51 protein-coding genes, 1 tRNA gene and 1 pseudogene (1 of these 53 running past the window's edge) are annotated in these 56,333 nt (G+C 62.3%); 25 read left to right on the forward strand and 28 right to left on the reverse strand.

From position 1 onward, the window contains the following. The 3 genes and pseudogenes from IB272_RS35525 to IB272_RS00015 all read right to left on the reverse strand — a co-directional run. Positions 1–114, reverse strand: a pseudogene (locus IB272_RS35525) (porin); the annotation flags it as partial. 664 nt (positions 115–778) lie between these two features. Next, positions 779–868: transfer RNA gene (locus IB272_RS00010), tRNA-Ser, on the reverse strand. Positions 869–1,056: 188 nt separating this feature from the next. After that, the gene (locus IB272_RS00015; RefSeq protein WP_060585993.1) at positions 1,057–3,276 is read right to left on the reverse strand and encodes a caspase family protein; all 2,220 of its coding nucleotides are present in this window, start codon (positions 3,274–3,276) and stop codon (positions 1,057–1,059) included. Positions 3,277–3,568: 292 nt separating this feature from the next. Here IB272_RS00015 and IB272_RS00020 point away from each other — a divergent pair, with 292 nt between their 5' ends. The 3 genes from IB272_RS00020 (at position 3,569) to IB272_RS00030 (ending at position 5,740) form a co-directional block, all read left to right on the forward strand. Further along, entirely contained in the window at positions 3,569–3,925 is a 357-nt protein-coding gene (locus IB272_RS00020; RefSeq protein ID WP_060585995.1) for a hypothetical protein, read from the forward strand. A gap of 201 nt (positions 3,926–4,126) precedes the next feature. Beyond that, positions 4,127–4,504 carry a PilZ domain-containing protein gene (locus IB272_RS00025; protein ID WP_034804171.1) on the forward strand — a complete coding sequence of 126 codons (378 nt, stop codon included), beginning with the start codon at positions 4,127–4,129 and terminating at the stop codon, positions 4,502–4,504. A 120-nt stretch (positions 4,505–4,624) separates the two neighbouring features. Then, positions 4,625–5,740 carry a pyridoxal phosphate-dependent aminotransferase gene (locus IB272_RS00030; RefSeq protein ID WP_060585997.1) on the forward strand — a complete coding sequence of 372 codons (1,116 nt, stop codon included), beginning with the start codon at positions 4,625–4,627 and terminating at the stop codon, positions 5,738–5,740. Between the two features lie 51 nt (positions 5,741–5,791). Here the strand turns inward: IB272_RS00030 and IB272_RS00035 are convergent, their stop codons facing one another. Next, positions 5,792–6,058 (reverse strand): sel1 repeat family protein, encoded by a 267-nt coding sequence (locus IB272_RS00035; RefSeq protein WP_034804178.1) that lies wholly within the window; start codon positions 6,056–6,058, stop codon positions 5,792–5,794. A gap of 594 nt (positions 6,059–6,652) precedes the next feature. On the opposite strand from IB272_RS00035, the gene IB272_RS00040 reads away from it, so the two are divergent. From IB272_RS00040 to IB272_RS00060, 5 genes are all read left to right on the forward strand, one after another. Continuing rightward, positions 6,653–6,994, forward strand: coding sequence for a DUF2147 domain-containing protein (locus IB272_RS00040; protein WP_034804181.1), 342 nt, complete (start codon positions 6,653–6,655; stop codon positions 6,992–6,994). A gap of 314 nt (positions 6,995–7,308) precedes the next feature. Further along, complete coding sequence (locus IB272_RS00045) at positions 7,309–7,482, forward strand: hypothetical protein (RefSeq protein ID WP_034804185.1); 174 nt, start codon at positions 7,309–7,311, stop codon at positions 7,480–7,482. A 72-nt stretch (positions 7,483–7,554) separates the two neighbouring features. Then, on the forward strand, positions 7,555–7,731 hold the full coding sequence (locus IB272_RS00050; RefSeq protein WP_162251053.1) for a hypothetical protein: 177 nt from the start codon (positions 7,555–7,557) through the stop codon (positions 7,729–7,731). A gap of 145 nt (positions 7,732–7,876) precedes the next feature. After that, complete coding sequence (locus IB272_RS00055; RefSeq protein ID WP_060586006.1) at positions 7,877–8,197, forward strand: YnfA family protein; 321 nt, start codon at positions 7,877–7,879, stop codon at positions 8,195–8,197. 83 nt (positions 8,198–8,280) lie between these two features. Then, positions 8,281–9,783 carry an AMP nucleosidase gene (locus tag IB272_RS00060; RefSeq protein WP_034804189.1) on the forward strand — a complete coding sequence of 501 codons (1,503 nt, stop codon included), beginning with the start codon at positions 8,281–8,283 and terminating at the stop codon, positions 9,781–9,783. 42 nt (positions 9,784–9,825) lie between these two features. Here the strand turns inward: IB272_RS00060 and IB272_RS00065 are convergent, their stop codons facing one another. Next, complete coding sequence (locus IB272_RS00065) at positions 9,826–10,779, reverse strand: lysylphosphatidylglycerol synthase domain-containing protein (RefSeq protein WP_060585999.1); 954 nt, start codon at positions 10,777–10,779, stop codon at positions 9,826–9,828. Positions 10,780–10,909: 130 nt separating this feature from the next. Here IB272_RS00065 and IB272_RS00070 point away from each other — a divergent pair, with 130 nt between their 5' ends. Continuing rightward, positions 10,910–11,887 carry a glycosyltransferase family 2 protein gene (locus IB272_RS00070; protein WP_034804195.1) on the forward strand — a complete coding sequence of 326 codons (978 nt, stop codon included), beginning with the start codon at positions 10,910–10,912 and terminating at the stop codon, positions 11,885–11,887. Continuing rightward, entirely contained in the window at positions 11,880–13,409 is a 1,530-nt protein-coding gene (locus IB272_RS00075) for a glycosyltransferase family 39 protein (RefSeq protein ID WP_060586000.1), read from the forward strand. Before IB272_RS00070 ends, IB272_RS00075 begins: the two co-directional genes overlap by 8 nt. Here the strand turns inward: IB272_RS00075 and IB272_RS00080 are convergent. Both IB272_RS00080 and IB272_RS00085 read right to left on the reverse strand, forming a co-directional pair. Beyond that, on the reverse strand, positions 13,346–14,269 hold the full coding sequence (locus IB272_RS00080) for a diacylglycerol kinase family protein (RefSeq protein WP_060586002.1): 924 nt from the start codon (positions 14,267–14,269) through the stop codon (positions 13,346–13,348). The two genes, IB272_RS00075 and IB272_RS00080, sit on opposite strands and share 64 nt — an antisense overlap. Positions 14,270–14,436: 167 nt before the next feature. Next, positions 14,437–14,910, reverse strand: a complete 474-nt coding sequence (locus tag IB272_RS00085) for an Lrp/AsnC family transcriptional regulator (RefSeq protein ID WP_034804213.1) — start codon at positions 14,908–14,910, stop codon at positions 14,437–14,439. A gap of 151 nt (positions 14,911–15,061) precedes the next feature. On the opposite strand from IB272_RS00085, the gene IB272_RS00090 reads away from it, so the two are divergent. Beyond that, positions 15,062–15,970 (forward strand): DMT family transporter, encoded by a 909-nt coding sequence (locus tag IB272_RS00090; protein WP_060586003.1) that lies wholly within the window; start codon positions 15,062–15,064, stop codon positions 15,968–15,970. Between the two features lie 73 nt (positions 15,971–16,043). Here IB272_RS00090 and IB272_RS00095 read toward each other — a convergent pair whose 3' ends face one another. The 3 genes from IB272_RS00095 to IB272_RS00105 all read right to left on the reverse strand — a co-directional run bounded on the left by IB272_RS00095 (position 16,044) and on the right by IB272_RS00105 (position 18,846). After that, positions 16,044–16,931, reverse strand: a complete 888-nt coding sequence (locus IB272_RS00095; protein WP_060522087.1) for a proline/glycine betaine ABC transporter permease — start codon at positions 16,929–16,931, stop codon at positions 16,044–16,046. 112 nt (positions 16,932–17,043) lie between these two features. Beyond that, positions 17,044–18,042 (reverse strand): ABC transporter substrate-binding protein, encoded by a 999-nt coding sequence (locus IB272_RS00100; RefSeq protein ID WP_112771319.1) that lies wholly within the window; start codon positions 18,040–18,042, stop codon positions 17,044–17,046. Between the two features lie 231 nt (positions 18,043–18,273). Further along, positions 18,274–18,846 carry a CGNR zinc finger domain-containing protein gene (locus IB272_RS00105; RefSeq protein ID WP_192444170.1) on the reverse strand — a complete coding sequence of 191 codons (573 nt, stop codon included), beginning with the start codon at positions 18,844–18,846 and terminating at the stop codon, positions 18,274–18,276. Positions 18,847–18,937: 91 nt separating this feature from the next. Here IB272_RS00105 and IB272_RS00110 point away from each other — a divergent pair, with 91 nt between their 5' ends. Continuing rightward, positions 18,938–19,843, forward strand: a complete 906-nt coding sequence (locus IB272_RS00110) for an alpha/beta hydrolase (protein ID WP_192444171.1) — start codon at positions 18,938–18,940, stop codon at positions 19,841–19,843. A gap of 83 nt (positions 19,844–19,926) precedes the next feature. Here IB272_RS00110 and IB272_RS00115 read toward each other — a convergent pair whose 3' ends face one another. Then, positions 19,927–21,588 carry an electron transfer flavoprotein-ubiquinone oxidoreductase gene (locus tag IB272_RS00115; protein WP_192444172.1) on the reverse strand — a complete coding sequence of 554 codons (1,662 nt, stop codon included), beginning with the start codon at positions 21,586–21,588 and terminating at the stop codon, positions 19,927–19,929. A 455-nt stretch (positions 21,589–22,043) separates the two neighbouring features. Here IB272_RS00115 and IB272_RS00120 point away from each other — a divergent pair, with 455 nt between their 5' ends. From IB272_RS00120 to IB272_RS00140, 5 genes are all read left to right on the forward strand, one after another. Next, on the forward strand, positions 22,044–23,342 hold the full coding sequence (locus IB272_RS00120) for an Hsp70 family protein (protein ID WP_060584337.1): 1,299 nt from the start codon (positions 22,044–22,046) through the stop codon (positions 23,340–23,342). A 97-nt stretch (positions 23,343–23,439) separates the two neighbouring features. After that, the gene (locus IB272_RS00125) at positions 23,440–24,324 is read left to right on the forward strand and encodes a uracil-DNA glycosylase (protein WP_060584376.1); all 885 of its coding nucleotides are present in this window, start codon (positions 23,440–23,442) and stop codon (positions 24,322–24,324) included. A 174-nt stretch (positions 24,325–24,498) separates the two neighbouring features. Beyond that, complete coding sequence (locus IB272_RS00130; RefSeq protein ID WP_089043882.1) at positions 24,499–24,675, forward strand: hypothetical protein; 177 nt, start codon at positions 24,499–24,501, stop codon at positions 24,673–24,675. A gap of 74 nt (positions 24,676–24,749) precedes the next feature. Further along, a complete protein-coding gene (locus IB272_RS00135) occupies positions 24,750–24,905 on the forward strand; it encodes a hypothetical protein (protein WP_089043881.1) in 156 nt (51 codons plus the stop codon). A gap of 197 nt (positions 24,906–25,102) precedes the next feature. Then, the gene (locus tag IB272_RS00140; protein ID WP_060584334.1) at positions 25,103–26,395 is read left to right on the forward strand and encodes an MFS transporter; all 1,293 of its coding nucleotides are present in this window, start codon (positions 25,103–25,105) and stop codon (positions 26,393–26,395) included. A gap of 8 nt (positions 26,396–26,403) precedes the next feature. On the opposite strand, the gene IB272_RS00145 is transcribed toward IB272_RS00140, so the two are convergent. Continuing rightward, positions 26,404–27,342: a DMT family transporter gene (locus IB272_RS00145; RefSeq protein WP_060516200.1), complete on the reverse strand. Its 939-nt coding sequence runs from the start codon at positions 27,340–27,342 to the stop codon at positions 26,404–26,406. 429 nt (positions 27,343–27,771) lie between these two features. Here IB272_RS00145 and pepN point away from each other — a divergent pair, with 429 nt between their 5' ends. Together pepN and IB272_RS00155 are read left to right on the forward strand one after the other, a co-directional pair. Further along, entirely contained in the window at positions 27,772–30,420 is a 2,649-nt protein-coding gene (gene pepN / locus IB272_RS00150; protein WP_089043880.1) for an aminopeptidase N, read from the forward strand. A 182-nt stretch (positions 30,421–30,602) separates the two neighbouring features. Beyond that, complete coding sequence (locus IB272_RS00155; RefSeq protein ID WP_060584329.1) at positions 30,603–32,930, forward strand: ATP-binding protein; 2,328 nt, start codon at positions 30,603–30,605, stop codon at positions 32,928–32,930. Positions 32,931–32,991: 61 nt separating this feature from the next. Here the strand turns inward: IB272_RS00155 and IB272_RS00160 are convergent, their stop codons facing one another. From IB272_RS00160 to IB272_RS00215, 12 genes are all read right to left on the reverse strand, one after another. Further along, a complete protein-coding gene (locus IB272_RS00160) occupies positions 32,992–35,946 on the reverse strand; it encodes a bifunctional [glutamine synthetase] adenylyltransferase/[glutamine synthetase]-adenylyl-L-tyrosine phosphorylase (RefSeq protein ID WP_060584327.1) in 2,955 nt (984 codons plus the stop codon). 82 nt (positions 35,947–36,028) lie between these two features. Next, positions 36,029–37,435 carry an ATP-binding protein gene (locus tag IB272_RS00165; protein WP_034789387.1) on the reverse strand — a complete coding sequence of 469 codons (1,407 nt, stop codon included), beginning with the start codon at positions 37,433–37,435 and terminating at the stop codon, positions 36,029–36,031. After that, positions 37,432–38,130 (reverse strand): response regulator transcription factor, encoded by a 699-nt coding sequence (locus tag IB272_RS00170; RefSeq protein ID WP_034789385.1) that lies wholly within the window; start codon positions 38,128–38,130, stop codon positions 37,432–37,434. Before IB272_RS00170 ends, IB272_RS00165 begins: the two co-directional genes overlap by 4 nt. 186 nt (positions 38,131–38,316) lie before the next feature. Next, the gene (locus IB272_RS00175) at positions 38,317–39,876 is read right to left on the reverse strand and encodes a Do family serine endopeptidase (protein WP_034789379.1); all 1,560 of its coding nucleotides are present in this window, start codon (positions 39,874–39,876) and stop codon (positions 38,317–38,319) included. Between the two features lie 327 nt (positions 39,877–40,203). Further along, positions 40,204–40,659: a cytochrome c-type biogenesis protein gene (locus IB272_RS00180; RefSeq protein ID WP_034789377.1), complete on the reverse strand. Its 456-nt coding sequence runs from the start codon at positions 40,657–40,659 to the stop codon at positions 40,204–40,206. Further along, entirely contained in the window at positions 40,656–42,644 is a 1,989-nt protein-coding gene (locus tag IB272_RS00185) for a heme lyase CcmF/NrfE family subunit (RefSeq protein ID WP_034789367.1), read from the reverse strand. Before IB272_RS00185 ends, IB272_RS00180 begins: the two co-directional genes overlap by 4 nt. Beyond that, positions 42,641–43,093, reverse strand: coding sequence for a cytochrome c maturation protein CcmE (gene ccmE / locus IB272_RS00190; protein WP_034789366.1), 453 nt, complete (start codon positions 43,091–43,093; stop codon positions 42,641–42,643). The genes IB272_RS00185 and ccmE overlap by 4 nt, the downstream gene beginning before the upstream one ends. Then, complete coding sequence (ccmI, locus tag IB272_RS00195) at positions 43,090–44,232, reverse strand: c-type cytochrome biogenesis protein CcmI (RefSeq protein ID WP_060516206.1); 1,143 nt, start codon at positions 44,230–44,232, stop codon at positions 43,090–43,092. Before ccmI ends, ccmE begins: the two co-directional genes overlap by 4 nt. A gap of 130 nt (positions 44,233–44,362) precedes the next feature. After that, a complete protein-coding gene (locus IB272_RS00200; protein WP_034789364.1) occupies positions 44,363–44,803 on the reverse strand; it encodes a membrane protein in 441 nt (146 codons plus the stop codon). Between the two features lie 237 nt (positions 44,804–45,040). After that, the gene (locus tag IB272_RS00205; protein WP_034789363.1) at positions 45,041–46,426 is read right to left on the reverse strand and encodes a HAMP domain-containing sensor histidine kinase; all 1,386 of its coding nucleotides are present in this window, start codon (positions 46,424–46,426) and stop codon (positions 45,041–45,043) included. Beyond that, positions 46,416–47,087 carry a two-component system response regulator FeuP gene (feuP, locus tag IB272_RS00210; protein WP_034789361.1) on the reverse strand — a complete coding sequence of 224 codons (672 nt, stop codon included), beginning with the start codon at positions 47,085–47,087 and terminating at the stop codon, positions 46,416–46,418. Before feuP ends, IB272_RS00205 begins: the two co-directional genes overlap by 11 nt. 140 nt (positions 47,088–47,227) lie before the next feature. Then, a complete protein-coding gene (locus tag IB272_RS00215) occupies positions 47,228–47,482 on the reverse strand; it encodes a hypothetical protein (protein ID WP_034789359.1) in 255 nt (84 codons plus the stop codon). An 808-nt stretch (positions 47,483–48,290) separates the two neighbouring features. Between IB272_RS00215 and IB272_RS00220 the strand changes: the two genes are divergently transcribed. Beyond that, positions 48,291–48,431 (forward strand): hypothetical protein, encoded by a 141-nt coding sequence (locus IB272_RS00220; protein ID WP_164475066.1) that lies wholly within the window; start codon positions 48,291–48,293, stop codon positions 48,429–48,431. 314 nt (positions 48,432–48,745) lie between these two features. Beyond that, the gene (locus tag IB272_RS00225; protein ID WP_060584324.1) at positions 48,746–49,084 is read left to right on the forward strand and encodes an MmcQ/YjbR family DNA-binding protein; all 339 of its coding nucleotides are present in this window, start codon (positions 48,746–48,748) and stop codon (positions 49,082–49,084) included. Positions 49,085–49,156: 72 nt separating this feature from the next. Here IB272_RS00225 and IB272_RS00230 read toward each other — a convergent pair whose 3' ends face one another. After that, on the reverse strand, positions 49,157–49,624 hold the full coding sequence (locus IB272_RS00230; RefSeq protein ID WP_034789489.1) for a YcgN family cysteine cluster protein: 468 nt from the start codon (positions 49,622–49,624) through the stop codon (positions 49,157–49,159). A gap of 152 nt (positions 49,625–49,776) precedes the next feature. Between IB272_RS00230 and IB272_RS00235 the strand changes: the two genes are divergently transcribed. From IB272_RS00235 to IB272_RS00245, 3 genes are all read left to right on the forward strand, one after another. Then, a complete protein-coding gene (locus tag IB272_RS00235; RefSeq protein ID WP_112770400.1) occupies positions 49,777–51,993 on the forward strand; it encodes a transglycosylase domain-containing protein in 2,217 nt (738 codons plus the stop codon). Positions 51,994–52,149: 156 nt separating this feature from the next. After that, positions 52,150–52,737, forward strand: coding sequence for a DUF1214 domain-containing protein (locus IB272_RS00240; protein ID WP_060516208.1), 588 nt, complete (start codon positions 52,150–52,152; stop codon positions 52,735–52,737). After that, the gene (locus IB272_RS00245) at positions 52,730–53,275 is read left to right on the forward strand and encodes a hypothetical protein (protein ID WP_060516209.1); all 546 of its coding nucleotides are present in this window, start codon (positions 52,730–52,732) and stop codon (positions 53,273–53,275) included. Before IB272_RS00240 ends, IB272_RS00245 begins: the two co-directional genes overlap by 8 nt. Positions 53,276–53,457: 182 nt before the next feature. Here IB272_RS00245 and IB272_RS00250 read toward each other — a convergent pair whose 3' ends face one another. The 3 genes from IB272_RS00250 to IB272_RS00260 all read right to left on the reverse strand — a co-directional run bounded on the left by IB272_RS00250 (position 53,458) and on the right by IB272_RS00260 (position 55,091). Next, positions 53,458–53,628 (reverse strand): hypothetical protein, encoded by a 171-nt coding sequence (locus IB272_RS00250; protein WP_164475067.1) that lies wholly within the window; start codon positions 53,626–53,628, stop codon positions 53,458–53,460. Positions 53,629–53,951: 323 nt separating this feature from the next. After that, positions 53,952–54,233: a hypothetical protein gene (locus tag IB272_RS00255; protein ID WP_060516210.1), complete on the reverse strand. Its 282-nt coding sequence runs from the start codon at positions 54,231–54,233 to the stop codon at positions 53,952–53,954. A 156-nt stretch (positions 54,234–54,389) separates the two neighbouring features. Next, a complete protein-coding gene (locus IB272_RS00260; protein ID WP_113135471.1) occupies positions 54,390–55,091 on the reverse strand; it encodes an SH3 domain-containing protein in 702 nt (233 codons plus the stop codon). Between the two features lie 294 nt (positions 55,092–55,385). Here IB272_RS00260 and IB272_RS00265 point away from each other — a divergent pair, with 294 nt between their 5' ends. Further along, on the forward strand, positions 55,386–56,333 hold the 5' portion of the coding sequence (locus IB272_RS00265) for a DUF2336 domain-containing protein (RefSeq protein WP_060584374.1). 126 nt of this gene lie beyond the right edge of the window; only the first 948 of its 1,074 coding nucleotides appear in the window; its start codon is at positions 55,386–55,388; its stop codon lies off the right edge, out of view.

The following is a 56,333-nucleotide window of genomic DNA, read 5'->3' on the forward strand; positions in this document are numbered from 1 at the left end:
GCGAACGTATTCCATGGGCTCCGGCTCGGCTGCGACGATTGCGTCGGCTGCCTGAGCGCCGGAAACTGCTGCGAGAGCTGCAGCGGAGCCGAGAAGAAGGCTCTTGATGTTCATTTCTGACCTCCAGTCAAAAGTTTCAAACGGGTCTGGGTATTTTGCTGAAGGACAGCTTTCCCTGCCCCATCCCCAACGTTCAAGAAGTCGGACGATCAACCGCCCTTGCTTCCGGAGTTGAAAATACAAGACCGGATCACCGGCGCAACGTCCAACTAGCGAGTTCACGTCCTTTGCATCGCCCTTCGCCGAGGCCTGTTGCTGAAACGACACAAAATCGCCGCAGACCCCCGCAGAAAATTAACAAAGCATTAAGAAAACCCTTTAGCGACGGGGGGTTAGCATAAGGAAGGTGGGGGTCGCCTGTTTCAGAAAGAGGCAGAAACCCGCCCAAAACAGGGGAAAAGCTGGACGCGAACCCCGTTTCAGATGTCCAGTGAATGCCTAAAACAGCATTCGCTCCAAGAAAGCGCTTGGTGGAGAAAGGATGGCGGCCTGAGGAATCAGCAGAATCAACGCAGAGATTCGGCAAACGCCCCGACCAGGTGATTCTGGACGATGCAAAGATCAGCACCGCGCAGCACCAAGAATGCACGGGCGCCCCTGGCGACGACTGCCGCAACGGCTCACGAACCACAATAAATGAATTTCAGTCGAGAGATAGCCGAAACCAGATGCTCGCTCGAAGGGCGGGGCGCAAAGGACATGGGGCTATTTGGGACAATGGCGGAGAAGAAGGGATTCGAACCCTCGATACCGTTTCCGGTATACTCCCTTAGCAGGGGAGCGCCTTCGACCACTCGGCCACCTCTCCGTTAGCGCCTGACTAGTGTCACTCAGCGGCCAATGCAAGATTTTTTTGTCGGTTTCCGGGAAATCCTCGCATTTTCATGTGGGCCGCGATCGGCAACCCCCGTCGTGCCGCGTCGTGTTCGCCCTCATCTCCGCAGGCAAGATCAGCGTACGCAGCGATGTGATTCCACATCGGCGCACGCCTGCTGCTTACGATTTGCGCGCGAGGCGCTCGATCGCCTGTTGGGTCGCCGCGCCGAACTCGCCGTCGACCGGACCACCATAATACCCGCGGTCCTTCAGCAGGTTCTGCATTTCCTTGCGGAATGCGGGCGTGAAATTGTTGGGCTGGCTCTTCAGTTCATCGAGTTTCGCCGGATCGCCGCCCTCGACGCTGGCTGCAGCCCAGCGAACCGCCTCCTTCGCGTCCGCCTTGGTGCCGAGGCCGTAATCATAGAGGCGACTGAGGTTGCCCATCGCATAGGCGCTGCCGGCGTTGGCCGCCATCTCATACCAGGTGCGCGCCTGCACATAGTCCTGCGCGACACCATTGCCGATATCGTAGAACCAGCCGAGCAGCGCCATGGAATAGGAATCACCCACGTTGGCCGCCTTCTCGTACCAGACCTTGGCTTCCGGGTAGCTCTGCTCAGTCCCCAGTCCGTTCTGATAGGCCCAACCGAGCGACGACATCGCGTTGGCGTCGCCGCTTTCGGCGGCCTTCTTATACCAGGCGAGCGATTGTTGGAGGTCTTTCGGCAGGCCAAGACCTTCGCGATAGAACCAGCCCATCGTCGCCATGGCATTGGCATAGCCCTGATTGGCCGCCAGTTCATACCACCGGGCGGCTTCCGCATAGTCCTGCGCGATGCCGTCATAGCCCTCGCGATAGAGCCAGCCGAGCGAGGCCTGCCCGTAGGCGTTGCCGGCGCGGGCCGCCTGGTCGAACATGCGCTTGCCCTCGTCGACGTCCACCGGCCCATCGGTCCCATAGACCGAGAACCAGGCGAGATTGGTCAACGCATACATGTTGCCGCCGTCGGCCGCCTTTCGGTAGTTGCGCCGCGCCTCGACATAGTTCCGCCCGGCGTCCTGCGCGCGCCCCAACATATTGACGAGCATCATATCGTCAGGGTTTTCGTTGACGGCCTGGGCACAGGCGGTGAGCGCCCTTTCGGCGTCGAGCTTCAGGAAATTGACCCCGAGGAAACCGGGCATCGACTGCGGCTCGCCGGCAAGCAGATAGCAATCGCGCGAAGCCTGGGTGTCCTTGCCGGTCGGCGAGACGTTGAGGCCCTTCTGCGGCTCGAGGGCTGCAATCTGCTGCTCGGCCTCCGCCTTGTGCTTGCTGTCAGGGTAGCGCTCGATGAAGCGCGTCAGCGCCGCCGCATCGGTCGACTGCTTCAAGGCGTCCCAGGCAATCTCGTCCGGCGTCACGCTCGATGTCTGCTCGGCTTCGCTCAAGAGCTTCAGTTTCTTTTCTGCGAGCATCTTATAGACCGGGTCCGAACCATGCTTGGCCAGGAAGGCGGTCAACAGGTCCTTGTCCGCGAGATCGCGGATGTTCTGCCAGTCGGCAGCCGCCTCGGATTGGCTGTTGGGCGACAACTGTCCGCCATTATTGGTGACGGTGATGTTCACCTCTTTGATGTTGAGAAAGATCTGGGCGCCGCCGAGCGAGCCGTAGACGAAAGGCTCCTGGCCGCGATTGGTCACCGACACCACCTCGTCGCGAACCTTTCCAAGCGCGATGCGGACATCGACGCCCGGTTCCGTCAGATACTTGGCGAGTGCCGTGGCGAAGGGGCTGTTCTTGCCCTCCCCGTCGAGCGCGACCGTGCCGGCCTTCGAGGCGAAGGCGACGAGCAGATCGGCCGATTCGGGCTCGACGCGCGCCAGTCCGCGCGAAACGGCCCTGGTCGAGATCGAACGCGTCATGCTCTGCTCGAAAGGATTGTTGCGACAGGCGTCGAGAATCACCAGCTTGAGCTTGGTCGCGCCTTCGAGCGAACGCTGAACTCGATCGAGGCCGATCGCCTCGTCCTCGATATCCTTGTCAGTCTTCAGTTGCGCGTCGACGGGAAGCAGGAAGTTCTCACCATTCATCTCCATGCCATGGCCTGAGTAATAGACGATCGCAACTTCGGCACCGGTCGCGAGATCCTCGAAGTCGCGCAGCGCCTTGACCATCTCCTGGCGACCGACGTCGTGCACCGTCGTCACCGAATCGAACCCGGCATCCTCGAACGAAGCCTTCATCAGTTCGACGTCGTTGGCGGGGTTGTTGAGCGGCGACGTCGCTTCATATTTCTCATTGCCGATCAGCAACGCGACGCGTTTTGCCGCCCATGCCCCTGATGGCATCGACACAAGCAGCGCCACACAGACGATCGAAAGCGGCAGCCACCGCCGCGCAAGCCCCAAGGCCATGTTATTCCCTCCAGCACCCATCATCGTCTTCCGCCTTGCCCAGCGTGAACGACAGACGATGCCTCGCCCGATTACCCCTCGGAAGCGGCCATCGGCGCCCCGGTCATGTCTAATGAAAGTATTACGTATGAGGTTGGGGCTTTCAATGTGCGCACATGCCATAATTTAGCGACAACGCTTGCCGATGGCACAAGGTCGAAGCAAGGCGGCGTGCTTAGCTCGATCACGGGGGCAGCGAGTCCGCCAAGAACACGACAGATCCGCCGAGGGCTGCGCTGAAACGGAGCTTGCCATGTCGATGAAAATGCATGTCGCCGAGGGAAAGCCAGGCCAGCTCGCCACGACCCACCAGCATTATTTCATCGAGCGGCCGTGCAGGATCCTCGTCATTGGGCAGCACCTGAAAGCGAAGACAAAGTATCGGTGCCTGCTGCGCCATATCTCTATTGCCGGCGCGATGCTCGACTTCAATGCGACGATCCCGCTGCCGAAGCACTTCTTCCTCGAGATCGAGGGCTTCAAGGAAGAAATCGGTTGCTCTGAGGTTTACCGTGAGAGCGCGGAACTCGGGGTGCGTTTCAACATGCTGCTTTCGGCAGATTTCCTGAGACGCCTGATCCGCATGCAGTTTTCCAGCGGCGGACTTTGATCTCCTCAAATCAAGCGAGCCCCGACATTAGATTTTTAGTGATCGATTTCAGGGGATTGCAAGTTTCTTCTGCAAGACTGATTCTAGCATCGGTAGAAATCGTCCACCGATATGATGTGGGACAAATGAATTGTCCGGGGTCCACGAATGCGGTCAAAGGTTGATCGTGCCGTGCGACCCGGCACTGGCGGAGAAAGACGCATGCAGAACCAGACCATGTATTCCTGCGTCCCCTCGCCATTTTACGAGCGGCGCTACGAGCGTTTCAACATCGGCCATGCGGGCACGCTGACCGCCGTGCAGCCGGGGCTCGGAAGCGTCTCGGTCCGGTCCTGCCGGATGATCGACATATCGCGCGGCGGCGCGAGCTTTGCCGTCGACACCAATATCGGTCTGCCGCAACATTATTATCTGCACATCGTCGGCACTTCGCTTCGGATCGGCTGCGCAGAGGTCTATCGCAACGGCGAGCGCATCGGCGTCCAGTTCATCAAGCCGATCGAGCAGACCTTGCTGCGCGAAATCATCCGGCAGGAGTTCTTCACCGGGCAAGTCAAAAACGCAAAGCCGCGGCGATAGGCCAGCCACAAAACGAAAGGCGGCGGATTCCCGCAGCTTTTCTTTCGGGAACGATTCCGAATTGCCAAAGCATGCGATAAGTTCCCCCGTACGTCATCCGAACGGGGCCTTATCTTCAGCATGTCCGCATTCTCTCGCTTCACGCCGCTCATCCAATCCCTACCATCCACCATCCCCTTTGTCGGGCCGGAGGCGATCGAACGCCAGCGCGGGCGCGCGATCGCGGCGCGCATTGGCGCCAATGAAAGCGGCTTCGGTCCGGCGCAGAGCGTGCTTTCAGCGATGAGAGAGGCAGCCAGCGGAACCTGGAAATATGCTGACCCGGAAAATCACGATCTGAAACAGGCGCTTGCAGCCCATCTCGGAACCAGCCCGGCCAATCTCGCGATCGGCGAAGGCATCGACGGCTTGCTCGGCCAGATCGTCCGCATGGTGATCGAGCCGGGCATGCCGGTCGTCACCTCGCTCGGGGCTTACCCCACCTTCAATTACCACGTCGTCGGCCATGGCGGCCGGCTCGTCACAGTGCCCTATGCGGGGGACCGGGAAGACCTCGATGGGTTACTGGCAGCCGTGAAGCAGGAAAATGCGCCGCTCGTCTATTTCGCCAATCCCGACAATCCGATGGGAAGCTGGTGGTCGGCCGAACGCATTGTCGAGTTCGCGAGGGGCCTGCCCGAAACGACGCTGTTCATTCTGGATGAAGCCTACTGTGAAACCGCACCGGCCGAAGCGCTACCACCGATCGACGCCCTGATCGACATGCCGAACGTGGTGCGCACGCGCACGTTCTCGAAGGCCTACGGGCTTGCGGGTTCGCGTGTCGGCTATGTGGTCACCACGCCGGGCACAGCCCAGGCTTTCGACAAGATCCGCAACCATTTCGGCATGAATCGGATCGGCGTCGCCGCGGCAATCGCAGCGCTTGCGGACGAGGTGTATCTGAAGGAAGTGACGGCCAAGATTGCGGCGTCGCGGCAGCGCATTGCTGCTATCGCCACGCAAAATGGCCTTGCCCCGCTCGTCTCAGCCACCAACTTCGTGGCCGTCGATTGTGGCCGGGACGCGGTCTATGCCCGCGCGATCGTCGATACCTTGATGAGCGACCACGGCATCTTCATAAGAATGCCGGGGGTGGCGCCGCTCAATCGCTGCATCCGGATCAGCACCGGACCGGAGACGGAGATGGTCCTGCTCGAAGCGGCTATGCCCGCGGTCCTGAAGAAACTCGCCTGACCCCTTTTCTCAAGGCCCAGCTTGCGGCGCCGTCGGGCGCCGCCCGTCCGATCAGTGAACCGTCATCCATTCGCGAGCTGCGCGCAGCGCCGCTGCGAGGTCCGGCTTACTCATCGTCATCGCCAGGTCGGCGCGCAGATCGACGGCGCGGTCGCAACCCTTGATCGCCGCGATGTTCAGCCACTTGTGGGCGGCGACGAGATCGACCGGGCGACCGTGGCCGGTCGCATAGGCCAGACCCATGTCGCAAAAGACTTCCGCCTGGTTGTCACCACCCATCGCGGCATCCGAAGCAATTTGCATATCAAAGCGTGCCATTGTCGTGTCCCTGTCTTACCTGGTTGGTTTTTCCGAAGCGGCCCGCCCGTTTGGGGCGGACCATGCTCCAGATCAGCACTTGTTTTGGTCCCTGTTCGACCTTGCCTCTTTGCGGGCCTTTCCGAAGCGCGCCGTCTTTTTGCGGTGTCGTCCTCGGTGGTTTTTCGGAGCGTTTCGTTCCGCTCGTCTTATGGCTTCACTATGCCTGACGGGCTTCAATGGGCGCTTAAAATGCATGCTTAATTTGCGACAAACAAAGTTCAAACGCTTGGTAAACTTGAGTTTTTGTTAAACATCGGAAGGCCTGAAATCCCGCGCATTCGCCTCAAAATTTACGAAAAATTCAATCGACGATTTCAACCAAACGCTAACCACGAAAAGATCGGCGCCAGCAAAGTCCGCGCAATTCCTTGCGCAAGAAGCGCTCAAAACCGCCCAGGAAAAAGCGCCAAAGGCCGCGATTCGGCTGGTTTACCTTTACGTGCGCGTAAGCTATCTTGCCCGCGGCGGTGAGGAGACTGCCTTTTCATACGAGGACATCTTGAGCTGCCGGCGGAGCGGACCACGCCGGCAGCCTCAATCTGGAGGACACGAATGCTACGTACATTGCTCATCACCGCGACGCTGGCTCTCGGCATTGCCGGAACCGCCGCGGCGGCGGAACCGATCTTAGGCAACTGGAAGACGGCGAGCGGCGCCACGGCGGAAATCGCCCCCTGCGGCGGCGCCTTTTGCATCACGCTGAAGACCGGCAAGCATGCCGGCAAGCGCATCGGCAACCTTTCGGGCACCGATGGCAGCTACTCGGGCGAGATTACCGATCCGGACACCGACAAGACCTATAGCGGCTCGGGCGCTGTCAACGGCAATTCGCTGAAGATGAAGGGCTGCGTGCTGAAGGTGCTGTGCAAGTCGCAGACATGGACCCGTCTCTAACAGAACCGGCGCGGCAGAAATCGCCGCTACGATTACGACGATGAAAGGGCAGCCGATGGCTGCCCTTTTTTATGGGCGCGAAGGATCTGCCGAGCGGCCTTTCGCCGGCGCCCTCAACCGGCCTTTTGAAATGGCCCGAGCATACGCCTTCCGTTTCGACGGACAGTGCCACCGGGGTCGGCCGGCTCTCGGCTCCGTGGGCGTACAACCGAAGATGAACGCCAGATGAACGGACATCTCAGCATCAATTCAGTTTGGGTATGCGAAAACACACTCAATCGATTTGAACCTGCCTCCAAACAACGGACAGAACCATGGATATCCTCGCTCGGCGCCTCACCATCATCAGCCTTCTGATGGTCGTTTTCGCTGTCACTCTTGCAGCTGCAGTCAGCGCTGACACCGAACGTCGCCGCAGCAACACCTATCTCGGTTCGCTGACCGATTGCACCGCCCACACGGCACAGTACTGCCAGGCCAAGCTCTAACGCAGCCAGGCAGGCCAAGTTCCAGAGCCTCAACTGAAGCCGATCACTTCGTGGTCTGATGGAGAGACGAACATGCTGGCAGCACTTTCGACTTCGGCCTTTCTGTCGCTGCGCGTCCTGGCGCTCGCCAGCCTGCTGATGGCGCCGGTCGGGGCGCTCGCCTACTCCAAGGCCAGCGGCACGGGCATCGGCAAGCAGGGCGCGGGCCTTGTCCTCTTCGTCACCCTGCAGCGCCAGGCCATGACCTGACGGATCGTTGCGGATCGGAACTACGAGCTGAAAGGGGCGCACATTGCGCCCTTTTGTTTTAACCGGCTTGCGCATCGGCGAGCCGCTTTCCTATCCTTGGTTTTCCGGAGGATTCGTCTCAGCCAAGGCCACCAGACCCGAACCGATGCCCGCCTATCTCATCTATGCCCTCGCCGCCCTTGCAGAAATTGCCGGCTGCTTTGCCTTCTGGGCCTGGCTGAAGCTCGACAAGTCTGCGCTCTGGCTTGTTCCCGGAATCGTCTCGCTGGCGCTCTTTGCCTGGCTGCTGACCTTGATCGACAGCCCCGCGGCCGGCCGCGCCTATGCGGCCTATGGCGGCGTGTATATCGCCGCATCGCTCATCTGGCTCTGGCTGGCGGAAGGCGTCAGACCGGACCGCTGGGATCTTGCCGGCATGACCATTGCGCTGATCGGCAGTGCGATCATCCTCGCCGGCCCGCGTTGAGCAACGGGCCTCAAATCGCCTCGCGGTTGTGCGTGCCGCCATCTTGTCGTTTGCTTGTCAGAAGCCGCAGCCTATAATGCGACATGAACAAGCGAATCTCTTCACACTCCGTCCTTTCCACAGCAACGCCCGAGCCTTTCGAGCCGCAGTATTTCGATGATCCTGCGGCCGCAGTCGATTGCCTCGAGGCGCTTTACGAGCGCAATACCCGGTTCCTCTGCGAGGCGTTCGAGGGGCTGGGCAAGGGCGGCAAGCCGTTGACCCGTTATCGCGCCTGCTACCCGCAGGTCAGCATCGAGACGAGCAGCTTCGGCCATGTCGATTCCCGTCTTTCCTATGGTTATGTCAGCGCGCCCGGCGTCTATACGACGACGATCACGCGGCCAAAACTCTTCCGGCACTATCTGAAGGAACAGCTCGGGTTGTTGACGCGCAACCACGGTCTCGGCATCACGGTCTCGGAATCGGCCACCCCGATCCCCTTGCATTTCGCCTTCGGCGAAAGCGCCTATGTCGAGGCATCGGCCGCCAATGCCATCGACATCCCCTTGCGCGACCTGTTCGACGCGCCTGATCTGACGACCACGGACGATGAGATCGCCAACGGTTCCTACGAGCCAGGTCCGGGCGAACCGTCGCCGCTCGCGCCGTTCACGGCGCAGCGCATCGACTATTCGCTGGCGCGCCTCAGCCACTACACGGCGACGAGCGCCAATCATTTCCAGAACTTCGTGCTCTTCACCAACTACCAGTTCTATATAGACGAATTCTGCGCTTGGGCCCGCCAGCAGATGGCGGAAGGCGGCAACGGCTACACGGCCTTCGTCGAGCCCGGAAACATCATTACGCCCGCCGGGGCCGACAAGCCGGAGACGGACTTTACCCTTCCGCGGTTGCCGCAGATGCCGGCCTATCACCTGAAGAAGAAGGGCCACGGCGGCATCACCATGGTCAACATCGGTGTCGGCCCGTCCAACGCCAAGACGATCACCGACCATATCGCCGTGTTGCGCCCGCACGTCTGGCTGATGCTCGGCCACTGCGCCGGCTTGCGCAACAGCCAGCGGCTCGGCGACTACGTGCTTGCCCATGCCTATATGCGCGAGGATCACGTGCTCGACGACGACCTGCCGGTCTGGATCCCGCTGCCGGCGCTCGCCGAAGTGCAGGTGGCGCTGCAGGATGCCGTAGCCGAAGTGACCGGTTATCGGGACTACGATCTCAAGCAGATCATGCGCACCGGGACCGTCGCCACCATCGACAACCGCAACTGGGAGCTTCGCGACCAGCGCGGCCCGGTCAAGCGTCTGTCGCAGGCGCGCGCCATCGCGCTCGACATGGAATCGGCAACGATCGCCGCCAACGGCTTCCGTTTCCGCGTGCCCTATGGAACGCTGTTGTGCGTCTCCGACAAGCCGCTGCATGGCGAACTGAAGCTGCCGGGCATGGCAACGGCCTTCTACAAGACGCAGGTCAGCCAGCATCTGAAGATCGGCATCCTGGCGCTGCAGAAGCTCGCGGCGATGCCGCCGGAAAAGTTGCATTCGCGCAAGCTCAGAAGCTTCTACGAGACCTCGTTCCAGTAGAGGTCAAAACCTCGCTAGGACATTGCCCCACGGCACGGCGCTCTAGCGACGTTTCCCCAAAACCATCGACAACAGCGTGCCCGCGACCGCGGACACGATGATCAGGAGATGCGCGTTGACGCCGGCCGTCGCCAGCACTTCGAGGTCCGCCCGGCCGGCGGGAGCGCCGAAGGAAACGGCACCGGCCGCAATCGCTGCCGGATAGGTCCCGACGCCAGCCGGCGCATGCATCGGCAGCACCGAAGAAAGCTCGCCTCCGAGCGCGCCGCCAAAACAGGCCGCAAGCGGCGCAACTCCCATGAACGCCAGCACCCAGGCGAGCACGATTACCTTGACGGCCCAGTTGAGGATGGTCATGCCCCAGGCGCGCAGGAACGCAGCCACGGTGCCCGGCAGGCCCGCCTCCAATTCCTCGACGACCGGCTCGAGCTTTGCCGGCAGCAGCCTGCGCGCCAGCGCGATTGCGTGGTCCTTCAAGAGAAAGAAGAGAAGCGGCGAGGCAAGCGCCGCAAACCAGACGAGCCAGAGCCCGATCGACCCTCTGCCGAAGACCAATCCGACGACGGCCACGACGAGGAGCGCATGCAGGTCGAGCAGGCGCATGACCAGAAGAGCGGCCGTCCCCCTGGCGAGCGGGACAGAAAACTCCGAACGCATCAGGAGAGGAAAGCTGGTCTCGCCGGCCCGAAACGGCAGCATGATGTTCAGGAGATTGTGGACCTGGGTGACCCGAAAGAGCGGCAGGAAACGCCCCGACGTTTCGCTCGGGAAGTAATCGTAGATGCGATAGCAGCGAATGAAGTAGGTCGCGATGAGCAGCAAGAGGGCTGCAGATGCGGCACCAACGCCGATTTCGGACCACTGGCGCAAGAGCGCCGACCAGCCCCAGAACCACTCAACGAAGGCCGCGTAGGCCGCAATGGCGCCCGCCGACAGCAATGTCATCCGATTGCGGACGAGCCAGGATCGCCGGTCAGGCTCGCAATCCGATGTCATCAGGCCTCGATTTCCCGTGTTGAAGGGCAAGATTGAACGTTGGTTATCACCGATAACTGTGCAAGAAAACGATTATGTAAGCAGTCCAATTCTTGCGGCAGCGTGAGCGCCGTATGTATGAGCGGTTCCCATGCATCCCATAGAGCTATCCGTCGTCATTCCCGTATTCAACGAAGAAGACAGCATTCAGCCGCTGATTACGCGGGTCCGCGATGCGCTGGCGAATTTTCCGTCCCCTTGGGAACTGATCCTCGTCGACGACGGCAGCACCGATCGAACGCTTGTGAATGCAAGAAAGGCCCTTTCCGATCCCGGCATCGACCTCAAGATCGTTGAACTGCAAAAGAACTTCGGACAGACGGCCGCGATGCAGGCGGGCATCGATGCCGCCACCGGCCGCCTGATCGCCACGCTTGACGGCGACCTGCAGAACGACCCGGCCGATATTCCCGAGATGGTCACAGCGATCGAGGAGCGTCAGCTCGACCTGCTCGTCGGCTGGCGAAAGAACCGACAGGATGGCCTGCTCCTTCGAAAAATCCCGTCCTGGTGCGCCAATCGCCTGATCGGCAAGATCACCGGCGTCCGGCTTCATGACTATGGCTGCAGCCTGAAGGTCTATCGCGCGTCCGTCATCAAGCAGGTGAAGCTGATGGGCGAAATGCATCGCTTCATCCCCGCCTGGGTTGCAGGCGTCGTGCCGAGCAGCCGCATCGGCGAAATGCCGGTCACCCACCACGCACGGCAGCATGGCCAATCCAAGTACGGGATCTCCAGAACCTTCCGGGTGATTCTCGATCTTTTGTCGGTGCTGTTCTTCATGCGTTACAAGGCGCGCCCGGGACACTTCTTCGGTTCGATCGGCCTTGCGACGGGGGCGCTCAGCGCCCTGATCCTCCTCTATCTCGGCTTCGACAAGTTCGTGCTCGGCAACGATATCGGAACCCGGCCGATGCTGATCGTCGGTGTGATGTTGTTCCTGTCGTCGGTTCAGCTCATCACCACGGGCATTCTCGCGGAAATGATGGCGCGCACCTATTTCAGCGACGACGGCACGACGAACTATATCGTCCGGCAGGTCTTCGTGCGGGACCAGACAGATGCTTGAGGCCGTCAACCGCCGGCCAAACCTGATCCTTGCGCTGATTGCGGGCTACTTCCTGCTTTGCATCGCACTGAGGCTTTCCGCTTCGACTTCGCTGGAGATCGACGAATCCGAGCAGGCCTATGTCTCGCAGTTCCTGATGCTCGGCTACGGCTCGCAACCGCCTTTCTACAATTGGCTGCAATACGGGCTGACCTCGCTGTTCGGCCCGTCAGTGGCGACGATGACCGTACTCAAAAACGGCCTATTGTTCCTCTGTTGTCTCTTCTTCGGCCTTGCATCCCGCGAGGTTCTCGGCGACCGGCGCCTTGCAGCCATCACGACAATGGGCGTCCTCGCTCTGCCGCCGATCTTCCTGCTTGCCCAGCGCGACCTCTCGCACACGGTCGCCGCGCTATTTGCCGTTTCGCTCTTCCTGTACGCATTCCTGCGGACGATGAGCCGACCGACCTTCTTTGCCTACGCTCTTACAGGCGTCGCCGTCGGGATCGGCGTCATCTCAAAGTACAACTTCGTGATCGTTCCGGTCGCGGCGATCGTCGCGATCCTGCCCGAACCGAAACTTCGCGCCCGGCTCTTCGACTGGCGCATCCTTGTCGCAATCGCCGTCTGCGCGCTGATTGCCCTGCCGCACGGCACCTGGGTCCTGCAAAATATCGGCGCCGCGTCGAGCAATACCTTCAAGGAAATGGGAACGGGGCAGGAAGCCGGTTTCGTGTCGAAGGCGTTGAAGGCGATCGTCGCGCTCTTTGCCTCGACGCTTCGCGGCTCAGCGATCATCCTCGTCGTCTTCGCCCTCGTGTTTCGCAAGGACCTGCCGGCGATCTGGCGCGCCGACAGCCTCTGGGCTCGGGTCGTCGGGCGCATGCTGGTCCTCTGTCTCGGCGCCGTTCTCGTCATCATGCTGGTCACCGGCGCCACCCATATGCGGGAAAAGTGGCTGGTTCTCTTCCTCGTCCTGCTGCCGCTCTATCTGGCCCTCAAGGTCGAGGCGTCCGGCGTTGACACCACACGTAGCGTCCGGCCCGTCGCCCTCTTTATCGGCTTCGTCATCGTGACCACGCTGGTCGTGGTGTCTACCCGCGCAGTCGTGCGGCCTTGGTTCGGCAAGGTTTCGAGACTGAGCATCCCCTACAGCAGCCTCGTCGACACCATCGTAGAGCAGCAGGGACGCGAACCGGCGATGGTTCTGGCCACCAACAAGCAGGTGGCCGGCAATCTGCGAACGCGCCTGCACGGCGCCAAGGTCTACGTGCCCGGCAACAACAGCAGCCCGGCGATCGGTCAGCTGGCCGGGCCGCTTCTCGTTGTCTGGACCAACGACGGCAAGGCCGATGCAGCGCCACCGGCGCCACTCGTCGATGTCCTTAAATCCTTCGGCGTGCCGGAAACGCACTTGCAGCCGCAGCATCTCACCCTGCCCTATCTCCACGGCACGCTCGAGGATCGCTACAGTTTCGGCTACTTCTGGATCGACGATCCGTCGCGATCCGCGCCGACGAGCAGCTTGAGCTCGCCAGGGTGAATGCGAAGCGCGACGTCGCGGCCCATGGGCAGAAGTTCGCCGTCGATGACGCAGTTGATCTTTCGTTCGACCGTCGGAAAATGCAGATCGAGGGCATGACCGCTCATGGCGGTAATCAGCGGACTGTCGCGAAACTTGCCGCGCATTACATCGAGCGCGAGCTTGGCGACACCCGGCGGACTCAGCGGCGGCGCCGTGTAAAAGCCGAGATGGCCGGCGGTCACGTCGTCCGCATACATCAGCGTGTCTCGGCCGAACGGATTGTTGGAAACCGAGACCGCCGAGACATGACGGCTCTCCTTGTGACCATCGACATCGAACTCGATCTCGAAATCCGGAGGATTGAGAATCACTCCGACTGCGGCGCGGGTGCTGGCGGCGATCTTTCCCGCTCTTGAGCGAAAGCTGTAGGATTCGCGGTAGCGCACCATGCGCGCATGCAGCCCCATGGAGAATTGATGCACGAACGCACGGCCATCGGCGCTGCCGATGTCACCGTCGATGATCACGCCATTCGCCAGCACTTCCGGCACTTTCCAGATATCGAGCGGCAGCTTCAGCGTGCGGGCAAAAAGATTCATCGTTCCGGCGGGAACGACGCCGAGCGGCATGCGGTTCTTCCAGGCGACGCCGGCGGCGGCCGAAATCGTGCCGTCACCTCCGCCGGCAAGAATGGCGTCGAGGTCGTCGCGACGGCAGGTCCGCTCCAACGCCTCTTGCATCTCGTTTCCGGAAACCGCTGCAATCTCGATCTGGTGGCCTGCGGCCTGGAAGACGTCTTCGACCTTCTGGCCATAGGCGGCCATGTCTGTCGTGCGGAACGTGCCGCCGTCGCGATTGAAGATTGCCTTGATTTTCATGAACGGGTCATCGGCTCCATTGCCGCGGCAATGCGGCTCACCGCGATCAGATAAGCGCGATTGCGGCCAATTCCAGAACCTTACCGAAACTTAACGGGAGCGCCGGTCGTTCGTCCGCTCCATCACGACCAGCACAACAGAAGCCGAGTGTCACAGCAATGCAGCGATCAGCGCGGTTCGGGCAACTTCAGCGGCCCGCCTGTCTTGATCGAGCGGATGGCGAAATTGGACCGGATGTCGGTGACGCCGGGCAAGGCCAACAGCGTCTCGGTCAAGAGTTTCTCATAGGCAGGCAGATCCTCGACGACGACCTCCGCGAGGAAATCGGCATTGCCGGAGATCAGGAAGCAGGAGACTACCTCGGGGATGGCGAGCAACGCCTCCTGCTGCTGCTGTGCGTTCTCGCGGCTATGGCGCCCAACCTTGATTTCGACGAAGACCGTCAGCCCGAGACCGGCTTCCTTACGATCGATGTCGGCCCTGTAGCCGCGCAGGATGCCGGATTTTTCCAGGTTGCGGATGCGCCGCAGGCAGGGCGACGGCGAAAGATTGACCTTTTCGGCAATCTCGACGTTCGTTGCGCGCGCGTCCTGCTGAAGGATTCTAAGGATGGCGAGGTCGAATTTATCGAGGCTTGGCATTTTTATGAACTTCAGTTGCTGCTATTGGCACATTGTTGCTGACGATAGTCTATTTCGGGCACAAATCGCAAGGACATGCCCCGCTATCAGGGCGTAATCTCCTTCCAGACCCAAAAGCCTCTCAGGTATCCAATTCGGGAAGGAAATTCAAATGGTTGCGCTCGCTCTCGATCGCGGCAATACGACGCCTGTCGCCGCCGGCTATGCCGGCGCCTTCGTAACCGTCCTCATCTGGGCGGGCTGGATACTGGCGACCCGCCACTCGGCCGGCACCGCACTTGGCACGATCGACCTCGGGCTGATCCGCTACGGCGTGCCGGCGATCCTTCTTGCCCCGGTCTGGCTGAAGACCGGACTTCTGCCGCGCAAGCTGCCGCTGCTGTTGCTCGTCCTGATGGTCGCCGGTTCGGGCGCCCTGTTCTTCCAGGTCTCCGCCTTTGCGATCCACTCCGTTCCGGCCTCTTCGGTCGGCGTTCTCCTCGGTGGCTCGATGCCGCTTGCCACGGCGCTCATCGGCATCACGGTCTTCGGCGAGCGGCCGGACCGGATGCGCGTGCTCGGCTTTGCCGCAATCCTTGCCGGCGTCGCCATCCTCCTGACGCTAAGCCTCGGAAGTGCGGCCTCGACCGGCTGGAGCGGCTATGCGCTGCTGCCGACTGCGGCGACCCTCTGGGCGATCTATACCCATGCCTTCCGCCGCTCCGGCCTCAGCCCGCTGCAGGGAAGCGCCCTGATCGCCATCTGGTCGTTCCTCATCCATCTCGGACTTGCCGCCTGCTTTGGAGCCACCCTTGCCAGCGTTCCGGTCCAGGAGATCGCCTTGCAGGTCACCAGCCAGGGCATCCTGTCCGGCCTCGTCGCCATGGTAGCCTACGGCTTTGCCGTAAAGAGCCTTGGCGGCACCCAGGCGGCCGCCTTCACGGCGCTGACACCGGTTCTCGCGATGGTCGGCGGCGCCGTCCTGCTCGGCGAGCAGATCGGCCCCTTCGAGATCCTCGCCGCGGTCGTCACCGCTACCGGCGTCGCGCTTTCGACCGGCATTCTTTCGTCCAAGGCCTGAACGCAAAACTCGTTAAAATGGGAAGGCCCCGGAGGTGTTCGCTCCGGGGCCTTTTTCTGTCTCGACGACAAGCTCAGCCGTGAATGATTTCACGGTGTTTCTGCAGCCGGTGACCGTAGGCCTGGCTGACGCGATCGAAGATGATGGCAATGCCGACGATCGCAAGGCCGTTGAAGATGCCAAGCGTGAAGTACTGGTTGGCAATCGCCTTCAGCACCGGCTGGCCGAGGCCCTGAACACCGATCATCGAGGCGATGACCACCATGGCGAGCGCCATCATGATCGTCTGGTTGATGCCGGCCATGATCGTCGGCAAGGCGAGCGGCATCTGGACGTTCTTGAGCTTCTGCCACGCCGACGAACCGAAGGCATCGGCCGCCTCCAGCACGTCCTTGTCGACGAGGCGAATGCCAAGGTTCGTCAGGCGAATCATCGGCGGGATCGCGTAGATGACAACGGCGATCAGCCCCGGCACTTTGCCGATCCCAAGCAGCATCACGACCGGGATCAAATAGACGAAGCTCGGCATCGTCTGCATCACGTCGAGAATCGGATTGACGATGTTCTGGAACCGGTCCGAACGGGACATGACGATGCCGATCGGAATGCCGATGGCGATCGACAGCACGGTACAGACGAAGATCATCGAGACCGTCTTCATCGTGTCGTCCCACATGTCGAAGTAGCCGATCAGAAGCAGCGTGCCGATGCAGCCGGCGACGATCTTCCAGTTGCGGCTTGCCACCCAGGCGATGAAAGCGATCAAGATCAGGATGATTGGCCAGGGCGTCTTCGTCATGAAGCGCTCCGACTGGATGAGAAAGAATTGCAAGGGCTCGAAGAAGCCTTCGATCGCGTCACCATAGGCGCGCGTGAAGCCGCGAAATCCCTCGTCGATCGCCTTTTTCAAGGCTCTCAGGCTCTCGTCATCCATGTGTGGAAACTGGGTCAACCAGTCCATTCCATTTCCCCTTCAGATTTCGCCGGCCGCGATTGTTGTTTTGCCTTTGCCGGACCTCGAACGAAGAGGCGGCGCACATGACTGCGCCGCCCGCTGGTTATGACCATCGCGATCAGAGCGCGGCCTTCACCTTTTCGGCGACCTCGGGCGAAACCCACGGGGTCCAGATATCGGGGTTTTCCTGCAGGAAGTGCTTCGCGCCCTCCTCCCCGCTCGCCTGATTGTCGGTCATCCAGGCCATCAGCTTGTTGACCGTGTCGTTGGTCCAGGCGCGCTTGTTGAGGTAATCCATAGCCGGGCCGGCGCGATCGGCGAAGGCCTTGGTCACCAGCGTCTGGACCTTGTCCTTCGGCCAGTCGTTCTTCTTCGGATCCGGGCAATCGGCAACCGTGTTGCAGCGCTTCCATTCGGACGGATCGGCGGCCACACCATGCTCGAGCTTCACCATCTCGTACTTGCCGAGAAGGGCCGTCGGCGCCCAGTAGTAGCCGACCCAGCCCTGCTTGCGCTCATAGGCCTTGGCGATCGAGCCATCGAGGCCGGCGGCCGAACCGGTATCGACCAGCGTGAAGCCAGCCGTTTCGCCGCCATAGGCTTTATAAAGCTGCGTCGTCACGACCGTGCCGCCCCAGCCCTGCGGGCCGTTGAAGACGGCGCCCTTGCTTGCGTCTTCCGGATCCGGGAACAGTTCCTTGTGCTTCAAGGCGTCATCGATCGTCTTGATGTCGGGATTGGCATCGACGATGTATTTCGGCACCCACCAGCCCTGGACGGCGCCATCGGAGAGCGCCACGGCGGCGCCGACGAGCTTGCCCTCCTCGAGGCCGCGATTGACGACATCCGGAAGCAGGTCGACCCAGCCTTCGGGTGCGACATCCGGCTGGCCCTTTTCGATCATCGAGGTGATCGTCGGCACGGTGTCTCCGACCACCAATTCGGCATTGCAGCCGTAGCCTTCCGTCAGGATGATCTTGTCGACACTCGCCAGCACCTCGGCGCTCTGCCAGTTCATGTTGGCGATCGTCACGTCGCCGCATTCGGCGGCCGAAGCTGCGCCGGCGAGGCCAAAGAGGCCCGCGGCCAGGCAAGTCGTTGCAAGAAGCTTCTTCATTTCCGTTCCCTTGTTTTGGCGGTGCATCCCGTCGCACTGCCGATCTCACCGCGGGGATCGACAGCGTCACAGGGCTCGGTCCAACTCAAGACAACAGGGACCGAACGGCCTGCAGATCCGTCGGCTTCAAGCCGATGACATCATGAAAGCTAACGGGCTTTTCCGGCAAGGACTTTCCCATTTGCGTCAACGGGTGCCTTTCCTAATATTTGCGCATCGTTGAAGTGGTCGTCAGGACGTTTTGCTGCGCTGGTAATAGCGCGACACGCGCACCCGGTTTCCGCAGCGCGCCGCCGAGCACCAACGCCGCCGGGCATTGCTGCCGACGAACAGCATCACACAATCCTGCGCCTCGCATTTGCGGATCAGCCTGGCGTCGCCGCCGGCAAGCAACGCCGCAGCGTCCTCGGCGAGGAAACCGGCTAGCTGGACCATGGGCTCCACCGTTCTTTCGCTGACGAGCCGCGGCGGATCGGTCCAATCGAGACGGCGGACGACCGGTGCTGCCTCCATTGCCGCGTTAAGGCCCTCGATATCCGCGGCCGGAACAGGTTGCCTGTCCATCACATGTGCGATGGCGGACGCCACATGCGAGCGGACGGCAAGGACTGGCGCGAGATCGTCGGCGTCGGCCGCACCGATGCTGGCAAACGCGACATCCGACATGCGAGGCCCCTCCAACGCCAGCCAATGCGCGAGCCCGCCATCGGCCGCGAAGAGATCGACACGGCCGCTCGCGGTCAAAGGGCGAGTGTTGACGAGATCGAGAGCAAGGGGCTCTCCGACGAAAGGAACCAGATCCATGCAGGCCTCACATAATGCATAATTTCGATATTGACGCATTAGGCTTTCTGGCGCAATTCTAATGCATAAATATTGCCAATAGGAGTGTTAAATGAGCAGGCATAGCATTCCATCGATCCGGCACCGGTTCATCGAGGCCGGAGGCGTCCGGGTCTTCTACCGCGAGAGCGTGCCGACCGGAGCGCCGGCCGATTTCCCGACAATCCTGCTTCTGCACGGCTTCCCCTCGTCTTCCCACCAGTACCGGCGGCTAATAGACGCGCTTGGCAGCGACTACCGTCTGATCGCGCCTGACTATCCGGGCTTCGGGCATAGCGACGCGCCGACCTCGACGAACGAAGGCGGCAGTTTCGTCTACAGTTTCGACAAGCTGGCGGATGTCATGGAAGCGTTCGTGGATGCGCTCGCGCTGAAACGCTTCGTCCTCTACGCCTTCGATTTCGGCGCGCCCGTCGGGTTTCGTCTTGCAAGCAGAAAGCCCGAGCGCATTGCCGGGCTGATCGTCCAGAACGGCAATGCCTATCTGGAGGGGCTTTCCGACATTGCCCGCGACTTCATTGCGCTCAAATCCAAGGACGAAGGCGCTGAAGAGCAGGTGCGGCAGCTACTGACCTTGGAGATGACCCGTGCGCAATATGTTGGCGGGACGAAGGATCCGGACCTGGTCGCACCTGACGGCTGGACCATGGATCAGCACTTCCTCGATCGCCCGGACCGCCGCCAGCCGCAGATCGATCTTGCCTTCGACTACAAGAGCAACCTTGCCCGCTATGGCGAATGGCAAGAGTGGCTGCGCCGCGAACGGCCGCCGACCCTGATCACCTGGGGCCGTAACGATCCCTTCTTCACAGAGACGGGCGCCCGCGCCTTCCTCACCGACCTTCCTGAGGCCGAGTTCCACCTGTTCGATACCGGCCACTTCGCGTTGGAAGAAAACCTGCCGGAGATCGCACCGCTGATTGCCGATTTCGTTGATCGCATCTGGGCGATGGCATGAAACGACAAAGGCGCCGTGGCCAATGGCCGCCGGCGCCCTTGTAATCCTTTACGGGTCGAGATTCTGAGACCCGACTTCGAACATTACATATTCGGATAGACCGGGCCTTCGCCGCCTTGGGGCGGCACCCAGTTGATGTTCTGGTTCGGATCCTTGATGTCGCAGGTCTTGCAGTGCACGCAGTTCTGGGCGTTGATGACGAAGACGTCCTTCCCGTCCTTCTCCACCCATTCGTAGACCCCGGCCGGACAGTAGCGCGTCGACGGACCGGCATAGATGTCATGCTCGGAACGCTTCTGCAGATCCATGTCCTTCACCTGGAGGTGAACCGGCTGGTCTTCCTCGTGGTTGGTGTTCGACAGGAACACCGACGACAGCCGGTCGAAGGTCAGAACCCCATCCGGCTTCGGATAGTCGATCTTCTTGTGCTGCGCTGCGGGTTCGAGCGACTGCGCATCGGTCTTTCCGTGCTTCAGCGTGCCGAAGAAGGAGAAGCCGAACAGCTGGTTGGTCCACATGTCGAGACCGCCGAGCCCAACGCCGATCGCCGTGCCGAACTTCGACCACAGCGGCTTGACGTTTCTCACCCGCTTCAGGTCCTGGCCGATGGCGCTGTCGCGCCAGCCGCGTTCGACCTCGATCGGCTCGTCATTGGCGCGGCCAGAGGCGATCGCTGCTGCCAGCTTCTCGGCCGCGAGAATGCCTGAAAGCACCGCATTGTGGCTGCCCTTGATGCGCGGCACGTTGACGAGACCGGCCGAACAGCCGATCAGCGCACCACCGGGGAAGGACAACTTCGGTACCGACTGGTAACCGCCCTCGGTGATCGCACGGGCGCCATAGGAAAGCCGCTTGCCGCCCTCGAAGGTGCCGCGGATCGCCGGATGCGTCTTGAAGCGCTGGAACTCCTCGAACGGGAAGAGATAGGGGTTCTTGTAATTCAGGTGCACGACGAAGCCGACGGCGACCATGTTGTCTTCGAGGTGATAGAGGAAGGAGCCGCCACCGGTCTTCATGCCGAGCGGCCAGCCGAAGGAGTGCTGCACCAGACCCGGACGATGGTTTTCCGGCTTCACCTGCCAGAGTTCCTTGAGGCCGATGCCGAACTTCTGGACATCGCGATCCCTGGAGAGATCGAATTTCGCAATCAGCTGCTTGGCGAGCGAGCCGCGCACGCCCTCGCCGATCAGCGTGTATTTGCCCAAGAGCGCCATGCCGCGGGCAAAGTTCGGGCCCGGTTCGCCGTTCCTCTCGATGCCCATGTCGCCGGTGGCAACCCCGATGACCGCACCCTCGTCGTTGTAGAGCACTTCGGTGGCGGCAAAACCCGGATAGATCTCGACGCCGAGTTCCTCCGCCTTTGTCGCCAGCCAGCGACAGACGAGCCCAAGCGATACGATATAGTTGCCGTGATTGTTCATCAGCGGCGGCATCAGGAAGTTCGGCAGGCGGATCGAGCCGGCGGGTCCTAAGAACAGGAAATGATCGTCCGTCACCTCGGTCTTGAACGGATGGTCGGCGTCGTCGCGCCAGTCCGGCAGCAATCGGTCGATGCCGATGGGATCGACGACCGCACCCGACAGGATATGCGCACCGACTTCGGCGCCCTTTTCGAGCACGACAACCGAAAGCTCCGGATTGACCTGCTTCAGCCGGATCGCCGCTGCAAGACCGGCCGGTCCCGCACCCACGATCACAACGTCGAACTCCATGCTCTCGCGTTCGGGCAGGTCTTGTTCGGTCATACCGTCTCTCCAGTCTCACCGGTCTTCTGCCGGCTCCGTTCCCAGGGCATATCATTCCGTCATGGCAAATGCAGTTTGGCTTGTCGAGCCGGGATGCGACAGACGATGCCCGCTTTTGCGCATGAGGTCATGAGTATAGGCAAATATCTATATGCCGTGTACGTAAACGTAAATACATCAATTTGTCGCGCAGCGAAGCTATGACCCATGCGGCCTTGCTTTTGCCGAAGAGCCGTGCGACGAGGCCGCCGCACCCTTCCAGCGGTACGCGCTGGCACACCCCATTCGCAATCGGCACGCGGCAAGGCGCCTCTCGGCGTCCGGACGGCGTGTCTTTCGGCTTTGAAGCCGGCCGCCCATCGATCCCTGAAAGCGGCCCACGGAATTCATGTTGCGTCGCGCGCCACCGCCCCCACTCCGGGCGGCGAAGCGACGCCAGATGCAAGGAGACACTCATGGTCAAGGCACTCGGCTTTGATTTCGGCACCACCAATTCCGTTCTGGCGGTTGCCGCGGGCGACACGACCCACTCGATGCACTTCGACAGCCTCGCCGGCTCGACCGATGCCATGCGCACTGCCCTCTCCTTCATGAAGGATGCCAAGCTTGGCGCGCAGGCGCTGAAGGTCGAGGCGGGCCAGGCCGCCATCCGCGCCTTCATCGACAATCCCGGTGACTGTCGTTTCCTGCAGTCGATCAAGACCTTTGCCGCAAGCCCCCTCTTCCAGGGCACGCAGGTCTTTGCCAAGCGCCACAGCTTCGAAGACCTGATGCGCGTGTTCCTGACCAAGCTGCGCGACTATGCCGGTGACGGCTGGGCGGACCAGTACAGCCGCATCGTCGTCGGCCGTCCGGTGCACTTTGCCGGCTCCAGCCCCGACCCTGCGCTGGCGCTCGAGCGCTATGGCGCAGCCCTCTCCGAATTCGGCTTTCCGGAGGTGCACTACGTCTACGAACCGGTGGCAGCGGCCTTCTACTTCGCCCAGAACCTGAAGCAGGACGCAACTGTGCTCGTCGCCGACTTCGGCGGCGGCACCACCGACTATTCGCTGATCCGCTTCGAGACCAAGGCCGGGCGCCTGACGGCAACCCCGATCGGCCATTCGGGCGTCGGCATCGCCGGCGATCACTTCGACTTCCGCATCATCGACAACGTCGTCTCGCCGCTGATCGGAAAGGGGAGTCTGTTCAAGAGCTTCGACAAGCTGCTTGAAGTGCCGTCGAACTACTATGCGAATTTCGGCCGCTGGAATCAGCTTTCGATCTTCAAGACACTGAAAGATTTCACCGATCTGAAGAAGCTCGTGCGCCAGAGCCTGGAGCCGGAAAAGCTCGAGGCCTTCGTTGACCTGATCGAGCATGACGAGGGCTATCCGCTCTACAACGCGATCTCGGCCACGAAGATGCAACTGTCGAAGGAGGACGAGACCGAGTTCTATTTCGCCCCGCTCGGCGAAATGTCGCGCCGCACCGTTCGCCGCAGCGATTTCGAAGGCTGGATCGCGCCGGAGCTCGCCCGCATCGAGGGCGCGCTGGATGATGTGCTGCAGTCGACGGCAACGGCACCCGAGACGATCGACAAGGTGTTCTTGACCGGCGGCACCTCCTTCGTTCCGGCCGTACGCGGCATCTTCGAGCGGCGTTTCGATGCCGACCGGATCGAGAGCGGCGGCGAACTGCTGTCGATCGCCCATGGCCTGGCGCTGATCGGCGAGCACGAGGACATCGCCCACTGGACCGCGAATGCGGCCTGAGCCGACGCGCGAACCGGATGTGCATGACCTTGGATAGGAGGGTCGAGCGCCGGAAAAGCGGTTCCGGTCCGGCCGCTTATGGGCTAGGTTGGCGGCCATGATTTCCGCCAACGACCTTTCTCCGGCGCAGCTTGCCGCCCTTCTCGCCTTCCACGGCGATGCGGGCGTCGAATGGCTGCTGGAAGAGGAACCGGTCGACCGTTTCGCCGAGTTCGAGGCGATGAAGGCAGCACGCGGCAACGCCCGCGTGGCGGCAACCAGCAACCGGGCGGAGGCACCCGCTTCGCAACCGACGGCGCGCCAGACAGCGGCGGCCGCTGCCCCCACCCCTTCCCGCGCACCTGCCCCAGTCGCGAACGCCCCTGCGGTCGCCATCCCCGATGCGCAGGCGATCGAAGAGGCGCGCTTTGCCGCCGAATCGGCCCGGTCGCTCGCCGAGCTCCGCGTTGCGATGGAAGGTTTTGCCGGCTGCAATCTCAGGAACAGCGCCCGCAATCTGGTCTTTGCCGAGGGTGATCCGGCAAGCGGCATCATGATCGTCGGCCCGATGCCCTATGCCGACGACGATCGCGACGGCCAGCCTTTTGCGGGCCGCCTCGGCGAGATGCTGACCCGGATGATGGCGGGCATCGGTCTTACGCGCGAGAGCGTGCTCTTGAGCAATGTCGTGCCCTGGCGCCCGCCGGGTAACCGCGTGCCGACGGCGCGCGAGGCCGATATCTGCCGACCCTTCATCGAACGCCAGATCGCGCTGGCAGAGCCTAAGCATCTGCTGCTGCTCGGCAATTTCACCGCCCGTTTCTTCTTCGGCGGCAACGACACGATCCACCAGCTTCGCGGCGAATGGCGCGAGCTTGCGATCGGCGGCATTAACGTGCCGACCCTCGCCACCCTGCATCCGCAGGACCTGGTGACGGCGCCGATCAACAAGCGCTTCGCCTGGCAGGACCTGCTTGCCTTCAAGGCCCGCATTCACGGCTGATCCTAAAGCGCCCTGCCCGGATCGTGCTCCCGGCCGCTTGCCCGTTTCATGAACAAAGAATGAAGAAAGCCATGCGGTTTGCGCATATCAGCGGCGCATTTTGACGCATTGCAAAACGTCATGTTGCAGCGCAATATATTGGTACGGGAGGAATGGAATTTAAGGAATTGAACCATGACTGCCCGCTTTCGTCCGATCCACAGCAGCTTTGAGACGCTCCGCCACACTGGCGCTGCTTACCGGACGCCGTTCAACCGCTTTGGCACGGCAGCCAACGAGCAGATGACCGCGATCGGCCTCGCCCGGACCACCCGTCCGGCGCAGATTTTCGCCGACTTCATCCAGCGCTGATCCCCACGCGATACGCGGCTTTTGCGTATCGCGTGACGCATCGTTTGACCCGACACGAAGAAAGGAACGAACCCATGACCAAGCCGATTGCCAGCCTCAAGGTCCTGCTCGATTCGATCTCCGACATCGGTACGGCCGTGCGCGCCTCGCGCGAATATACCGTTCTCAGCACCAAGAAGGATGCACGCCGCGCCCATCGCACGGCCGTGAGCCCGTTGCTGCCGAACTGACTGCTGCCCGCAGGTATAAGCACCGCCTTTTTGCCATCGCCTGTCGCAATCGACAGGGCGTAAAAAACTGGATAGAGCCACACTCGTCCCGACTAAGGAGTGTCAGGCTCATCCGGCCCTGCCAGACCGTTCCTCGCTCCATCTGCGTTTGCTTGTCATCGGACAAATGACGAAGCGCCACGTTTCCAGGAGCGCCGATGCTGGCCAGCCTCGCTTCCGTCTTCAGTCTGATGGTGTCGACCCTTCTCATGATGGTCGGCTTCGGCCTGCAGAGCTATGTGATCCCCGTGCGTTCCGTCGCCGAGAACTGGTCGACGCTGACGATCTCGGTGATCGCCACCGGCTATACGGTCGGCTTCACCCTTTCCTGCGTCGTCACGCCGAAATTCGTGCTGCGTGTCGGCCATGTACGCGTCTTCACCGCGCTGATCACGCTGCTCTCCATCGCGATCCTGCTCTGCGGCCTCATCGTTGACTGGCGCGCCTGGATCGTCTTCCGTGCCATTGCCGGCTTTGCCATCTCCGGCAGTTATCTCGTCATCGAGAGCTGGCTCAATGAGCGCGTCACCAACGAGAACCGCGGCCTGCTCTTTTCGCTCTACCTGATCACGACGATGGTCGGCACGATCGGCGGGCAGTACATGGTGCCGCTCGGCGATCCGACCAACACGTCGCTGTTCATGCTCTGCAGCGTGCTGTTCTCGCTGGCGCTATTGCCGACGGCGCTCTCCTCCTCTCCCATGCCGGCGCCACCGGCACAGGCGAAGTTCGATATCCCCGCCCTCTTCCGCCGCTCGCCGGTCGCTGTCGTCGGCGGTTTTCTCGCCGGCGCGCTCTCCGGCGCCTGGCTGAATCTCGGCGGTGTCTTCACCCAGAAGATCGGACTTTCGACGGCGGAAGGCGCTACACTGCTCGCCTCGCTATTGACCGGCAGCGCCCTCTCGCAAATCCCGATCGGACGTCTCTCCGACAAGATCGACCGGCGCATCGTCATGGTTGGCTGCGGCATCGTCGGCGTCATCTCCTGCCTGGTGATGTCGGCATCGATCGGCAGCCAGCCCGCCGTTCTCTACATCATCGCCGCTTTCGTCGGATCGGTGCTCTTCCCGATCTACGCACTGAACGTCGCCCATGCCAATGATCTCGCCAAACCCAACGAGTATGTCGAAACATCCTCGGGCCTGATGATCACCTACGGGCTCGGCACGATTTCCGGCCCGCTGATGGTCGGTCCGGTCATGGATCGTTTCGGCCCGGCGGCGCTGTTTCTCGTCCTTGCCGTCTACTTCGCGCTCTATGGCGGCTATGCAGCCTGGCGCATTCTGCGGCGCGAGCAGCACAAGGGGCTCGTCGTCAAGACCGACTTCCAGGCAACGAGCGTCATGCCGACACCCGGCCCTGATGTGACGAGCCCGGCTGCCCAGCAGGCGGCGCAGGAACCGCTGATCGACGACGATACGGTTCCGGCCTGGGAAAACCCGCGGCCGTAGGCCGTGGCTCAGCCCTGCGGCGTCACATGCTTGCGAGCGCCCCGGCGCTCGAGGCCAAGCCGATGCTCACGGAAAATGATGAAGATGCCTGCACCGACGACTATGGCCGTGCCGACGAGCATGGCGGCCGTCGGGATATCGTCGAACAGGAAGTAGCCGATGATCAGGCCGAGCACGATCGAGGTATACTCAAATGGTGCGATGGTCGACATGTCGGCGTGGCGATAGCTCTCGGTCAAAAGGATCTGGGCGACACCGCCGCAGAAACCGGCGACCATCAGCAACAGGAACGCCTCGCGCGAGATCGACGGCCAGCCGAAGGGCAAGGTCGCGAGAGAGAAGACCGAGGCTGACAGCGAGAAATAGAGCACGATCGTGTGGGTGCGTTCATTCTTGACGAGTTTTCGCACCAGCACCATGGCAACTGCGCCCAGGGCCGCCGAAACCAGCACGGCAGCAGCGCCCAGTGCCTCCAGCGAACCGAAGCCGCCTTCGCGAAAAAGGGTCAGCCGTGGCCAGGTGATGATCATCACGCCGACCAGCCCGACGACCACGGCCGACCAACGGTAGAGCCGCACCGACTCGCCTAGAAAAATCGCGGCGAAGGCGACGGCGATCAGCGGCATGGCATAGCCGATGGCGATGGCTTCAGGCAGCGGCAGGTGCACGAGGCCGTAAAAACCGAAGCTCATTGCGAGAATGCCGACGAAGCCGCGAGCGATATGGCCGGTAAAATCTTCGGTCTTGAAGGCGTCGCGCAGCTGTCCGCGGAAGGCGAGATAGCCGAGGATCGGCACCATGGCGAAGGCCGAGCGGTAGAAGGTGATCTGGCCGGTGGCGATCTCGTTTCCGGCCGCCTTGATCAGCGTCGACATGCAAACGAAAATGACGACGGAAAGGACCTTGAGCAGGATCCCCTTCATCGGGCTTTCGACTTCCGCATCCATTGAGGGCACTTTTCGAACAGCCTTGACCGGCGATCAGCTGGCACGCGGGCTGGTTTGGAGATTTTTCAGCGGAGAGCACCGCTGCAGGACCGGGCCACCTTAGCGACGCTTTTCTCGAAAGTCGGATCAAACTTCGTGATGAATGACGTTTTTTCTTGATCGATTAACCTTCGACAGTAGGGCGGCCGGCTTTTCTTTAGCTGCCCCGAAAAAAACCTTTCCAATTCATGTCTTGTTAGTCCCACTTCGATACACATCGGTCCGATAAGGGAGCGGGAAGAATAACGGGCGCCATGTCTTTTCTGTCGGAAGTGCGGTCGCCGGCATCACAATCGTGTGGCACAGCCCAGCTTTTCGCCCCTTGGCCTTTTCACCATCACAGGCACCCTCTACAAATTCTCCAGTAGAACGGTGCAAGCGGGACTGACCATGCGGACAAATACTGGCCAGATCATTCATCTGGAAGACTACCGGCCGACCGACTTCGTTCTGGAGAGAGTGGATCTGACCTTCGAGCTCGATCCGAAGGAGACCAAGGTCGAGGCCCGGCTGATCTTCCATCGCCGCGAAGGTGTCGACAGTGCCGCGCCGCTCGTGCTTGATGGCGACGAGTTGACCATGACCGGCCTTTTGCTGGACCAGGAAGAACTCGCCGCAACGCTCTACGATGTCGCCGACGATACGCTGACGATCCGCGGCCTGCCCGAAACCGCCCCGTTCGAAATCACCATCACCACCCTGCTTTCGCCCGAGACCAATACGCAGCTGATGGGGCTCTACCGCACCAACGGCGTCTACAGCACCCAGTGCGAGGCCGAAGGCTTCCGCCGCATCACCTATTTCCCCGATCGTCCCGATGTACTCGCCGTCTACACGGTCAACATCATCGCCGACAAGGCGTCCTCTCCCCTCCTGCTTTCGAACGGCAACTATCTCGGCGGCGCCGACATGGGCGACGGCCGTCACTTCGCCGCCTGGTTCGATCCGCATCCGAAGCCGAGCTATCTCTTTGCGCTGGTCGCCGGCGACCTCGGCGTGGTCGAGGATACGTTCACAACGATGTCCGGCCGCGACGTTGCGCTGAAGATCTATGTCGAACACGGCAAGGAGCCTCGCGCCTCCTATGCCATGGATGCGCTCAAGCGCTCGATGAAGTGGGACGAAGAGGCCTTTGGTCGCGAATACGACCTCGACATCTTCATGATCGTCGCCGTCTCCGACTTCAACATGGGCGCCATGGAGAACAAGGGCCTCAACATCTTCAACGACAAATACGTGCTTGCGGACCCGGAAACGGCGACCGATGCGGACTACGCCAACATCGAGGCGATCATCGCGCACGAATACTTCCACAACTGGACCGGCAACCGCATCACCTGCCGCGACTGGTTCCAGCTCTGCCTGAAGGAAGGCCTGACGGTCTACCGCGACCACGAGTTCTCTGCCGACATGCGCTCACGCGCGGTCAAGCGCATCGCCGAAGTGCGGCATCTGAAGTCGGAACAGTTCCCGGAGGATGCAGGTCCCCTCGCCCATCCGGTGCGCCCGACGAAATACCGCGAAATCAACAACTTCTACACGACGACCGTCTACGAAAAGGGATCGGAAGTCACCCGCATGATTGCGACCATCCTCGGCCGCGATCTGTTCAAGAAGGGTATGGATCTCTATTTCGACCGGCACGACGGCCAGGCGGTGACGATCGAGGATTTCGTCGCCTGCTTCGAGGCGGCAAGCGGTCGGGATCTGCGCCAGTTCGCGCTCTGGTATCACCAGGCCGGAACGCCGCTGGTCACCGCTTCGGGCGCCTATGACGCCGCCAAGCAGACCTTCACCCTGTCGCTCGAACAGACCGTGCCGCCGACGCCCGGACAGAGCGCCAAGGAAGCGATGCACATTCCGCTGAAGATGGGTCTGCTGCTCGAAGACGGCAGCGAAGCCGCCCTTGCCGCTGTTTCCGGCGCCGACATGACCGACGATGTCCTGCATCTGACAGAGCGCAATCAGACGGTGGTCTTCTCGGGCATACCGTCGCGCCCGGTTCCGTCGTTCAACCGCAGCTTCTCCGCGCCGATCAACCTGCATATCGAGCAGAATGCCGACGATCTGGCGCTGATCGCGCATCACGAAAGCGACCTCTTCGCCCGCTGGCAGGCGCTCAACGCCATCGCGCTTGGCAATCTCGTCGAGGCGACGGCGAATGTCCGCGCCGGCAAGCCGGTCACCTCGGACAAGGCGCTGATCGACGGCCTCATCCGGGCTGCCGCCGACAACAGCCTGGAGCCGGCCTTCCGTTCGCAGGCGCTGGCCTTGCCGAGCGAATCCGATATCGCCCGCGAGATCGGCACCAACAACGATCCGGACGCGATCCACGCGGCCCGCCAGCAGATCCTGACAGCGGTTGCGGCCGCCGGGCGCGACACCTTCCTCAAACTCTCCGACGAACTCGTCTCCAGCGGAGGGTTCAGCCCGGATGCGGCAAGCGCCGGCAGGCGGGCACTGCGCAACAGCGCGCTCACCTACCTCGTTCAGGCCGATGAAGGGCCCGAGCGTGCCGCGAAGGCCTTTGCGGCCGCCAACAACATGACCGATCTCAGCCATGCGTTGGCGCTGCTGGCGCACCGCTTCCCGGATTCGGCCGAGGCGACAGACGCGCTTGCAACATTCCGCAAGCGTTTCGCCGACAACGCGCTCGTCATCGACAAGTGGTTCGCCGTGCAGGCGACGATCCCGGGCGCTGGAACGCTCGATCGCATCAAGGCGCTGATGAACGAGCCACTGTTCAACGGCAACAATCCGAACCGCGTACGCTCGCTGGTAGGCACCTATGCCTTCGCCAACCCGACCGGGTTCAACCGCGCCGACGGCGAAGGCTACCGGTTCCTCGCGCGCCAGATCCTCGACATCGACCCGCGCAATCCGCAGCTTGCGGCCCGCATCCTGACCTCCATGCGCTCCTGGCGTTCGCTGGAGGATAAGCGTGCCGGGCATGCCCGCAAGGCGCTGAAAGAGATCGCCGGCGCGTCGAAACTTTCGGCCGATGTCGGCGACATCGTCGAGCGCATGCTCAAGGCCTGAGCATCGCCAAAGCCTGATTTTCCTGGGGCCGGGTCGCTAACGCGACCCGGCCTATTATTTTCCAACGATAAGAAATGGTTAACAAATCTTTACCAGTGCCTCTGGACAAGGCGAATCGCCCTGTGATTCATTGAGTCAGATTCGGGCGAGCGGCGCGCCGAATCATCAGAGGGTTTAGACAATTGGGAAAGATGGCGGACGCGCGACCAGCGAGCGCAGCCGACGGGCGGTTGCGACTCAAGCTTCCAGGCGTTACCGGCCTGGAGCAGGAGTTTATCTCGCAGGCGAAGATCTTTGCCGGGCCGGCTTCACGCCGCCTGGCAAACGCGGAGCCCGTTCTCAAGCGCTCCATCCCGATCCTGATCATTGCATTCCTGATTATCGTTGCGGTTTCGCGCATGTCCAGCATCATGGACGAGCATGCCCGCATGGAGGAAAGTTCGCGCCAGACCGTTGGCCTTGCGGCGGCGATCGCCGTCGCCGCCTTCCAGACGGACGGCGGCGCGCTGTTCGATGAGGGCCGTCGTGCCGAGGCGGAGCAACGCTTCAGCCAGTTTCTGCCGACCGGCATGCTCGATCCCGGCACATTCATCCTCGCGGTGCGCAAGGACGGGCGGATCTTTGCAAGCACGGAAGGCGGTGGACCGCTCATCGGCCGCACGCTCGCTGCGGCCGCGCCCGACATCGCGACGCTGCAATATTTCGGCGAACATTCGAGCGTCATGAAGACGGCGATCGCAGGCGCCGACCACATCGTGGCGCTGGCGCAGCTGCCCGATGCGGCTGGCGTCGTGCTGGCGGCAACGCCGGTCACCCAGCTCGAAACGACCTGGCGAGACGAGGTTTCGCTGAACGTCACGCTGTTTGCCGGCATCTCGGCGATCCTGCTGATGGTGCTTTACGCCTACTACATCCAGGCCAAGCGCGCCCGCGATGCCGATTCGGTCTTTGCGGAATCGAACCTGCGGGTCGAGACGGCGCTCTCGCGCGGGCGTTGCGGCCTCTGGGATTTCGACCTTGCCAACCGTCGGCTGTTCTGGTCGCGCTCGATGTACGAGATGCTCGGCATGCCCGGTGAAAGCAGCGTGCTCTCCTTCGGGGACGCCGCAAGACTGATGCATCCGGATGATCACGGCATCTACAGCGTGGCCCGCACGATCGCGCGCGGCGACTCGCGCCAGATCGACCAGGTGTTCCGCATGCGGCATGCGGACGGTCACTATGTGTGGCTACGGGCCCGCGCCGAGATCATCCGCACGGCCTCGGGCCGGGCGCATCTGATCGGCATCGCCATGGATGTGACCGAACAGCATCGTCTTGCGCAGCGCTATGCAGAGGCCGACCAGCGGCTCGCCGACGCCATCGAATGTACCTCCGAGGCCTTCGTGCTCTGGGACAAGCACGACCGCCTCGTCATGTGCAACACCCACTTCCAGGAGGCCTACAAGCTTCCGGATCACGTCCTGGTGCCCGGCACCGAACGCATAGCCGTGCATACGGCGGCAGCACGGCCGGTGGTCGAGCGGCGGATCGCCGACCCGGATCACAGCAACCAGTCACAGACGAGCGAGGTGCAGCTGGCCGACGAGCGCTGGCTGCAGATCAACGAGCGGCGCACACGCGACGGCGGCCTTGTCTCCGTCGGCACCGACATCACGCTTCTGAAGCGGCACCAGGTGCGCCTGCGCGAATCCGAACGGCGGCTGATGGCGACGATCGGCGACCTCTCGGCCTCGCGCATGACGCTGGAGCGGCAGAAGACCGAGCTCTCGGTCGCCAATTCGAACTATCAGGCGGAGAAGGACCGTGCGGAGGCGGCCAACCGCGCCAAGTCCGAGTTCCTGGCAAACATGTCACATGAGCTGCGCACGCCGCTCAACGCCATCCTCGGCTTCTCGGAAATCCTGCAGAACCAGATGTTCGGGCCGCTCGGCTCGGAGAAGTACAACGAGTATTCACGCGACATCCACGAGAGCGGCAAGCATCTCTTGAACGTCATCAACGACATCCTGGACATGTCGAAGATCGAGGCCGGGCACATGCGCATCAGCCGCGAGACGATCGACCTTGCGCCATTGATCGAGGAGACGCTGCGCTTCACCACCATACCGGCGGAGCAGAAGAACATTCACGTCGTGCAGCAGATCTCGTCGGGCCTCACCATGGTCGCCGATCGCCGCGCCATGAAGCAGGTGCTGCTCAACCTGCTTTCGAACGCGGTCAAGTTCACCAATGAGGGCGGGCGGATTTCGCTTCGGGCACGCAAGGTGACGGGCGCGGTGACGCTCACGATCGCCGATTCCGGCATCGGCATTCCGCGCGACGCATTGCAGAAGATCGGTCAGCCCTTCGAACAGGTGCAGAGCCAGTACGCCAAGAGCAAGGGCGGATCCGGCCTCGGGCTCGCGATCTCGCGCTCACTCACCCGCCTGCACGGCGGCAGCATGAGAATACACTCGACCGAGAATGTCGGGACCATCATCTCGGTCAGGATTCCGGACCGCACCTAAAGCAGCGACCCAAGCAGCGCGCGGACGTGCGCGCGCCTCCGGCTTTCCCCGCTACCCTCCCTCACCCTGAAACGACCGATTGGAAGACACGGCGCACGGCTTTGGAGAGCCTGCGAACGTCCCCCTCCAAGGTTTTCAGGTCCGGATAGTCCCCTGCCCGGCAGACGAGATCGATCAGTCCCGCCGGCGCTTCCTTCGGCTCGAACTCGCCCTCGATGCAGAGCCGCACGATCTGGGACAATTCAGTGAAAAGATGCAGCGCTTCCAGCGCAACATCGAGATCGTTCGGGTTCATCAGCGCATCACCAAGCAGCTTCAACGCGTCGGCGGTGTTGGTGCCTGATGTCAGCGGCTGAACGCCCTTGGCCGGCGCTACGAGCGCCAGATACTGGGTGATGAACTCGATATCGACGAGACCGCCCGGGATCAGCTTGAAGTCCCAGATGTCGCTCGGCGGTTTCTCGCTATCGATCATCTCGCGCATGGAGATCACGTCGGCGCTGACTTTGGAAACATCGCGCTTGCGCTCGAGGATCTCGGCGAAGATCCCGTTGGCCTCGGCCATCAGCCGGTCATCGCCGCAGATGCAGCGCGCCCGGGTCAGAGCCAGATGCTCCCACGTCCAGGCCTCTTCGCGCTGATACTTAGCAAAGGCGTTGATCCTGGTTGCGACCGGCCCCTTGTTGCCGGAGGGACGAAGCCGCATATCGACCTCGTAGAGAATGCCTTCCGCCGTCGGCGCGGAAAGTGCGGCGATCAGGCGCTGCGTCACCCGCGTAAAGTATCGCGTCGGATCAAGCGGCTTGGCGCCGTCGGACTCGGTTGCCGTCTCGTCGTAATCGTAGAGCAGTATCAGATCGACGTCGGATCCCGCCGTCAGCTCGTGGCTGCCGAGCTTGCCCATGCCGACAACGGCGATACGGCCTCCAGGGAAATCGCCGTGAACGGAGCGAACTTCATCCTCAACCGCCTTTACCGCCGCGGCGATGATGAGGTCGGCAAGATCGGTAAAGGCGCGGCCGGCTTGCGCGCCCGAGATCGCGCCGGTCAGGAGCCGAATACCGATCAGGAAACGCTGCTCGGCGGCTATGATCCTCAGGCGATCGAGCACCTCCTCATAATGGCGAGCACCGCCGACGAAGTTGGCGATGCGTGGCGCCAGATACTCCCGCGTCGGCAGTTCGGCGAGCAGGCCGGGATCGAGCATGCCGTCGAAGACATGCGGGCGCGCGGCAATGATTTCGGCAAGCCTTGGGGCCGACGACATGACATTGACGATCAGCGACAGGAGGCCCGGATTGTTGCCGAGCAGAGAAAACAGCTGAATGCCGGCAGGCAGGCCGGAGATGAAATTGTCGAAACGCAGCAGCGCTTCGTCGGCGCGACGGCTTTCGCCGAAAACCCGCAGCAGCTCCGGCGTCAGCTCTGTCAGCCGCTCGCGCGCCTCCACCGACTGTGTCGCGCGGTAGCGGCCATAGTGCCAGGTGCGGATCGTGTGGGAGATGTCCGACGGCCGCTGGAAGCCGAGTTTCTTCAGCGTCTCCAGCGTGTCCGGGTCGTCGCGCTGGCCAGTGAAGACGAGGTTGCCGGTCTCGGTCGAGAGCTTGGCTTCCTGTTCGAAAAGCTGAGCGTAGCGACGCTCGACGGTCTTCAGCACGCGCGAGAGGGCCTTGGAAAAGGCGGCTGTATCCTCGAAGCCGAGCATATAGGCGATGCGCTTCAGTTCCGCTTCGGTCTCGGGCAGGACGTGCGTCTGCTCGTCGCGCACCATCTGGATCCGGTGCTCGACATCGCGCAGGAACCAATAGGCTTCGACGAGTTCGTCAGCCGTCTCTTCGTCGATCCAGCCGGCCTTGACGAGCGCCCGCAGCATCGGCTCCGTCGCTCGCTGGCGCAGGTCCGGCATGCGGCCACCAGCAATCAGCTGCTGGGTCTGGACGAAGAACTCGATCTCGCGGATGCCGCCGCGGCCGAGCTTGATGTTGTGGCCCTTGACCGCGATCTCGCCGTGCCCCTTGTGGGCATGGATCTGGCGCTTGATCGAATGAATGTCTGCGATCGCCGCATAGTCGAGATACTTGCGGAAGACGAAGGGGACCAGGTCCTTGAGGAAGTGCTCGCCAGCCTCGATGTCGCCGGCGACCGGCCGCGCCTTGATGAAGGCGGCGCGCTCCCAGTTCTGCCCCCTGCCCTCGTAATAGAGCATCGCCGCTTCGACCGGGATCGCTAGCGGCGTCGAGCCCGGATCCGGGCGCAGGCGCAGGTCGGTTCGGAAGACGTATCCGTCGCCGCTGCGCTCCTGCAGGATGCGGATCAGGCGGCGCAACAGCCGGCCGAAGGTTTCCGAGGCATCGTCGCGATCGACGATTATGCCGGATTGCGGATCGTAGAAGACAACGAGGTCGATATCGGAGGAATAGTTGAGCTCGAAGGCGCCGAGCTTGCCCATGCCGAGCACGACGACGCCGGAACCGGCGCTCGGGTTTGCGGCATCCTTGACCTTCAACTTGCCGCTCTCATGCGCGCTCAGGAGCAGGTGATCGATCGTCGCCGACACGGCCGCACCGGCGAATTCGCTGAGCCAACGGGTGGTCTCGCGCCCGTCGAAATGGCGGGAGAGATCGGCGAGAGCGACGGCGAAGGCAAGTTCGCGCTTGGCCCTTCTGAGCCGCGCCATGATCTCGGTATCCGCCAATGCCGCGCCGCCTTCATTCGGCTTCCAGGCATCGCGGGCTCCGCGCACGCGCTCGCTCAGGAAAGTCGTGAGATCGGTCGAGAGAAGCTCTTCGAGAATGGCGGGGCGACTGTCGCCGGTGTCGCGAAGAAAAGGCGAAAGGGCAAAGGCCGAGACGATGAAGGTCTTGAACTGCGTTTCGGACGCAAGCAGGCTTGCGACCTTTTCATGACCCTTGGCCATATCCTTCAAGACCGAAAGCGCTGTCTTGGCATCGGCTTGTGTCGCCGGACGGATCGGCGTCGTCTCGATCGCCCAGCACTGCTGCACCTGTTCCTGCATGCCGTCTCCCTCTGGCCGGAGCGGACGGCGCGGAACAACTGCGCGCTGCTTCACTCCACTTCGTTCTCCCAAAACCGGTCTATCAGGTTGCAGTCATCGGGAAAACCATCTGAACCGTCAGCCCCTTGGCGCCATCTTCGGCGGAAGGAACCGTGTCGGCGAGATGCAGCGCGCCGTGATGCATCTCCATGACGGCCTCGACCAGCGACAGGCCAAGGCCGGTGCCAGGCTTGGACCGGCTCTCATCCAGGCGAACGAAACGCTTGATCACCTCGTCGCGCATCGCTGCGGGGATGCCCGATCCATGATCGGCAACCGACAGCAACACATTCCCCTCGCGCTTTTCGAGCGAGACTTTGATCAGAGGGTTCCCGGCGCCATCGGCATACTTGACCGCGTTGTCGATGAGGTTGCCGAGGGCCTGGCCGACCAGTTCGCGGTTGCCTGAAATCACGAGATCCTGGGCGATTTCGGCTTCAAGTTTCAGACCGCCATCTTCGGCCACCGGTTCGTAGAGCTCGACGCAATCGGCGACGATCTGCGAAAGGTCGATGTCGCTCATCTCGGCGACGGACGAGCCGGCCTCGACGCGCGAAATCATCAGAAGCGCGTTGAAGGTGCGGATCAACTGATCGGATTCGCCGATGATCTCCTCGAGCGCACCGCGCTGGCTCGTGCCCTTGCGGGAAAGTGCGGCTTCCGCCTTGTTGCGCAGCCGCGTCAGTGGCGTCTTCAGATCGTGAGCGATGTTGTCGGAGACCTGCCGCAGCCCTTCGTTCAGCTTCTCGATGCGGCTGAGCATTGCGTTCAGTGATTCCGACAGCCGGTCGAACTCGTCGCCGGAGCCGCTCATCGGCAGACGCTGCGACAGATCGCCGGCCATGATCTTGGTGCTCGCCTCCGACATGCGGTCGATGCGCTTCAAGGCGTTGCGGCCGATGCCGAACCAGATGACGAGGGCGCCAAGCCCCATGACGCCGAGCGCCACCATCAGAGCCTGGCGCACAAGGGCGCGGAACTTCTGCGGCTCCTGCAGGTCGCGGCCAACAAGAATGCGCAGACCATTGTCGAGCACCAGCACATGGGCAAGCGCTACGTGGGTGTCCTTCTTGCTCTCGTCCGTATAGCGCTGATAGGCGAAGGGACGTTCGGTCCAGCCTTCGCTGTCGAGCAGGCCCGGCTCCAGGCTGGCAACGTTGCCGGCGAGGATTTCGCCGCTCGGTCCCGCAATCACGTAGAGATTGGCTCCCGGCTGGCGTGCCCGCCGCTCGAGCGAGCGCAACAGGCCGTTCATGCCGGCGCGGCTATAGACCTGCTCGATCTGCGCCACCTCGGCGGTGACCGCGTCACGGGTCTGCTGCTGCAGCAGCCGCTCCGACATGCCGGTGACGTAGAAGACGAGAAAGGCAGCACAGAGAGAAAAAAGAATGAGGTAGAGGGCGGAAAGCCGGACTGCGGTCGTTCTGAAGAGAACGCGAAGCTTGCTCATGCGGACGCCCGGTCATCCTTGATCATGTAGCCGGCACCGCGCACCGTGCGCAGCAGCGGCACATCGAAATCCTTCTCGATCTTCGAGCGCAACCGCGAGACATGCACGTCGATGACGTTGGTCTGCGGGTCGAAGTGGTAGTCCCAGACGTTTTCCAGCAGCATGGTGCGGGTGACGACCTGGCCGGCGTTCTTCATGAGATATTCGAGCAGGCGGAATTCGCGCGGCTGCAGGGGAATTTCCTTTCCCTGCCGGCGCACGGAATGCGAAAGGCGGTCGAGTTCCAGATCGCCAACGCGGTAAACCATGTCCTGATCGGGCGTGCCCTTGCGGCGCCCAAGCACCTCGACACGGGCGAGCAATTCATTGAAGGCGTAGGGTTTCGGCAGATAATCGTCGCCGCCGGCGCGTAAACCCGTGACCCGGTCATCCACCTGGCCGAGCGCCGACAGGATCAGCACCGGCGTGTGGATGTCCTTGCGACGAAGCTCGGTGATGACAGAGAGACCGTCTCGACGCGGCAGCATGCGGTCCACCACGAGAACGTCGTAATTGTTCTCGCTGGCCATGAACAGGCCGCTCTCGCCATCGCTGGCGTGATCGGACACGATGCCCGCCTCACGGAAGGCTTTCGCCAGATAGGCTGCCGCCTCGAGATCGTCTTCAATGATGAGAATCTTCATACGCGCGACCATAGTCCCGGACCCCTGTCTGTCTCAACCGGTTTCGACTTTCGACAACCGGGTTGGCGAGTGCTCTCGTGAGGGAAAGCGGGATGGGCGGAGAACCGCACACACCTTTTCAAATCCCGCTCCAAACGGCGAGCGCCGCGACATCACTTGGAAATCGCGGCGCTCCGGTCAATCATTTGACTGCCGCGATCAGCCCTTGTCGATCGGAAGGGCCACGAAGCGGCTGCCGTTGTCGGCCTCGATCTGGAAGAGCGCCTTGCTACGGCCGTCCTTCTTGGCAGTGTTGATGACCTTCAGGATGTCGTCGGCGGACTTCACCTCCTGATTGTTCACCGAGACGATCTTTTCGCCCTGCTTCAGGCCGCGATCGCTGGCATCAGAGTCTTCGTCGACCGAGGCGATGGTGACGCCCTTGCCATCATCAGACGGCACGACAGAGACGCCAAGGTCGGCCAGTGCCTGCTCGCTCGACGGCTGGGCTTCTTCGGACTGGTCGTCCTGGCTCTTGGCAGCGTCCTTGTCGTCCTTGGGCAGCGTGCCGATTTCGAGTTTGACGGTTTCCGCCTTGCCGTCGCGCCACAGGGCCAGATCGACCGTGGTGCCCGGGCGGATTGCCGCAACCTTGCGGGCAAGGTCACGCGGATCCTTGACCGTGTCGCCGTTCAGCGCGGTTACGACGTCACCCTTCTTGATGCCTGCCTTTTCACCCGGCGAGCCGGTCTGCGGTTCGACGACGAGCGCGCCGCTTGCTTCCGAAAGGCCGAGCGATTCGGCGATGTCCTTGGTAACGGGCTGGATCTGCACGCCGAGCCAGCCGCGGGAAACCGAGCCGTCCTTGATCAGGTCGGTGACGACATCCTTGGCAACGGTCGACGGGATGGCAAAGGCGATACCGACGTTGCCGCCGCCCCTCGGCGAGAAGATCGCGGTATTGATGCCGACGACTTCACCGGAGAGGTTGAAGGTCGGACCGCCCGAGTTGCCGCGGTTCACCGCCGCATCAACCTGCAGGTAATCGTCATAGGGGCCGGAGCCGATATCGCGGCCACGCGCCGAAACGATGCCGGAGGTCACCGTGCCGCCGAGACCGAACGGGTTGCCGACGGCAACGACCCAGTCACCGACGCGGACCTTGCTGTCATCGGCCCAGCCGACATAGGTGAACTTGCGCTTGTCATCGACCTTGAGCACGGCGAGATCCGTGCGGCTATCCTTGCCGACCAGCTTGGCATCGAGTTCGGTGCCGTCGTTGAGGATGACCGTGAAGGCCGAACCGTCGGAAACGACGTGGTTGTTGGTGACGAGGTAGCCGTCTTCGGAGATGAAGAAGCCGGAGCCCTGAGCGGTCGGACGCAGGCGGCCTTCGCCATGCGGGCCACGGCGGTTGGGGCCGCGGTCGGCACGGTCATCGCCGCGCGGACCGAATTCCTTGAAGAAGCGCTTCAGGGGGTGATCGTCGGGCAGATCGTCGAAACCGCGACCGTTGAAATCGAAGCTGAAGTCGCCGCCATCTTCGGCCACCGGGTTGACGCGCGACTGGACGCGCACCGAAACGACGGCCGGCGAAACGGCATCAACGACATTGGCAAAGCTCGGCACCGACGGCGCTTCCACCTTCACCGGATCGGCAAAGGATTGCGAGATGCTTGCCGGCAGACCCGAGGTCAGCATGACGGCGGCAAGGCCGGCGATGGTCGAGGTCTTCAGAACGGTCTTGAGGGAGGGACGCAGGGATTTGGTCGTAAACATCCGTTTTGCCTTTTCTCTTCCTAGATGCCATCGGAGACGGCACCGAAACCTGGTTGCGAAGCCGCCTCAGGGAAGGCGGAATTCGTTTTGGCTGACTGGAGGAACAGCCGATGACGAAAGATGTAACGGATGGGACCTTACTGAGTTCTGTCCGGAAAATGAATTTTTGGTAATGTTGTGAAGAGCTGGCCCGGGCTCGGCCAAAGGCCTGCCGGGGACTGCGCGTTGGCGCGAACGGAATTGCCCGCCACCGGCAGGGATCTCAAGCGATATCAAGAGATTAGTGCTGAAGCCGATCCAACGAATGCGCGTTCGGCGAGCGCTGCATTAAGGCTGAAGCAGCTTCTTCAGCTTTTCCTTCTCGTCCTCGGAAAGCGGCGTCCCCTTTGGCTGGGCGCCGCGACGGCGAGAGGCGATGACGAGGGTAATCGCCCCGACGAGAAGCAGGGTCGCCGGCATGCCCCAGAGGATCAGGGTCTTCGTCTCGAAGCGCGGCTTCAGCAGTACGAATTCGCCATAGCGGGACACGACGTAATCGATGACGGCCTTGTCGCTGTCGCCGTTCGCCAGCCGCTCGCGCACAAGCACGCGCAGGTCCTTGGCAAGCTCGGCGTTGGAATCGTCGATCGACTGGTTCTGGCAGACCATGCAGCGCAGCTCCGCCGAGATCGCCCGCGCCCGCGCTTCGAGCGCGGGATCGGCAAGCACTTCATCCGGGTTGACGGCAAAGGCCGAGCCGACAGGCGCGAGCAACAGCAGGAGTGCCAGGAGCAGACGGTTCATTCCGCAGCCCCCACAGGCACCGCCTTCGGTCGCTTGGCCTTGGCCGGCGCGCCGACGCGCAGGCGGCGGTCGCTCAAGGAGACGAAACCACCCGCCATCATGAACAGGGTACCGCCCCAGATGCACAGGATCATCGGCTTCCACCAGATGCGCACGACGATGCCGCCTTCGCTGATCTGATCGCCGAGCGAGACGTAGAGTTGGCTCAAGCCGAAGGTGCGAATGCCCGCCTCGGTCGTCGGCATGCGGCGCGCCTGGTAGAGACGCTTCGAAGACCAGACGTCGTCAATCGCAGCGCCACCGCGGCTGATGGTGAAGTGGCCGGACTCCTCGGAATAGTTCGGGCCGCTGCCATTGCGCATGCCGTCGAAGCGCAGGGTGTAGCCACCGGCATCCACCGTCATGCCGGGCTTCATCTCGACCACGGTTTCGGTCTCGAAGGCCGTGACGGCGACGATGCCGATCAGGGTGACGCCGAGGCCGATATGCGCAAGCGCCGTGCCGAAAGCCGAACGCGGCAGGCCGGAGAAGCGTCGCCAGACGACGTTGCCTGCGACCTTGCCGAGGCCGGAGCGCAGCGCCAGGTCCGTCAACGAACCGACAATCACGTAGACGCCAAGGGCAATGCCGAAGAGCGCCAGAACCGGGCCGCCATTCATAAAGTAATAATAGGTGACGCCGAAGAGCAGGCCGATGGCAACCGCTGCGAAGAGCCGCTGCGAAACGCCAGCAAGGTCGCCGCGCTTCCAGGCAAGCAGCGGGCCGAAAGGCACCGCAAAGAGCAGCGGCAGCATCAACAGGCCGAAGGTCATGTTGAAGAAGGGCGGCCCGACGGAGATCTTGTCGCCGGTCAGCGCTTCGAGCACCAGCGGATAGAGCGTGCCGGTCAGGACCGTCGCGGTCGCCGTCGTCAGGATGAGGTTGTTGAAGACCAGCGCACCCTCACGCGAGATCGGCGCGAAGATGCCGCCGGCTTTCAGGTGCGAGGCGCGCAGGGCGAAGAGCGTGAACGCACCGCCGATGAAGAAGACGAGAATGGCGAGGATGAAGATGCCGCGCGTCGGGTCGGTGGCGAAGGCGTGGACCGACGTCAGGACACCCGAACGCACGAGGAAGGTGCCGAGCAGCGACAGCGAGAAGGTCATGATCGCAAGCAGCACGGTCCAGATCTTCAGCGCCTCGCGCTTTTCCATGACCAGCGCCGAATGCAAAAGCGCCGTACCCGCGAGCCACGGCATGAAGGAGGCGTTTTCGACCGGATCCCAGAACCACCAGCCACCCCAGCCGAGCTCGTAATAGGCCCAGTACGAACCCATGGAGATCCCGGCGGTGAGAAAGGTCCAGGCGGCAAGCGTCCAGGGACGGACCCAGCGAGCCCAGGCGGCGTCGATGCGGCCCTCGATCAAGGCCGCGATGGCAAAGGAGAAGCAGACCGAGAAACCGACATAGCCGAGGTAGAGCAACGGCGGATGAATGGCGAGGCCGACGTCCTGCAGGATCGGGTTCAGGTCCTTGCCCTCGCCCGGCGCGGGCATCAGCCGAGCGAACGGATTGGACGTCAGCAGGATGAAGAGCGCGAAGGCCATCGCGATCCAAGCCTGCACGGCGAGTACGTTTGCCTTCAACGTCTCCGGCAGGTTGCGCCCAAAGGCGGCAACCAGCGCCGAAAAGAACGTCAGGATCAACAGCCACAGCAGCATCGAGCCTTCATGGTTCCCCCAGACGCCCGAGATCTTGTAGATCAGCGGCTTCAGCGAATGGGAGTTTTCCCAGACGTTGCGGACCGAGAAATCCGAGGTCACATAGGCGAAGGTGAGGACGGCAAAAGCGAAAGCGACGAGCAGAAAGCAGGCGACGGCGGCGCTGGATGCGAGTTCCATCAGGCCGCGATCGTTCAATCGTGCGCCAAGGATCGGTAAGGCGGCCTGAATGACCGCCGTCGCCAACGCCAGAACCAGAGCGTAGTGTCCGAGCTCGATGATCACTTGATGGTTTCCTTCCCGCTGAGCTCGACGCCCTGCGCCTTCAAACGGTCGGCGACATCCTTGGGCATATAGGTCTCGTCATGCTTGGCAAGAACGGAATCGGCCACGAAGACCGAGCTTCCGGCAACGAAGGTTCCCTCCGTCACCACGCCCTGCCCTTCGCGGAACAGGTCAGGCAGGATGCCGGTATAGGTGACCGGCACGCCGCTCAGCGTATCGGTGACGGTGAAGGTCACCGTCTTGCCGTCGCCGCGCTTGACGGAGCCGGTTTCGACGACACCGCCGAGGCGGATGCGGGTTCCCGGCGGTACGTTGGCCTTTTCGAGGTCGCTCGGCACATAGAAATAGGCGATCGCCTGACTGAAGGCGAACATTACGAGGAAGGCTGCAAGCACCAGGAAGCCGACACCGCCGCCGATGATCGCCAGTCTTTTTTGTTTGCGCGTCATTGCGTTACTCCGTCGGTGGCAATCCCGAGCTCACGCGCCAGCGCCAGCAGCTGCTTGCCGCCGTCGCCATCGGCCGGGAAGGTTTTCAGGCCTTCCCTTAGCGCGGCCAGTGCCTTGTCTCGTTGATCAAGGACAACATGGGAGCGGATCAGACGCGCCCAGCCTTCGAGATTATCCGGATTTTCCTTCAGCCGGCTTTCGAGGCTGCCGACCATGCCCCGGATCATTTCCTGGCGATCGCCGGCGCTCATGCTTTCGGCGGCGGCCACGTCATCGGCACTTGGATTGCCGGGCGCTGCAGCGCTGGTGGCGCCGGCGCCCCCCAGCTCTGCCACGTGCTGCTTGACGAGCGGCAGCCAGGGCGCGTCGGCGGGTGATGTCGCGACCAGTCGGTTGAAGGCAGTCAGCGCTTCCGCGCTCTTGCCTTCCTGCTTGAGGCCGAGGGCAAGATAGAATTCCGAGCGCGGGTCATTGGGATCGAGCGTCAGCGCCTGCTTCAGCGCGTCCTGCGCCTTGCTCGTCACGACGCCGTCGGACTGCACGACCATCGCCTCGGCATAGCCGCCGAGACGTGCCGGCGTCGGGCCAAGCAGGCGGATCGCCCGGTCATAGGCATCGACCGCATCTTCGACACGGCCGTTGCGCATGTAGATCGGCGCAAGCAAGTCCCAGCCGGCGCCATCATTCGGGTTTACCGCCAGGTGGTTCTCGGCCTTGGCAATCAGGATGTTGATGTCGCCATTGGGATCGGCCAGGCGTGCGGCCAGCGGCTGCGCCGGCATTCCCGGGCTGCCCGTCAGCAAGTAAAGACAGAGGCCGACGGCCGGAAGACAGAGAAGCACGAAGGCCTGGGCCAGGCGGCTGACACCGCGGCGCGGCGCGGCAGCCGCAGTCGCCTCACTGTCGCTCTCGCCAGCAGCCAGCAGCCGGCGCGCAACTTCGGCGCGCGCAAGCTCGGCGTCGTCGCCGCCGATCAGGCCGCTATCCTGGTCCCGCTTCAACTCTTCGAGCTGGTCGCGATAGACCTCGACATCATGGCTGTGGGGAGACGACGGGGCTTCCCCCGCCCGCAGCAGCGGAAGGATGAGCACGACAGCGACAGCCGCCGTCAGAGTGGCGACGAGGATCCAGAACAACATGGAAGCTCAATACTATGGCCCCCATGCCATTCCAACTCGAAAACCCCTTATGACGGAGATTTGAGGCGTTTCGCCGCAACGGCGGCTCGATCCGCCTGAGCACATCCGGGAGAGCCCGGCCGGCTACGCCTTAGGTCAGCGGTGTCCAGCTGCCGTCCGGGTTGCGGCAGGCAGCACCCCGCGCCGTCTTCGGCTGTCCCTTGACGGTAACCGTGTGGCTATACTGGCGGCAGTTCTGCGACCCGACCTGATAGGGAGCGGCTGCAACGACCGAACCGTTGACGCCGCGCCCGTCCCAGGTCACCGGCTGCCCACCGGGGGCCGCTTCAAGTGCGCGGTATTCCGCTTCCAGAGCACGCTGACGGTCGGATGTCCCGATGTCGAGATCGGTGAGACGCGCGATCACCCCACCCTGGAGTGCCGCGATGTAATTGGTCGAGGTCGCACCACGCGTTGCCGTCGAGCCGAGGCCGGCGGCCGCGCCCTTGCTGCCCGTCGTGCCGCATCCGGCAAGCGCGACGGCCGAGGCGATCACAACGATCCTGCCGCCGACGACAATAGCCCGTGTCATTTCTGCCTGGTTCCTCATGATCCGCGACACTCAATCATCCTATCCGAAGCCGCATTCTTAAGCTCGTTCCATTCGAGCACGATGACGACTAGTCCTTGATTTTCTTTTGGCATTCCCCGCGTGCCGAGGCAACGGCGAGCCCTGCGGGTGTGACATTTTCAAGCACGGGTGTGACCCCTAAATCACGATGGATTCGCAAGCGAGCGACGCCGGACCCGCGCATTTCCTCATCACCCTCTAAACGGCCGCCGGCAAAACCAGTTCCGCACGCAACCCTCCCTCGTCCCGTCGTGACAGGGTGATGGTGCCCTGATACTCCCGGACGATCTCGCTGACGATCGAAAGACCGAGCCCGGTTCCGGGCTTGCTTTCGTCGAGCCGCTTGCCGCGCTTCATCGCCACTGCGATCTGGTCGGGATTGAGCCCCGGCCCGTCGTCGTCGATGTCGAGAACGATCCACTGCCGGCCGGGCTCCTTGGCATGAACCTCGCTCGGTGCCGGCCTGACATTCAGCCACACCTCGCCACGGGCGTGGCGGGCGGCATTTTCGAGCAGGTTGCCAACGGTCTCCTCGACGTCCTGCAGCTCCATGGCAAGAACCAGTCCCGGCGGGTTGATCGACAGATGGACCTGCTTTTCCGGATTGAGCTTGCGCATGACGCGCACGAGGCGTTCGAGCGCCGGCTGCGCTTCGGTCCGCGCCAGCACGGACTCGCGCTGCGCCGCAATCCGGGCGCGGCTCAGATAGGATTGAACCTGGGTCTGCATTGCATCGACCTGAGTGCGCACCAACTCGCCATGCGATGCCTCGAGCACCCGGGCCTCGTTGAGCAGGACCGCGATCGGTGTCTTCAGCGAATGGGCAAGATTGCCGACCTGCATGCGGGCGCGCTCGACGATGCGGCGGTTGCTGTCGATCAGGGCATTGACCTCGTTGGCGAGCGGCTGGATCTCACGCGGGAAAGCGCCGTCCAACCGTTCGCTTTCGCCGGCGCGGATCTTCTCCATCGAGCGCCGGACCTCATCGAGCGGCCTCAGGCCGAAGAGAATGGTGAGCGCGTTGACCCCGAGCCCTCCCAGACCGAAGATGGAGAGCGCGATCGTCAGGTTGCGGGTGAAGCGGTTGATATCGGCCTCGAGCACGTCGCGGTTGCCCGCCACGCGAAAGCGCGCCGTATGGCCCTGGATGTCGAGAACGACCTCGGTCTCGGAGACCTCGACCTCGTTCCCGAAGGGATCCTTGGTGGTGTAGAAGCGAACATAGCCGGTATCGAACGGCACCTCGTCGACGCTGGCGATCGGTAGCTTGCCGTTGCCGAGCGAGGTCGAGATCAGGGGCGGCGTATCGAACTCGCCGATCGGATCGACGATCCAGTACCAACCGGTCTGCGGCTGCGAAAACCGGAGGTCGCCAAGCTGCGGACTGCCCGACAGCACCGTCCTCTCGTTGACGGAGATCGAGTTGACGACGTTGAAGAGCTGGGCGCGCAGCAGGTCTTTGAAACCGCGCTCGGAGCCCTGGCGATAAAGCTCGGAAATCACCACGCCGATCACGACGAGAGCCACCACCGCCCAGACGGTGGAGACCACCAGAACGCGTGCGGTGAGCGATCTAATTGCCATTGCCCGGCGCTTGCATTCGGTATCCGAGACCGCGCACCGTTTCGATCAGATCGTTGCCGATCTTCTTGCGCAGCCGGCCGATGAACACTTCGATCGTATTGGAATCGCGATCGAAATCCTGATCGTACATATGCTCGACCAATTCTGTGCGCGAAACGACCTGGCCCATGTGGTGCATGAGATAGGAGAGCAGCCGGAACTCGTGCGACGTCAGCTTCAATGCGACGCCATCGACCGTTGCCTTGGAACCCTTGGTGTCGAGGCGGACCGGGCCGCAGACGATCTCCGAGCTCGCATGGCCGGCGGCGCGCCGGATCAGGGCGCGGATGCGGGCAAGAACTTCTTCGACGTGGAAGGGCTTGGCAACATAGTCGTCGGCGCCGGCATCGATGCCAGCCACCTTGTCGCTCCAGCGATCACGCGCCGTCAGGATCAGAACCGGCATGGTCTTGCCGTCACCGCGCCATTTCTCGAGCACGGTGATGCCGTCCATTTCCGGCAGGCCGATATCGAGGATCACGGCATCATAGGGCTCGGCGTCGCCGAGATAGTGCCCTTCCTCGCCATCATAGGCCTGGTCAACGACGTAGCCGGCCTCCTTCAGCACCTCGGCGAGCTGCCGGTTCAGGTTGGCGTCGTCCTCGACAATCAGAATGCGCATCCGTCTTTACTTCCTCTCGCGGCCATCCTGCTGCATGCTTCGCCAAATCTGGCTGATTTAAGGATAAGAACACGCAGCCATTCAAAGTGCTACAGCGACCTTCGTACGCCTGATACGGCACGCGGCGCTGCAGGGATAGCCTACATCGGCACCTTGACGGTGACCTTCTTCGGCCTACCGCCATTGCCAGGAACAAGCACGGTGATCACGCACTGGCCATCGGACGTCGGCTGTGCCGACAGCAACTCGCCACCAGTGTCGGCAACGACCTGCGCTGCAGCCGCGCTGCAATCGCCGGACACACGAACGACAATATCCGACGGCACGCTGATCGCAGGCGGGCTGAAGCCGGCGAGGCCTGCAGCAAGCGCGGCTATGATCACTGGTGAAGACATGAACGCACTTTCGACTTGGGAAGCATCATGGCAGAAGCAATAACCGAACGAGGCTGAATGGCAAATGAATGTCGGCCATTTGGACCGGCAGGCACTACCGGGAAACGCATTACCTTCCCCGAATTCCGACCTTAGATTGCGGCGATTCTTCCCCGGTGGAAACCCGCATTGCTCATTCCCTTGCCAAGCCATAGCCGCTTCCTGCGACAGTTTTAGCGACGCAATCACGCGAGGAACACGGCCCGAAACCCAAGGCCGCCCGACGACGCCGGACAACGATCAGCTTTCGTTAAGCATGTTTCGCTAGCATCTCTTCGCCGGCATGCGCTAACGCGAAAGAGCCCGTTCCCGATCAAGCGCGGCATGGCTGCGCACGCATTTTCTCGATTCTTTTGAATCCTTTGGCGGCTGTCGCTCGCAGCGTGAATCAAACATCTCAGAAACTGATTCAGGTCCGTCGGCGCCGCTCCCGAACAAGGCTCAACCATCGCGTCCTTCGAACCTGCCGATGCAATCCGTCATGACGGCACCGATCACGCCGCAGCACCGTTTCTCTCTTAATAGAAAGCCGCGAAACGGCTGGCCCTTTGCCGCAATCTATGCGCGCAAATTACTTCAAAAATAGCTGCAACTTAAACCTGTTGACGTCCGGGCGCGATGCGTGCTGTGTATAAACGAAAAATTAATCGATTTAAAGATTTTTCAATCGTTTAAATGATTTAAGCCACTGATTTACAAAGCCTTTGCGATGTGAGATTGTCCGCCACACCTTACATCATGAAACCGTCACAGAACCCGGGAGGATCGCATGCAGACGCTCGCAAACAACCAGCCCGCATCTCAGCAGTCCAAAGTACCGCAATCGTTGCTCGACCGTTTCGAGAGCGAATGGCGTGAGATGCGCGCCGCGAGCGAGGCAACGCCGAAGCCGGTCGCACCGGCCGAATGAGGCCCGCCTGAGTGGCGCGCCTAAGCGTCACCGGCCCTGCACCTCCATATCCATAGATTGTCGTCGGACAGCGCCCGTTCTAGGCGTTTTTCGACGTTCCGTAGCGGACCGGCGGTGAGCCTACCACCGCCGGTCGCGGCGTTTCCGGCCCTATGCCGCGGGTGATCGACCACTGACCGCAAAGGCCATAAAGGCAGCCCGATCAGGCTCCGCCAGCGCCCTTCTCGAGCCCGCGCTTCAAGGACACCCCTTGCATTTTTTGTAGTGATTTTCAGCCTTTTTGCCATTCGGCAAAAGCATGTTAATCTTTCTTCATGCTGACGGAAGAGATCGAAAGACTCGCGCTGAGCCTGCCTGGAACGGAGGAAAATGCGCATTTCGGAACGCGAGATTTCCGCGTTGGGAAGCGTATTTTCATGAGCCTGCCGGAAGCCGGGCGCGCCGTTTTCAAGTTCACACCGGATCAGCAGCGCATGCTTCTGGAGATGGAACCCGGCGTCTGCGCCGCGGTGCCCGGCGGCTGGGGCGACCGTGGCTGGACCTCGCTCTATTTCGTCCAGGCCAACGAGGATCTCGTGCGGCAGTCGATGGAGACGGCGTGGCGCAACGTTGCGCCGAAGAGCCTCGTCAAGAAGAACGGCGGCAGCCATTAGAGGCGTCGCGGCCGAACGACCTCGCGGGCGCCGCACTGCCAAAGCGATTCTGCCGCCTCGACTAACCCCTTGTCACTCCACGTTTTCCTGCCCTACTTCCAGCGGCCAGGTGACGAGATAATCCTCATAGTCGTCCACGTCGATGCCGTCTTCCGCAACGGTGCGGCCACGGACGGAAATGCCCGCGGCGTGAACCGTTTCCGGATCGGCCGAAATCAACGGATGCCACCAGTAGAGATCGCGCCCTTCAGCCACCAGCCGGTAGCCGCAGGTCGGCGGCAGCCAGGTGATCTCGCGCACGGCCTTCGGCGTCAGCTGGATGCAGTCGGGCACCGTCGCCTGGCGGTTGGGATAGTCCTTGCAGCGACAGCTCTCGCCATCGAGAAGCGTGCAGCGGATCGAGGTCCAGGCGATCTCGCCGGTGTCCCAATCCTCGAGCTTGTTGAGACAACAGAGGCCGCAGCCGTCACAGAGGCTTTCCCACTCGGTATCGGTCATGTCTTCAAGGCTTTTCGCCTTCCAGAAAGGCATTTCGCCCATCGTCATCACACTTTCGTCAAATCGCTCGCGATACAGAAATTTCGCAGAAAATTGCCGGTTTTTTAAGGCCGGCGGCGCGATATGCAAGTAGATTGGAATTTGACGCCGTGCAAATATTACATGGCGCCGGCATGATGCCGTAGAGCCTTCAGGTGGTTGAGACCGTGCGGGAACCGAGGAAAGACGATAATCGGCCGAAGAAACGGCACATCTTTCTCAGGATCGACTCCTGGATCGATTCCTCAGTCTGGAATGCCGGTTTCAAGCTGGGGCAATGGTGGGAAGACACTACCATCTTCTTCCGCCGCTTCCGCGTGACGGGCTGGAAAAAAGCCGTCTTCGAGGTGCTCGGCGAAGGCATGAACTGGGGCACTGTCGGTTCGGTGCTGATGCTGGCGCTCGCCCTTCCGGCCTTCGAGGAAACCAAGGGCAACTGGCGTGCCCAGAGCGATTTCGCCGTCACCTTCCTCGATCGTTACGGCAACGAGATCGGCCATCGTGGCATCATCCACGAAGATTCCGTACCGATCGACGAGCTGCCCGATCATCTGATCAAGGCGGTGCTGGCGACCGAAGACCGGCGCTTCTTCGACCATTGGGGCATCGACTTCCTCGGCCTTGCCCGCGCCATGACCGAAAATGCACGCGCCGGTGGAGTCGTCCAGGGCGGTTCGACACTGACGCAGCAGCTCGCCAAGAACCTCTTTCTGTCGAACGAGCGGACGATCGAGCGCAAGATCAAGGAAGCTTTCCTCGCCGTCTGGCTCGAATGCAACCTGTCGAAGAAGGAAATCCTCCGGCTCTATCTCGACCGCGCCTATATGGGCGGCGGCACCTTCGGTGCGGCAGCCGCGGCGCAGTTCTATTTCGGCAAGTCGATCACCGACGTGAGCCTTGCCGAGTCGGCGATGCTTGCCGGCCTCTTCAAGGCGCCAGCCCGCTACGCCCCGCACGTCAACCTGCCGGCCGCACGCGGACGCGCCAACGAGGTTCTGACCAACCTCGTCCAGGGCGGCCTGATGACCGAAGGCCAGGTGATCGCCGCACGCCTCAACCCGGCGACGGTCATCGACCGCGCCCAGGTGAAGGCGCCCGACTTCTTCCTCGACTGGGCTTTCGACGAAGTCCAGCGCATCGCCCGCCCCTTCGCGCAGCACTCGCTGATCGTGCGCACCACGATCGATATGGGCCTGCAGAATGCCGCTGAAGATTCAGTGGAATCGAGCCTGCGCCAATATGGCGAGAGCTTCCGCGTGAAGCAGGGTGCGCTGGTGATGGTCGAAAACGGCGGCGCCGTGCGGGCCATGGTCGGCGGCCGCGATTATGGCGAGAGCCAGTTCAACCGTGCGACACGAGCTCTGCGTCAACCGGGCTCTTCCTTCAAGGTCTATACCTACGCGGCAGCGATGGAAAAGGGCATGACGCCGGAAACGGTTGTCGTCGACGCGCCGATCACCTGGCGCGGATGGTCGCCACAGAATTATGGCCGCAGCTATGCCGGCCGCATCACCATCCTGACGGCCATCGCCAAGTCGATCAACACCATTCCCGTGCGCCTCGCCAAGGACAAGCTCGGCACTGACCTGATCGCCCAGACGGCCAAGGACATGGGCATCGAGACGCCGATCCGCACCGACAAGACCATGCCGCTCGGCACCTCGGAAGTAACCGTGCTCGACCAGGCGACGGCGTACGCGGTCTTCCCGGCCGGTGGCATGCAGTCACGCCGGCACGGGATCAGCCAGGTCCTCAACTATGACGGCGACATTCTCTACGATTTCGGACGCGACGAGCCGCCGGCGCGGCGCATCCTCTCCGAAACCGCCAATACGTCGATGAACTCCATGCTGACGCAGATCCCGGTCATCGGTACGGCGCGCAAGGCTGCGCTCGATAACGGCATCGTCGTCGGCGGCAAAACCGGCACAACACAGGCCTATCGCGACGCCTGGTTCGTGGGCTTCACCGGCGACTATACGACCGCGGTCTGGTTCGGCAACGACGACTACACCTCGACCAACAACATGACCGGCGGCTCGTTGCCGGCGATGACCTTCAAGCGGCTGATGGACTACGCCGAACAGGGCATCGAACACCGGACGATCCCGGGGATCACCGCGCCGACGGCGCCGGCGAAGCAGCCGCCGCAGGTGGCAACCGCGAAGCCGGACGAAAACGCGTTGCCGCCGCTGGTGCGGCCGCGCTCGCTTTCGACCGATGTCACCCGGCTGCTGCGCAGCATCGGCGAGACCTTCGAAAAGGCCCCCGCACTGAAGGCGCCCGAGAAGGCCGGCGGCAAGCTTGCCTCTCTCGGCGCGGATGAAGAATCACGGTCCGCACAGGCGACACCCGATGCCGCCAGCAACTGACGTTTCGGGCATGTCCACTCTTCTTCCGCTTCGCGAGTGCGGTGTCGGGTTCGGGACCGGCGATGCGGTCGCCGTTGCGCCGGGCGCGGATTTCGGCGACATAGGGTGTCAACGCGGCGGTGCTGAGCCGCAGGACCATATCCGGTAGAGTCGCCCTTGTTTCGAATCCCCTTCCTCGTCGCGCTAACCCTTGCCATCGCCTTCGGCGGCGGCATCGCCTCGGCAGTATGGGCGTTGAAAGCGACCGTCGGCTTCGGCTCGATCGCGATCGGCCCCTGGGTCGCCTTTCCCGAGGCGCAGACGGCCAATGCCGACCCCTATGCCAAGGCACATCGGGCGCGCGCCGGCGAACTGCTCTATGGCGGCGCCGAAGGGCTGATGTTCAGTGCCCAGGTCGATAGCAAGGGCGAGAAGCTTCAGGCGGCCTGCTCCTATGATGTTGCGGGGCTGACACCGCAGGCCCGCTTCTGGACGCTTTACGCCGCAAATGCCGAAGGCCTGCCACTGAGGCCCGGTTCCGACCTCCCCTCGGCGCTCAATTCCTGGAGCGTTCTGCGCGGCGAAAACAGCAACTTTGTCATCCATGTGTCGCCGAATGCGAGGCCCGACAACTGGCTTGCCGTGCGCCACTCGGGCACGTTCCGGCTGGTGCTGACGCTGCTCGATACGCCGACGGCCGGCTCGTCCGGCCTGATCGATCTCGCCATGCCGGTTATCACCAAGACGGGTTGCGGCGATGCGTAGCGTGCTCTTTGCCACAGTTCTCGGCCTGGTCGGCGCCGCCCTGCTGCACATCATCATCGTGCTGGCGCTGCCGCAGTTCACCGGCCGCGATGCCTATACCCGCATCCTCGGGCTTTTGGAGATGGACAGTTTCTTTGCGCTGACCAGCACACCAGGGCCGACCGGCCTTGCCAATGACGATCCTTATCTGAGAACCGCGGTCTGCAGCTTCTCGATCTCGGATGGGCCGGCGCGTTTCCTCGCCAGCGGCAACGTGCCTTTCTGGTCGCTCGCCGTCTTCGACGGCAATTCGAACGAGGTCTTCAGCATGAACGACCACACGGCGGTCAACGGCAAGCTGGACCTTGTCGTCGCAACGCCAATCCAGTTGGTCGAGTTGCGAAAATCTCCGCCACAGGCGCTTGCACAATCGATCATGGTCGAGATGAAGGAACAGGATGGCTTTGCCGTGCTGAGAGCGATGGCGCCGGTCGACAGCTTCGAAGAGCAGGTCCGGAACTTCCTTGCGGAATCGACCTGCGAACCGTTCCGTCGCTAGAGCATCCGCTGTGGTCGTCGAGCAACAGGGGCAAGCTAAGAAAATCCACGCCGAGATGCGCGGCGATGATTCGATGCCGCGTCGGGCGCAGCAGTGCATGGGGGATGAGCCCGCAGAACCGGGCAAGGACAGTGTCTTGAACGCGACCGTTTGTGTCGCCTAATACGCAGGAGTGCCGCGGCTCACTGCTTCTTGATGCGGCGTCCGTCCGGCGCTGTCGGCTGCGGGTCGCGATCGAGGCGCTCGTAGCGGATACCGGTGAACAGCAGCACTTTCGCTCCACCCGAAATGGCCGGAGGCCGGTGCGGAGGTATACGAACCTTGCGGTCCTGAATTCTGATAACGTCTGCCATGCTCGTCTCCACAAAGTCTTGAGACGGATGAACTACCGTACAGATTTCACCCTGCCCTTCTCGGGCCAGCGCATTTTCCCAGATCTTTCCTGGACAGGCGCGCCTTTCTCGTTTGCTCCTTCTTCCGGTCGCCCGGATGTTGCTGTTCTGGTTCACGACGCGACCCGATGATACCGGGTCCACTTCGATTGAGCCACAGGTTGGTTAACAGATTACTAATAAACGATCTGCAACCCCAACCTGCGTTCAGTATGTCTGTCGAACGGTCCCGGCGATGTATCCAAGGTAACAACGGCAATCCGGGCGAAGACCCGCCTCACCCGCTAGCGCCGGGACATCAAACCGAACAGGAAGGACACGCCCGCAACGGCAACCAGGGTCGACAGAGGCTCTTCGCGCACACGCTCGCGCACGCGCTCAGCCAGAAGATCCGCCTCGCCCTGCACAACCGCTTTCGTGCTCGTTCCGATCGCCGTGACCGCTTCCGTCAGGCGGGCGATTTCCGCGCGCAGCTCGGCGATCTGTGCGTCAACCTCGGCGCGGGCGTCCGATTCGGCTTCACTCACGGCAACTTTTTCCACCGCTTGCAGTTTCTTTTCGACCATTACAACGCTCCCTTGTCTGCGCGGGCTCAACGCGCCGGCTGGCGTTTGGTTCCGCCAAAAACCGTTGAAAGCAGGTTCGCGAAACGCAAAACGGGCGACCAGGGCCGCCCGTTTTTTTTCCCATCAGACAAGGCGCGCCGACGCGCCGTGTGCGGATCAGTTCTCGCAGTAGGGATCGTCGATCTGGCAGCGAACCATCGGAGCCGGACGGGCGCGCTCATAGACGGTGCCGTCGTCCTGCCGCACGCGCACGCCGTCGTCGCGGCGTTCCCAATCACGCCGATCCTCGCGTTCCGTCCGCTGACGGCGCCATTCGTCGTCGCGCCACTTGTCCTCGTCGCGCTGCCGGCGCTCCCAGTCGCGCTGATTGCTGCGCCGCTCACGCTCCCAGTCACGGCGGTCGCGCTCGCGCTGCCGCTCCCAATCGCGGCGATCACGCCGGTCATCGACCCAATCCGGTCCGCGGCGCCAGCGATCGCGTTCACGATAGAAATCGCGGCCGCGGTAGTTGCGGTCCCAATAGTTGTCGAACTGGAAGACAACCGTCGGAATGCCGAGCGGGCGATAATAACGCGGTTCGACATAGACGCGGTTGCGGCGATAGTCGGCCTGGACATAACGGCCGGCAACCCAGCCACGGCCGCCGTAGAACGACACGTCGCACCACGGCAGATCCGCAAGGCAGCCATGGATTTCGACTGATTCGCCCACCGGGATCATCGACACCGCCGGGTAGCGCGTGCTCGGACCCGAGCGCATGTTGACCTTGGCGGTAGCAAAACCCTCCGCAGCCTGCGCAATCGCCGGAGCCACAAGGAGCGCGCAGACCGCCGCTGCGCGCAGAATAAATTTCTTCACAGTTCCATATCTCCCATGGAGAGGCCCCTCTTCACACGGCCCCAAACGTCGGCGGGCGTCCGGGCCCTTCACCGTCGCCGCGATAACTCATGACAGCATGTGGATTTTTTATGGCTACGGCCGCGGATGTCCCCGAGATTTGCCGTGCCGGCGCGGCGATCCGTAGGCGCTCCGCCCGCCCTCGCTGTGCCGCAAGCCTGAATAAAGCTCCAACATCCATAGTTAACAGTACGCTAACGCTTTTCTTCTAATTTTTGCGACGTGTGCCGTTCCGGATCGCCGGCAATGGCGATCATGTTTTGCGTGCAGGGAATTATCGTGACGGATCGCTTTCGTGAGTTGGAAAGGCCACAGACTGGCCGCTTGAAGGACGTCGTCCTGATGGCGACCGTCACCGGTTTCGAAAGCCTGCGTTTTCCCCGCAAGTCCGACATGAAGCAATTTGCCGAGCTGTTCGAGCCGCTCTTCCTTGGTTCCAGCAACGAAGCCCGCCGGCAGGCTGCAGCCGCCCTTTCGCAATGCCAGCAAATTCCAGAGACAGTCGCAGCGCTGATCGGCGGTATGCCGATCGCCATCGCGGCAATTTTCCTGACCCGTTCGAAGGCGATCGCGGACCGGACGCTGATAACGATCATCCGTGAGCGCGGGCCGGAACATGCCGCCGCCATTGGCCGCCGCCCGAACCTCTCTCCGCTCGTCGTCGATGCGCTCGTCGAACATCACAACCCGCCGGGACTGGCAGCGCGCAGCAGCGCCGTGAAAGCGGCAGCAGCAGAGCAAGCGAGCCAGGAAGACGAAGCCGCTTCATTGCGTACAGCGCGCGAAGAGGCGCTTCGCCGCGAGATCAAGGCGCTCGCTGGCGCCCGTCCGCAAAATATTCCACAGACGCCGTCGTCCGCGGCGATGACAGACGTACATGCCGCTCTGCTCGTGCGTTTTGCGAGGAGCGGCGAGATTATCCTGTTCTCGCGTGTCCTCGGTCAGGCGCTCGGCACCAGGGATGCGCAGGTCGAGCGCATCCTGCTCGATATTTCCGGACAGATGCTGGCAACGAGCCTGGTCGCACTCGACGTCGATGTGGCCGATGCCGGCTTCGTGCTTCAGGCCCTCTATCCACATCTTCGCGAGCCCTTTGGCGAAACCAGCCATGCCGCCGCCTTGATTGGCGCCATGGACCGCACCGCCTGTCGCGCGCAGCTCGATGCCTGGCTCGAGGCGGAAGCCGAAGACGCGGCGCCCGCG

The organism is Ensifer sp. ENS08 (assembly GCF_014852195.1).
Lineage (GTDB): Bacteria > Pseudomonadota > Alphaproteobacteria > Rhizobiales > Rhizobiaceae > Ensifer > Ensifer adhaerens.

Excerpts from the sequence above, each read along its gene's own strand:
- IB272_RS00160 (WP_060584327.1), bottom strand. The coding sequence starts at position 35,946 with ATGCAGGAACAGGTGCAGCAGTGCTGGGCGATCGAGACGACGCCGATC.
- IB272_RS00045 (WP_034804185.1), top strand. The coding sequence starts at position 7,309 with ATGGATATCCTCGCTCGGCGCCTCACCATCATCAGCCTTCTGATGGTC.
- IB272_RS00145 (WP_060516200.1), bottom strand. The coding sequence starts at position 27,342 with ATGGATGCGGAAGTCGAAAGCCCGATGAAGGGGATCCTGCTCAAGGTC.
- IB272_RS00140 (WP_060584334.1), top strand. The coding sequence starts at position 25,103 with ATGCTGGCCAGCCTCGCTTCCGTCTTCAGTCTGATGGTGTCGACCCTT.
- IB272_RS00180 (WP_034789377.1), bottom strand. The coding sequence starts at position 40,659 with ATGAACCGTCTGCTCCTGGCACTCCTGCTGTTGCTCGCGCCTGTCGGC.
- IB272_RS00245 (WP_060516209.1), top strand. The coding sequence starts at position 52,730 with ATGCGTAGCGTGCTCTTTGCCACAGTTCTCGGCCTGGTCGGCGCCGCC.
- IB272_RS00020 (WP_060585995.1), top strand. The coding sequence starts at position 3,569 with ATGTCGATGAAAATGCATGTCGCCGAGGGAAAGCCAGGCCAGCTCGCC.
- IB272_RS00125 (WP_060584376.1), top strand. The coding sequence starts at position 23,440 with ATGATTTCCGCCAACGACCTTTCTCCGGCGCAGCTTGCCGCCCTTCTC.
- feuP (WP_034789361.1), bottom strand. The coding sequence starts at position 47,087 with ATGCGCATTCTGATTGTCGAGGACGACGCCAACCTGAACCGGCAGCTC.
- IB272_RS00120 (WP_060584337.1), top strand. The coding sequence starts at position 22,044 with ATGGTCAAGGCACTCGGCTTTGATTTCGGCACCACCAATTCCGTTCTG.
- IB272_RS00135 (WP_089043881.1), top strand. The coding sequence starts at position 24,750 with ATGACCAAGCCGATTGCCAGCCTCAAGGTCCTGCTCGATTCGATCTCC.
- IB272_RS00095 (WP_060522087.1), bottom strand. The coding sequence starts at position 16,931 with ATGGACTGGTTGACCCAGTTTCCACACATGGATGACGAGAGCCTGAGA.
- IB272_RS00230 (WP_034789489.1), bottom strand. The coding sequence starts at position 49,624 with ATGGGCGAAATGCCTTTCTGGAAGGCGAAAAGCCTTGAAGACATGACC.
- IB272_RS00105 (WP_192444170.1), bottom strand. The coding sequence starts at position 18,846 with ATGGATCTGGTTCCTTTCGTCGGAGAGCCCCTTGCTCTCGATCTCGTC.
- IB272_RS00090 (WP_060586003.1), top strand. The coding sequence starts at position 15,062 with ATGGTTGCGCTCGCTCTCGATCGCGGCAATACGACGCCTGTCGCCGCC.
- IB272_RS00250 (WP_164475067.1), bottom strand. The coding sequence starts at position 53,628 with ATGGCAGACGTTATCAGAATTCAGGACCGCAAGGTTCGTATACCTCCG.
- IB272_RS00110 (WP_192444171.1), top strand. The coding sequence starts at position 18,938 with ATGAGCAGGCATAGCATTCCATCGATCCGGCACCGGTTCATCGAGGCC.
- ccmI (WP_060516206.1), bottom strand. The coding sequence starts at position 44,232 with ATGTTGTTCTGGATCCTCGTCGCCACTCTGACGGCGGCTGTCGCTGTC.
- IB272_RS00255 (WP_060516210.1), bottom strand. The coding sequence starts at position 54,233 with ATGGTCGAAAAGAAACTGCAAGCGGTGGAAAAAGTTGCCGTGAGTGAA.
- IB272_RS00175 (WP_034789379.1), bottom strand. The coding sequence starts at position 39,876 with ATGTTTACGACCAAATCCCTGCGTCCCTCCCTCAAGACCGTTCTGAAG.
- ccmE (WP_034789366.1), bottom strand. The coding sequence starts at position 43,093 with ATGACGCGCAAACAAAAAAGACTGGCGATCATCGGCGGCGGTGTCGGC.
- pepN (WP_089043880.1), top strand. The coding sequence starts at position 27,772 with ATGCGGACAAATACTGGCCAGATCATTCATCTGGAAGACTACCGGCCG.
- IB272_RS00200 (WP_034789364.1), bottom strand. The coding sequence starts at position 44,803 with ATGACACGGGCTATTGTCGTCGGCGGCAGGATCGTTGTGATCGCCTCG.
- IB272_RS00115 (WP_192444172.1), bottom strand. The coding sequence starts at position 21,588 with ATGACCGAACAAGACCTGCCCGAACGCGAGAGCATGGAGTTCGACGTT.
- IB272_RS00015 (WP_060585993.1), bottom strand. The coding sequence starts at position 3,276 with ATGGCCTTGGGGCTTGCGCGGCGGTGGCTGCCGCTTTCGATCGTCTGT.
- IB272_RS00130 (WP_089043882.1), top strand. The coding sequence starts at position 24,499 with ATGACTGCCCGCTTTCGTCCGATCCACAGCAGCTTTGAGACGCTCCGC.
- IB272_RS00075 (WP_060586000.1), top strand. The coding sequence starts at position 11,880 with ATGCTTGAGGCCGTCAACCGCCGGCCAAACCTGATCCTTGCGCTGATT.
- IB272_RS00165 (WP_034789387.1), bottom strand. The coding sequence starts at position 37,435 with ATGAGCAAGCTTCGCGTTCTCTTCAGAACGACCGCAGTCCGGCTTTCC.
- IB272_RS00205 (WP_034789363.1), bottom strand. The coding sequence starts at position 46,426 with ATGGCAATTAGATCGCTCACCGCACGCGTTCTGGTGGTCTCCACCGTC.
- IB272_RS00035 (WP_034804178.1), bottom strand. The coding sequence starts at position 6,058 with ATGGCACGCTTTGATATGCAAATTGCTTCGGATGCCGCGATGGGTGGT.
- IB272_RS00025 (WP_034804171.1), top strand. The coding sequence starts at position 4,127 with ATGCAGAACCAGACCATGTATTCCTGCGTCCCCTCGCCATTTTACGAG.
- IB272_RS00085 (WP_034804213.1), bottom strand. The coding sequence starts at position 14,910 with ATGCCAAGCCTCGATAAATTCGACCTCGCCATCCTTAGAATCCTTCAG.
- IB272_RS00070 (WP_034804195.1), top strand. The coding sequence starts at position 10,910 with ATGCATCCCATAGAGCTATCCGTCGTCATTCCCGTATTCAACGAAGAA.
- IB272_RS00065 (WP_060585999.1), bottom strand. The coding sequence starts at position 10,779 with ATGACATCGGATTGCGAGCCTGACCGGCGATCCTGGCTCGTCCGCAAT.
- IB272_RS00055 (WP_060586006.1), top strand. The coding sequence starts at position 7,877 with ATGCCCGCCTATCTCATCTATGCCCTCGCCGCCCTTGCAGAAATTGCC.
- IB272_RS00170 (WP_034789385.1), bottom strand. The coding sequence starts at position 38,130 with ATGGTCGCGCGTATGAAGATTCTCATCATTGAAGACGATCTCGAGGCG.
- IB272_RS00040 (WP_034804181.1), top strand. The coding sequence starts at position 6,653 with ATGCTACGTACATTGCTCATCACCGCGACGCTGGCTCTCGGCATTGCC.
- IB272_RS00080 (WP_060586002.1), bottom strand. The coding sequence starts at position 14,269 with ATGAAAATCAAGGCAATCTTCAATCGCGACGGCGGCACGTTCCGCACG.
- IB272_RS00215 (WP_034789359.1), bottom strand. The coding sequence starts at position 47,482 with ATGTCTTCACCAGTGATCATAGCCGCGCTTGCTGCAGGCCTCGCCGGC.
- IB272_RS00060 (WP_034804189.1), top strand. The coding sequence starts at position 8,281 with ATGAACAAGCGAATCTCTTCACACTCCGTCCTTTCCACAGCAACGCCC.
- IB272_RS00100 (WP_112771319.1), bottom strand. The coding sequence starts at position 18,042 with ATGAAGAAGCTTCTTGCAACGACTTGCCTGGCCGCGGGCCTCTTTGGC.
- IB272_RS00050 (WP_162251053.1), top strand. The coding sequence starts at position 7,555 with ATGCTGGCAGCACTTTCGACTTCGGCCTTTCTGTCGCTGCGCGTCCTG.
- IB272_RS00225 (WP_060584324.1), top strand. The coding sequence starts at position 48,746 with ATGCTGACGGAAGAGATCGAAAGACTCGCGCTGAGCCTGCCTGGAACG.
- IB272_RS00220 (WP_164475066.1), top strand. The coding sequence starts at position 48,291 with ATGCAGACGCTCGCAAACAACCAGCCCGCATCTCAGCAGTCCAAAGTA.
- IB272_RS00030 (WP_060585997.1), top strand. The coding sequence starts at position 4,625 with ATGTCCGCATTCTCTCGCTTCACGCCGCTCATCCAATCCCTACCATCC.